Genomic DNA, 57,671 nt, shown 5'->3' on the forward strand with positions numbered 1-57,671 from the left:
AAGCACGAACGCCGCTGGGTTCCTGCCAAAAGCGCGCAGGAATGACGTGGCCACCAGTTAGGGTAATGACACCGACTCAATACCCTTTTGCGACAGCCTCTGAAGGCCGGGGTTTCAAACCCTAGTCAGATTTTTGATCAACCTAAGCTTTCTGCTCTTGGTGGCATTTCGCTGAAAGGCTAAGCATCAATACTGCTGGCAGTAATCAGCCGCCCCGAGACCTGACTGTCAGCAACTTTTCAGTTTAGTTTTGTCTAGTTAGCGCTAGACTAGCGGCGCTGCAACAATAATGAAAAACACCGCCTAAGCGGTGTCGCGATAATTTGTTGCGGGCGAGCAGAAATGCAGTGCCGGGGTGGTAGCGGACTCGGCTCAATCGCGCCGTAGCTGGACGATCAAATCTTCGATCAAATAACGCTGATGCGCCGGCAGGGCTTGGATTTTTTGCGCCAGAATGATCATTTCAGGGGTAGGTGGCAAGAGTTCGATTTTCTTGCTTTCATCTAAAGCAGAAGGTGGTGGGCCATAGTGTAGCCAGTGCTCTTCTACCCCTAGCCAGATGGCGATGGTGTGCAATTTGTCACTGCGCGGAATCGCCCTACCGGTCAGCCATTTGTGCGCGGTCTGGGGGGAAATCGATTCGCCTTTGTAGCGTAAATTAAAACGCAAAGCGAGTTCGGTCGCGCCTCGGACTGGCTCTGGACTGCGTCGCAAAGCCACCTCGAGACGCTTGGAAAACAGTGCTCTTTTTTCATGGGTAGACATAGGCCTATTTTGCGGCAGCCGTGCGAATTGTTGTCAACTTTCAACGACATTATTAACGCTAACTGGCAATAAACAAGAGAATCACCAGGAGAGGGGTGGATTTCGCCTGCTCGAAGTCAAAAGATTCGTGTAAAGTACGCGGTGGCAGCCCTTATCTGCGGCTGAGTAGGCGCTGGATGCCTCTTTTTTTTGTTTACTTTTCTCGTTTTTATGGCACGCCTGACACTACATTTTCCGGAAGACCAGTTTTATTACACGACCCAATTAACCGTGCGGGTAACCGATATCAACGGTGCTAATCACCTCGGCAACGACTCGATGATTTCCATGATTTCTGAAGCGCGCGCGCGCTTTCTGTATGACTTCGGCATACGCGAAACTGGTCTCGATGGCATCGGCATCATCGTCACCGATCTGGCCACGACATATAAGGCAGAAGCCCACGCGCGTGACCAGTTACAGTTTGAAGTGGGCGTGATGGATTTCAACCGCTACGGCGGCGACATCACGTTTCGCATCACGCGACCGGCCGATGGTGCCCTGATTGCGATGGCAAAATCTGGCTTTGTGTTTTTTAATTATGCTAAAGCGGCAGTGATGGCCATGCCGCCCATATTCAGTGACAAATTTTCCCGCGTCAATCACATCGACTGATCGCGCTACGCTACTTCTCTCAGAAAGTTCACTCATGCTGTTACTTGCCAATATTGTGGTCGCCTTGCTGGCGATCTTGCACGTCTATATTCTGATCTTGGAAATGTTCCTGTGGGAAAAGCCGGCCGGTTTGCGCGCATTCCGTCAAACGCCGGCGTCCGCGGCAGCGAGCAAGGTCTTGGCTGCCAATCAGGGTTTGTATAATGGTTTTCTGGCAGCCGGCTTGGTCTGGAGCTTGCTGGCACAATCAGGCGGGCAAGACATCAAGGTATTTTTTCTTGGCTGCGTGTTGGTGGCCGGTTTGTATGGCGCGGCCACAGTTGGACGTAAAATTCTTTTCGTTCAAGCCATCCCGGCGCTGACCGGTCTGGCCTTGTTGCTGGCAGCCTGAAGCCTCACAAGTAGAGCATGCGTGCACGTTCGTCATCAGACGGTTCGAGCTCGCGTGCTTCGTAAAATGCAAAGATGGCTTCGATGATGTTGACCGGCTCATCGATCAGTTGTACCAGATCGAGGTCGGCGGCGGCGATCATGCCATTGCCGACCATCTGGTCTTTCAACCATTCCAAGTAGCCGCCCCAGAACGTGGTACCAACCAAGATCACTGGAATGCGGCGAGTTTTACCGGTTTGTATCAAGGTCAGCACTTCGCTGAACTCATCCATGGTACCGAAACCGCCGGGAAAGACCACATAGGCGTCGGCGTATTTGACGAAGGCGACTTTACGAGCAAAGAAATGGCGAAATGTCAGGCTGATGTTTTGCCATGGGTTGCTGCGCTGTTCATGCGGCAATTCGATATTGAGCCCGACCGAGGGCGAGGGACCGTCGAAAGCGCCCTTGTTGGCCGCTTCCATAATGCCAGGACCGCCGCCGGAAATGACGGCAAAGCCTTCATCCGAAAGCCGACGCGCCAGCTCGACACAGCTTTGATAATAGCCGCTCTCAGGCGAGATGCGGGCCGAGCCGAAGATGCTCACCGCTGGACGGATGTTAGAAAGCCGTTCGGCGGAGTCGATAAATTCTGCCATAATCGTGAACATATGCCACGATTCGCGCGCCTTTAAGGCCGTCGCCTTATCTTTATCGATAATTTGGCGCAACCTTGTCACACTTTTTCTGTTTTCACTCATATGCAAAATACCTTGTTGTTAGTCGATGGCTCGAGCTATCTGTACCGCGCCTTTCATGCCATGCCTGACCTGCGCAATCCGCAGGGCGAGCCGACCGGTGCCATTTACGGCATGATCAATATGTTGCGGCGTCTGCGCAGCGATTATCCGGCAGCATACATGGCTTGTGTATTTGATGCAAAAGGGAAGACTTTCCGTGATGACCTGTACCCAGAGTACAAGGCGCAACGCGCACCTATGCCGGACGATTTACGTTTGCAAATAGAACCGATTCATGCCGCCGTCACGGCCATGGGTTGGCCGATCCTGATGGTCGAAGGGGTGGAGGCCGATGATGTGATCGGCACCCTGTGTGTGGCTGCCAGTGAACTCGGCATGAAAACGGTGGTATCGACCGGGGATAAGGATTTGGCTCAGTTGGTCAATGCGAATGTCACGCTGATTAATACCATGAGCAATGAAACGCTCGATGAAGCCGCCGTATTGAGCAAATTCGGCGTGCCGCCGAATCGCATCATCGATTACCTCAGCCTGATCGGCGACACCGTCGATAATGTCCCGGGGGTGAGCAAGTGCGGCCCGAAAACGGCCGTCAAGTGGCTGGCCGAGTATGACAGCCTCGAGGGTGTGATCGCCCATGCCAGTGCCATCAAGGGCGTGGTCGGCGACCATCTGCGCGCCGCGCTCGAGTGGTTGCCGCAAGCACGTGCGCTCATCACCGTAAAGACCGATTGCGACCTCAGCGCCCACTATGCCTCAATTCCAGCCAGCCTGACGGCGCAGCCGGAAAGTAAGGAAGCCATGCTGGCTTTTTTCAGCCGCTATGGTTTCAAATCGTGGTTACGTGAATTGAGTGGTGACGCCACGGCCGGTGCCACTCCGCTCAATCCGGCGGCGGCCGGTAATACACCGGTACAGGCCGGCTTGTTTGCCGAAGCGGCTGCCGGTGCGACGCTGCCGACAGCAATAAAAAATTATGAAACTATTTTGACCGAGGCGGCGCTCGATGCCTGGATCGTGCGCATTCGTGCCGCCAAGCTGACGGCCGTCGATACCGAAACCACTTCGCTCGAACCGATGACGGCACAATTGGTCGGCATTTCACTTTGCTGCGAGGTCGGTCACGCGGCCTACATCCCGGTAGCGCACCAGTATGCCGATGCGCCGACGCAGTTGTCGCGCGCGCTGGTATTGGAAAAACTCCGGCCTTGGCTGGAAGATGCCGGCGCCGCTAAGCTCGGTCAGAATCTCAAATACGATAGCCATATTTTTGCCAACCATGGCATCCTCTTGCGCGGTATCGCCCACGACACGCTGCTGCAATCCTATGTGTTCGAATCACATAAGGCGCATGATATGGATAGCCTGGCGCTGCGCCACCTCGGTAAGAAAACCATCAGCTTTGCCGAAGTCTGCGGCAAAGGGGCGGCACAAATTTGTTTCGACCAAGTCGAGATTGGCCGCGCCACTGAGTATGCGGCCGAAGATGCCGATATCACGCTGCAATTGCACCTGGCGATGTGGCCGGAAATCGAACCCGATCCGAAATTGCTGCGCGTATATCGCACGATAGAATTGCCGACTTCGGTGGTGTTACAAAAGATAGAACGCAATGGCGTACTGATTTCCAAAGAGCTGTTGGCGACGCAATCGAATGAGCTCGGCAAGCGTTTGCTCGAACTCGAACAACGCGCCTATGAGTTGGCGGAACAGCCTTTCAATCTGAATTCACCAAAACAATTGGGCGAAATTTTCTTTGGCAAGCTCGGTCTGCCGGTCGTGAAGAAAACCCCTTCAGGCGCGCCCTCGACCGATGAGGAAGTGCTGCAAAAGTTGGCCGAAGATTATCCGCTGCCGAAGGTGTTGTTGGAATACCGCGGGCTGGCCAAACTGAAGTCGACCTATACCGATAAATTGCCGAAGATGCTTAATCTTGCCACCGGCCGCGTGCATACCAATTACGCCCAAGCGGTGGCAGTGACCGGGCGCTTGGCTTCGAATGATCCGAATCTGCAAAATATCCCGGTGCGCAGCGCCGAAGGCCGGCGCATACGCGAAGCTTTCATCGCCGCCCCCGGCCATGTGCTGGTGTCGGCCGATTATTCACAGATAGAATTGCGCATCATGGCGCATATTTCGGGCGATGCCAGTTTGTTGGCCGCATTTGCCAATGGCGAGGATATTCATCGCGCCACGGCGGCAGAAATTTTCGGTGTGGCGCTGGCAGAAGTCAGCAGCGAGCAACGGCGCTATGCCAAGGTGATCAATTTTGGTCTGATTTACGGCATGAGCGCCTTCGGTTTGGCCGGCAACCTCGGTATAGAACGGGCCGCGGCACAAAGTTATATCGATAAGTATTTTCAACGCTACCCGGGCGTGGCGCAGTATATGGCCGATACGCGGGTCAAGGCCAAGGCGCACGGCTATGTGGAAACCGTGTTCGGACGGCGCTTGTGGCTGGCCGAAATCAATTCGGCCAATGGCCCGCGTCGTCAGGGTGCCGAACGCGCCGCCATCAATGCGCCTATGCAGGGTACGGCAGCCGATCTGATCAAGCTGGCGATGATTGCCGTGCAAGATTGGTTAGAGCGCGATGGTTTGCACAGTAAAATGATTATGCAGGTACACGATGAATTGGTGCTCGAGGTACCACAGGCGGAACTCGAACTGGTGCAACGCAAATTGCCGGAACTGATGGCAGGCGCGGCGAGCCTCGATGTGCCATTGTTGGCCGAAGTAGGGGTGGGAAATAATTGGGAAGAGGCGCACTGACGAGCGGGCGACGGTGGGCGGGCGGCGCTTCCATCGTTGCCGATCCGCCACGCCATGCTGCGCTCAAGTCCATCTATGCAATTCAGTCGTCGGCAGCAAAATTGAGTTCGATGCCATTGCCCAGCGGGTCGCTGAAAAACACTTGCCATTGCGTCGCAAAGCCTGGGCTGGCGGCGATTTCAGCAGCGCGCCAAACGATGCCATCTTGGCTCAGACGCGCGCACATGGCGGCACGCTCGCTGCAATGAAATGCCGTATGGTCGAAGCTGCTTTTGAGAGCACTCTGACGGCTTTCGCCGGCGCGATTGGGCGACAAGTGCAGCACCGCTTGGTCGCCGGCGTAGAGCCAGTAACCGGCGTTGCTCAGTGGTGGCCGTGGACCATCTTGTAAGCCGACATAGCGCTGGTAAAACTGCGCCAGTTCGAGCAATTGCTGCGGTGTGCCGCGTAAGTTGTAGTGACTCAATGACAATGCTGGCATGGCAGGTTTCCTTGCGGTGGGGATATTATTTCGTGGTTTTTTGCTCGGCCCGGCTGATCGCTTGGTCGAGGATTTTTTTGCTCATATCGGTATCGCTGCTGTCGGCTTGTGTGTCACTGACAACAACTGGATGCACGAAGCCTTGGGTGTCATGCAGTTTGACTGCTCGACTGGTCGGGTTCTGCGCGCTGCAGGCGGTATCGGAAAACACTGTCTTGCCATCGATTTGACAGCGGCGCACGCCGGATTCAAGCGTCACCGGTGCTGCCATGCCGCCACCATCCGCGGTGGGTAAGCTGATTTTGAGGGTATCGGCGCCGCTGGCTTTTTTCAATTCATTGCCGATCACGCCGGCTGAATGGCCCCAGCGCGCCAAGCTGTCTTGGAACGGCAGATGACCGTAGCGTATCGTGTAGAGAAAAGTCATGCCACCACCGGCCAGCAGCATGAAAAATACTGAAACGAAGAATAAATTCAAACCGCGTTGACGCTGTAAATTCATGGGATTTCCGCATTATTAATTCGTCGAACAATGATCTCAGTGCGTCTTTGCAGATAGCCCGAGCCCTGATTTTTATCAAAATAGCGCGGTTTCGGCAGCATCACGGCCAAGCGCGCGGCTTGGGTCGAGCTCAGTGAGGCAGCATTGATACCGTAATAATGTTGTGAGGCGGCTTCCGCACCAAAAACCCCGACACCCCATTCCACCACATTGAGATAAATTTCCAAGATGCGCTGCTTACTCATGCACATTTCGAGCATGTAGGTGATGATCAATTCCTGCCCCTTGCGCAAGTAGCTGCGCTGACCGGATAAGAATAAATTTTTCGCCAACTGCTGCGTGATGGTTGAACCGCCGGAGACGACTTTACCTTTTTTCTGGTTTTTTTCATACGCTTTTTGTAAGGCTTCCCAATCCACGCCTTCATGATCGACAAAACTATCGTCTTCAGAAGCGATAACGGCATGCTTGAGGCGGTCGGAAATCCGCTTGTAAGGTACCCATTTATGCTGCAGCGTGGCGGCCGGATTTTTTTCCTGCAGGACGCTGAGCTGCTGGCGCATGAAGCTGGTGGAGGATGGATTGAAGTTGACCCACCAAGCGATCTGCACCAGAAAATATACTTGCAACAGCAGGACCAGCAGCAGGGGCACGCCGATCAGCCAAAACACACAGCGCCGCAAAAACTTCATGCGGCCACCGTGCGGTTCAATTCGGCCCGCATCTGCGCCAGTACCGCCGCCGTCTGCGGCCTTACTCCGCGCCACAACAAGAAGGCTTCGGCCGCTTGTTCGACCAGCATGCCCAAGCCATCGCGCGCCGGTACGCCACACTGGCTAGCAAAGCATAAAAAGGCGCTCGGTACGGCAGCGTACATCATGTCGTAAGCCAGTTCGGCACCGGCAAACAAGCTCGCGGCCAGCGTCGGCATGCTGCCGTTGAGACTGGCCGAGGTAGCGTTGATGATGAGGTCAAAGCGGCCCTCGAGATTATCGAGTTGGCGCGCTTCAAGCGCGCTGCCGGGAGAAAATTGCTGCGCCAATTGCAGTAGTTCTTGGGCGGTGGCCAGCCTGCGATTGGCGATCACCAACTGCGCCGGGCCTTGCGCCAACAGCGGCAGCAGCGCGCCGCGCGCGGCGCCACCAGCGCCGAGTAATAAGATACGTTTGCCGGTGATAACGATGCCTGCATTGGCGACGATATCGGTTACCAAACCGACCCCGTCGGTATTATCGCCGACCACGCCGGCTGGGCTGAAACTGAGGGTATTGACGGCGCCGGCGGCGGCGGCGCGCGCCGTCAGTTGATCGGCCAAGGCGCAGGCTTCGAGTTTAAACGGTACCGTAACATTGGCACCTTTGACGCCGCGCGCGCGTAATTGCGCGACGCTGGCGGCAAAACCATCGAGTGGTGCCTGTAGGGTCTGATAAGTCAAATCTTGCCCGGTTTGGCGCGCGAACGCAGCGTGGATCGCCGGTGATTTGCTGTGGCTGACAGGATGACCGATGACGACATATTGATCAATTGAAGGAGTGGATGCAGTGTTCACTTATTTCCTCCCCGCAGTTCGGTTTCGAGTTGCTGTTCGCGGGTAAATTTGAAACGTGTGATCACGACCCATAAGTCATCTTTATCGTTAGAGCGCATATTCTGCGGAAATTTGCCAAATGGTGCGGCATGCCGGACGATGCGCAGTGCCGCTTTGTCGAGGGCTGGGTTGCCGGAGGATTTTTCTACTCGCGGGCCGCCATCTTTTTCATAGATGCTGCCATCTTGGAAGATGGGGATATAAATGATCAGTTCGCCATACAATTTTTTACCGTCTTTTTGCGGAAAATGCACGGTGCCGAAATCTTCCACGCGCTTTTGTAATTCTTTGTAATACATGGCGTAACCGACTTTTTGCGTGCTCGGTGTAATGAATGTTTTGCGTGGCCGTTTGTTTTGATCTTCGATCGTTTGCGAGATTTCCGCCGCCATGCGTGCCAGCGCTTTACTGGTATCGCGATCGTCACTGCCTTGGCTAGGCGTGTGGCTGTCGTCGAGGCGGCGTTTTTCTTGTTGCGGCAGGCGGAAATTTTCGCGCCGCTGGGTTTGCGCGAGTAATTGCTGCTGTTGCTGTTCGAGTTCTTGGATACGACGGGTGGCCACGCGCACGTTATCACCATCTTCGCTGCGTTGCATGTCGGGTAGCGGTGATTTGCTACGCCCGCTGTCATGCGCCCCACCACCATCAAGGTCAGCTTGTGCCAGCGCCTCGGCCTTGAGCGGTTTTTTATCATGTTTGGCATTGACCAGAATGACTTCGAGGCCGGGATCGACGGCGCGGCTTTCGGCCGGTGGTGGCGCGACAAAATGTACCAACATGGCAGCGGCATGCAGTGCCACCGAAATGGCGACCGCAATACTCAATATCAAATGATCATGAATGAATTTGAAGCGCATGGTAGCTGTCTTTATCGTTTGCGTTACGCTGCACCAGCGTCAACACCAACTGCAAGCACGGGTGCAGCTTCGACGGCAGTGCTGAGCACAGCGTCAGCAGCAGCCGGCGCATCGGCAGCGGCTTCGGCGCTGAGCTCGGCTTCGGCCGTGCCATCGGCTTCTTCCTCTTCACCTAATTCGCTGACGGTCGCCAAGACTTCGAGCACGCGCGCTTCGACGCTCAGTTCGACCTCATCCCAACGTAAAATATCGAGACGCACTTGGGCCCCGCGTGCAGTCGGGGCCATGCCGGGCAAGCGGATGACCAGCGGAATATCGAGCAGGCGTAAGATTTCATCTTTCAAGACGACCGCTTCGACCTGTCGAACCTGCTCCTGGCCTAACCAACGCAAGCACCAGTAGCGCTCCATATTGTTTTGGAAATCGGCATAGGCGGCGTAGGCGGCATCAAAGCCCGATACGATGGCGAACAGATCGGCATCTTTGGGCTTGAAGGTGGCCACCAAGGGTGCGGTCACGCCGTGACGAACACAGGCGATGATTTGCCATTGGTTGACCAGATCGGTATAGCGGCGCAGCGGTGAGGTGCTCCAGGCATATTGGTCGACGCCCAAGCCTTGATGTGGTGCGGCATGCGTGACCATGCGCACTTGCATGCGCCCGGCCCAAGCACCCTGCCCGCGCCCACCGGCCACGCCTTGGGCGCGGTAGATGCCGGGAATGCCGTGCTCGTCCATCAACTTGCCCCAGGTGCTGTTGGCAAAGATCATCAATTCCGCGACCATTTTATCGAGCGGCGCGCCGCGTTTCCGGCGCACTATCGAGACGACGTCATCTTCAACATAGAAATTGAAGTCGACGCGATTGCTTTGTTCCGGTTTCATGCCGAAACTTTCGCGCTTGGCCATGCGGCCCTGTTCCAGCACCAGCGCCCATTGCCAGATGCGGGCGATTTCAGCTTTGTGCGGATACGCGCCCGTGCCGGCGGCGAGATTGTCTTCCGTCACCACGGTGTCGAGATCGTTGTGGCGTAAATTCGCCGCCATAGGCACGGCTTCGATGCGGGTTTCAGTCGAGATAACTGACCAGTCGGCGCTGTCGATGGTGGCATACAAAGACACCGCAGGACGGGTTTGACCAGCCCCGAGTGTGTAGGCATTGACCAATTCATCGGGCAGCATGGTAATTTTATCGCCCGGCATGTAGACGGTGGACATGCGTGCGCGCGCGATTTGGTCGATCGCATCGCCACGGGCAATGCCGAGCGCCGGCGCGGCAATATGTATCCCGATGCGTAACTTGCCATCGCCAAGTTCGACCACCGAAAAGGCGTCATCGATTTCGGTTGTGGTAACGTCGTCGATGGAAAATGCTGCTACGTCGGCAATCGGTAAATCGAGCGGCAGCGCCGGTACTTGGATGGCGGGGAATTGCAAACCTTTAGGGAAATTTTCATAATGAAATTTCGCCAGATGTAGTTGCAGCGGGCTGGCAAGGCCACCGCTGGCCAGCATCAAGCTTTGCGGTGACACTTGCAGCTCGTCGCAGGCTTGGGCAAACGCCTTGTATTCGATGCTGTTTTTATCGGGTTTGAACAACAGTGGCAATACTAAGGCACGCAGGGGTTCTGGCAAGCGATGCTGCTTGAGTTCTTCGACATAGCCGGCTTGCACCAACAATTGCTGTTTTTTCTTTTCTATGCCGGCCAAGGCCGCTTTGAGCGAGGCTTCCGGGGCGGCCTTGTAACGGCCGCGGCCTTTTTTATAAAAGTACACAGGTGCATGATGGAGCGCCAAGATCAGCCCGGCCGCTTCGACCGCTTGCGGGGCATGGCCAAAATATTCGCTGCCGAGCTCGGCGAAACCGAATTCTTCGCTGCCGGCCACTTCCCACAGGAATTCGAGGTCAATCTCGGCGGCGGCGGCACGCGCCTGCTCGATGAGGCTGACCGGGTCGGGTGTCGTAAACTGTAACAACACATCCTTGACCTTGATCTTGCTGCGTTTGCCGCTGGCAAGTTCGACTTGATAAGCTTCGCCAGCCTGAGACAATACGCTGCCGGCTTTGAAATCGCCGGATTCTTCAAAAAATAAATTCATGCCAGACTTCTTTATAAACGTCTACCTCTGCAAGTGCTTGCAAAGTTTCGGACTTCATGGAGGGTAGGAGTAGGCGCAAGCCCATATCCTGCAATTTTAAACGAGGGACGCGGCAAACCCCATCAATTTCGCTCAGGAATGCTTACGATCAACGACGCAGCGTGGTTTGTTCCACAAAAGCACGCTTTTCGTACACAGCAGCAGGTAATTGTGCCAAGGCTGGCAAAAACACTTCGGTCACTAACAGCACCCCAGCTTTACGCCAAAACAAGGAGCGCCGCGCCGGCAAGCTGGTGGCACTTATTTCGGGCAAGATCTGTCTGAGCCGCTGCATCAGCGGGTGGCGCGGGTGCAAGCGGGCGAAGGACAAGGGCCCGCGGATCACCAGCGGGTCGTGAAACAAGGTGGTTCCCAGCGATTGCTCACCGAGCGCGGCAAACAAGGGCCATTGCGCAGCCGTCGCCGTAAGCGGCACCACGGTGTGCCCATAGATGATGGCCTGTGCATCGCAACGCAAGATCACTTCGCGTTCATGGGTTTGGCAGGCGCGCGGCAGGCCGAGTAAGCCGGCTTCATCAGGCAAGCAGCGGGCTTGCTGTTGCGACAAGCGTTGCACGCGAAATTGTTGGCAGCGTGCTTGCAGCCTGGCCGTCAGTGAGCCACGGTCGCTGAGCCACTGCTGCAAGGGACCGCGACCGACCACCGCCGCCGCATGCTCGTGCCAGCGCGCCGCGCTGGTGCTGACGCGCTCAAGCATGCGGGGCATCACAAAATGCCAGCACCTCGGCGAAATGCTCGGTCATTTCGGCAATGCCATGGTCGCTGCCGGGGATGATCAGGTGGCGCGCGCCGGCATAGTGCTGCACCATGTCGCGCCAATCGAGTACTTCGTCACCGGTGGCCGCGATGAGAAAGTAACGCTGCGGCTCACTGATGTGGGCCACGCTGAGCGCGCGCAGTTGTTCCATATATTCGGCCTTGAATTCAAATACCTCGTCGCTGTGGTAGCTGGTAGAGACCCCGACATAGCTTTCCAGATCGCGCGGCGGTTGCACGGCCGGATTGACTAGCACGGCGCGGCAGCCATACTTTTCTGCCAACCAGGTAGCATAAAAACCACCGAGCGAAGAACCGATGATGCTGATTTCTTCACTGGCGAAGCCGGCCATCAGTGCTTCGGCTTGGGCGATCGCTTGCGCTGGCGAAGCCGATAGAGCCGGGCAACAGAATTGAGCGGCGCGTCCGTGCTCCGTCATCCAAGCTTGTAGCGCACGCGCTTTGAATGATTGCGGCGAGGAACGAAAGCCATGCAGATAGAGGATCATGCCGCCGCCCGCGCCGCCAGCGCATCGAGAATTTTTTGATGGATGCCGCCGAAACCGCCATTACTCATGACCAATATCGTGTCGCCGGCAGCAGCGGCGGCGACGATGGCAGCGACCAAGGCATCAAGTTGCTCGAACACGAATGCCGCTGCGCCCAAGGGGGCCAGCACGCTGGCTAAATCCCAACCGAGCACATCCTTGCCGCTGGCGGCACCGAAACCGAATACCAAGTCGGCATGGCTCAAACTGGCTGCCAAAGCTTGCTTCATGGTACCCAGTTTCATGGTATTGGAGCGCGGCTCCAGCACGGCGAGTATACGCCCACTGCCGACTTTTCTGCGCAAACCGGCCAGAGTGGTGGCAATCGCGGTCGGGTGATGAGCAAAATCATCGATGAGCGTGACACCGGCCACCGTCCCACGTACTTCCATGCGTCGCTTCACATTCACAAATTGCCCCAAGGCAGAGATGGCGAGCGCCGGTGCGACCCCGACATGGCGCGCCGCGGCGATGGCCGCCAAGGCATTCTGGCGATTGTGTTCGCCCTGCAACTGCCAACTGACTTGGCCTTGGCATTCGTCAGCCAAATAGACATCGAAATTTTCGCCGTCTTGCAACTGCGCATGCCAGCCATGCGTGACGCCAAAACGCTCTTGCTCACTCCAGCAGCCACGTTCAATGACACGTTCGAGTGCCGTTTCGCGCCCATTGAGCACGACTCGACCGATGCCTGGGATGGTGCGCAGTAAATGGTGAAACTGGGTTTCTATGGCATGTAAATCGGGGAAAATATCGGCATGATCATATTCGAGATTATTCAATATCGCGGTTTTGGCATGGTAGTGGACGAATTTACTGCGCTTATCGAAAAAAGCGGTGTCATATTCATCGGCTTCAATGACGAAAAAATCGGAACCGGCCGGCCCATGCAGGCGCGCCGAAATGCCGAAATTGAGCGGCACGCCGCCGATCAAAAAGCCCGGCGCATAACCGGCAAATTCGAGTATCCAGGCCAACATGGCGGAGGTGGTGGTTTTGCCATGGGTACCGGCGACTGCCAGCACCCATTTGTCGCGTAATATGTGCTCACCGATCCATTGCGGTCCGGATACATACGGCAGGCCGCGGTTGAGAATTTCTTCCATCAGCGGGTTACCGCGTGAAATCACATTGCCAATCACATACAGATCGGGGGCCAAAGAAATTTGCTCAGCGGAAAACCCCTGAATTAATTGTATGTCTTGCGCTGCGAGCTGGGTACTCATGGGCGGATAGACATTGGCATCGCAGCCAGTAACGGTATGGCCGGCTTCTTTTGCCAAAACGGCAAGTCCCCCCATGAAAGTACCGCAAATACCTAGTATGTGAATATGCATAGCCCTGATGTTCCGATGACCTGAAGAGTCACTGTTATATAGAAACCAGCAATTCTACCTGAGTGCTGCGCCATGTCACTAAGCAGATCTTGAGTTATGATGCCGGCATGATGATTCACACTCCCAACGAAGCCGAGGCGCTGCGCGCTGAAATCGCGATGCTGGCGGCGCGCATGATCGCCGAAGACGGCGCCGACTATGCCAGCGCCAAGCGCAAGGCGGCCAAACAATTGCTTGGCAATCAAAAGATCAAGGGCGATTACTTGCCCGATAATACGCAGATTGAGCAAGAGGTGCGCGAATACCAAAGCGTATTCTTTGGCGACACCCAAGCCCAGCGTTTGTTACACTTACGGAAGTTGGCCTTGCGTTTGATGGAACAGTTTGCCCGTTTCCAGCCGTATTTGGTCGGCGCCGTACTCAACGGCACGGCGGGCAATCACTCTGATATTTATTTGCATTTATATACTGACAATAATAAAGACGTCGCCATCGACTTGTTGAACAAAAATATAGATTTCGAGGTCTCGGAAACTTTTACCAAACGCAATGACAGCGTGGAAACGCTGAGTTTCATGTTTGAAAATGAAGGCGTGCATCTGGTGCTGCATGATCACGATGCCCTGCGCCAAGGAAAAACTCAGGAACGCGCCAATTTGACCGCACTGACTACGCTGCTCGCGGCAGCAGAGGAACATGATGATAAATAAACGCTGGATTGCTGTCACCACCTTGGTCGCCCTACTCGGCGGCGGACTAGGCATTTACGCCGGGAATATAGCGGCGCAAGCGGAAACGCCGCAAGCTACTGCGGTACGCCAATTGCTGGCGAAAAGCTTACCCGACAGTGAGGGTAAGCCGCACAGCCTGAGCCAATGGAACAAGCATTTTTTGGTGGTCAATTTTTGGGCTACCTGGTGCACGCCCTGCGTACAAGAAATGCCGGAACTGTCGGCCTTACAAAAAGAGTTGCAAGGCACCAATAGCCAAATCATCGGGCTGGGTATCGATAGTCCGAGCAATATCGCCGAATTTACTAAAAAACACCCGGTCAGCTACCCGGTTTATGTGGCTGGCATCGATGGCAGTGAACTCTCGCGAGCGCTGGGGAATCAAGCCGGCGGCTTACCGTTTACCGTACTGATCAATGGCACAGGTAAAGTGGTGAAGACCTATCTCGGACGCCTGAAGATGGCGGAATTACGCGCCGACATCACCAAATTTTCTGCGGAAAAAGCCAAGTAAGTGGATTTTCCTTGCCAATTTGCCCGCATTAACGGCAAAATGCGGCCATCTTCGTCAAATTAGAATCGACTATGGCAAGCAAACTGCTGCTGCTCAACGGCCCCAATCTGAATTTGCTCGGTCAGCGAGAGCCGGCCACCTACGGTGCCGTCACACTGGCCGATATCGAAGCAGCCGCACAGGCGCAAGCGGCGCAGGCCGGCGCCAACTTGGTTTGCTTCCAGAGCAATCATGAAGGTGCATTGATTGATCGCATCCATGCTGCACGCGAGCAGCAGATCGATGTCATCATCATCAATCCGGGTGGGCTCACCCATACCAGCGTAGCCTTGCGCGATGCCTTGGCCGGGGTGGCGATCCCCTTCATTGAGGTGCATATTTCCAATGTTCATGCCCGCGAAAGTTTCCGCCATCATTCTTTCCTGTCTGCAATTGCCAAGGGCGTGATTTGCGGCTTCGGCAGCGATGGCTACCGCATGGCACTGGATTTTTCCTTAAAAAACCTCTAAATTCGGCTATCATCTGCCAATTCCGTATAATCATCATTTATTTTGATGTATAATCCAAGTTTGGGCGGCATTGCAAGAATGGTGAATTCGTTCTATATTGCGCGCTTCCTATCACTCAGTACTACTTTTTTTAAGGGGATTCCACATGGATTTAAGAAAACTCAAGACCCTGATCGATCTCGTTGCAGAATCGGATATCGCCGAACTTGAAGTAACCGAAGGTGAAGGTAAAGTTCGCATCGTTAAATCTTCCACATTACCCCAGAATCAAGTCGTCATGATGCAGCAACAGCCTCATGCGCAAGCCGCACCAGCCCCCGCCGCCGTACCGGCCGCCGTGGTTCCGGCTGTTCCTGAAGGCCATATTGTCAAGTCACCTATGGTCGGCACCTTCTACCGTTCCGCTTCACCAGGCTCCCCTCCGTTTGCCGAAATCGGCAAACACATTGCCAAGGGCGACACCCTTTGCATCATTGAAGCAATGAAATTATTGAATGAAATCGAAAGCGATTTCGATGGCGCGATCAAGCAAATCTTGGTTGAAAACGGTCAGCCTGTTGAATACGGCCAACCATTGTTCATCATTGGCTAATCCAGGCTAGCGTGCTTAACATCTGAGCACCAAGAGCTGCAACTATTGCCACAGCAAAGTCCAATCATGTTTGAAAAAATTCTTATCGCCAATCGTGGTGAAATCGCGCTGCGTATCCAGCGCGCTTGCCGCGAAATGGGTATCAAAACCGTGGTCGTGCATTCCGAAGCGGACCGCGAAGCCAAGTACGTCAAACTCGCCGATGAATCGGTGTGTATTGGCCCTGCACCATCGAACCTCAGCTATCTGAGTATGCCCGCCATTATCAGCGCCGCTGAAGTCACCGATGCGCAGGCGATTCATCCTGGCTATGGTTTCTTGTCGGAAAACGCTGACTTCGCCGAACGCGTCGAACAATCGGGCTTTGTGTTCATCGGCCCGCGCGCCGAATCGATACGCTTGATGGGCGATAAAGTATCGGCCAAGCATGCAATGATCGCCGCCGGCGTACCTTGCGTACCCGGCTCCGAAGGCGCTTTGCCCGATGATCCGAAAGTGATCGTGCAAACCGCCCGCAAAGTTGGCTATCCAGTCATCATCAAAGCCGCCGGTGGCGGTGGTGGGCGCGGCATGCGCGTGGTACATACCGAAGCCGCCTTGATCAATGCCGTTGCCATGACCAAGGCCGAAGCCGGCGCCGCTTTCGGCAATCCGGAAGTGTATATGGAAAAGTTTCTGGAAAATCCGCGTCATGTGGAAATTCAGATTCTGGCCGATCAGCATGGCAATGCCATCTGGCTCGGTGAGCGCGATTGCTCGATGCAAAGACGGCACCAAAAAGTCATCGAAGAAGCACCGGCACCGGGCATCCCACGCAAATTGATCGAAAAAGTTGGCGACCGCTGTGCCGCGGCCTGTCGGAAAATCGGCTACCGTGGTGCCGGCACCTTTGAGTTTTTGTATGAAGGCGGCGAATTCTATTTCATCGAGATGAATACGCGGGTTCAGGTTGAACATCCGGTCACGGAAATGATCACCGGCGTTGATATCGTGCAAGAACAAATTCGCATCGCTTTCAATGAGAAATTGCGCTTCAAGCAAAGTGACATCACGATTCGTGGTCACTCGATAGAATGCCGCATCAATGCGGAAGATCCGTTCAAGTTCACGCCTTCGCCAGGTCGCATCACCTCGTGGCATACGCCGGGCGGCCCTGGTATTCGCGTCGATTCGCATGCCTATGCCGGTTACTACGTGCCGCCGAATTATGATTCCATGATAGGCAAAGTGATTTCCTACGGCGAAACGCGGGATCAGGCGATTCGTCGCATGCAGATCGCGCTGTCGGAAATGGTGGTCGAAGGCATACAAACCAATATCCCTTTGCATCGCGAATTGATGATCGATGCCCGCTTTATCGAAGGCGGTACGAATATTCATTACCTCGAGCATAAGCTGGCCGATATGCCGGATCTGGCCAAAAAAACCAAGTAATTAAATAAATAATTAATTAATACATCGACAACAAGGCCCGGGCGCAGTATGACGCACTCGGGCCGGCACGAAAGAAGCAAATTATGGCCTGGATAGAAATTGTCATCGAAGTTGCCCGTTCCCATGCGGAAAGTCTGTCGGATGCCCTGATGGACGCCGGTGCCTTGTCGGTGTCGGTGGAAGATGCGGACGAAGGTACGGAAGATGAAAAGCCCTTGTTCGGTGAACCGGGCATGGAACCCGAAGAAGCCGCCTGGGATCGCAGCCGCGTGGTAGCACTGGCCGATGTCGACAGCGATGCCGCCGCCCTGCTGGCCAGCGCCGCAGCGGCCATCGGTTTGGCACCGGCTCCGGCTTTCTTGACACGCGCCGTGGCAGAGCAAGACTGGGTACGTTTGACGCAATCACAATTTGCGCCCATCCATATCGGCAAAAATATTTGGGTAGTACCGAGCTGGCATGATGCGCCGGAACCGAGCGCATTGATACTCGAACTCGATCCGGGCTTGGCCTTTGGCACCGGCAGTCACCCGACTACCAAATTGTGCATGGAATGGTTGGAAGCGCATGCGCCGAAAAATCTGACGGTACTCGACTACGGTTGTGGTTCCGGTATTCTCGCCATGGTGGCCGACAAACTCGGTGCCGCTAAGGTGTATGGCGTGGACATCGATCCGCAGGCGATTGAATCGGCGCAGTTCAATGCCGAGCGCAATCACTGCGCGATCGATTTTGCCTTACCGGCAGCATTCGGCAGCGCCCACCCGACCGGCGAAAAGTTCGACGTCGTCGTCGCCAATATTCTCTCGAGTCCGCTCAAGGTGATGGCACCGATGCTGGCTGGCCGCGTGGCCGCTGGTGGCGCGCTGATACTCTCCGGCGTGCTGGCGCGTCAAGCCGAAGAAGTGGCGGCTGCGTATGCACCGTTCATTACATTGACTGTCTGGGCAGAGCACGAAGGCTGGGTCGCTCTCTCGGGTAAATTGGCCGACTGAAACCATGGCTCTGGCGACCCGTTGCCCGCACTGTAATACGGCGTTCAAGGTCGCTAACGACCAATTGAAGCTGCACGCCGGCTTGGTGCGCTGCGGTTCGTGTCGGCAGACTTTCAATGGCGTCGAGCATCTGATTGCCCTCGACAGTGCTGGCGCTGCTGAGCCGGTTCCTGTTGCTGAGCCGGTTCTTGCCACACCTATTACTCCCCTTATTCCTGTTGCTCCGCTTATTCCTGACGCTGCAATCACGCCAGTCGTGCCAAGTAACATGCTGGACTTCGACTTGGGCGACGAAGTCGCGCTCGACGCCACGAGTCAGGCCGATGAGCTGCTCGAGACAATTGAGCCACTTGATTCGCTTGATTCGCTTGATTCGCTTGATTCGCTTGATTCGCTTGAGCCGCCGGCAATGACCTGGCCAAGCCCGCTGGTGATCTCGGAAGCCGAAAGCACACACGAACCGTATCTCGACGATGGCCTGCTTGACGAACAAATCTCGGCCGCCGAACTCGACGAGGACGAGGAATTGGCTGAGGACGACCAAGATAAGCCCGATTTCGTGCGGCAAGCCGAACGCGCGCAACGGCGTTCACGTCTGTTACGTCTGCTTGGTATCGTGTCTTGCCTGCTGTTGCTGCCGCTCTTACTGGCGCAACTACTCTACCTCACGCGCGTGCCGCTGGCCGCCAACTTCCCCGAACTGCGTACTCCTTTGCTGCAAGTCTGCCAGTTATTACAGTGCCAACTGCCGTGGCCAGCGCAAATAGAACAACTGAGCATAGAATCGAATGAATTGCAGTCGATTACCCCGGAAGGCCGAGTCTTCTCACTCTCCATGCAACTGCAAAACCACGCCAGTACTGTGCAAGCTTGGCCGGTGGTGGAATTGGTGCTCAATGATGAGAAAGACCGCGCGGTCTTGCAAAAAGCATTTATGCCGAGCGACTACTTAAGCGAGCGCGCCTTGCTCGAAAAAGGTTTTGTCGGCGGCTCGGAACAGAATTTTAAAATCTACTTTTCTTTACCCAAACTCAAAGCAGCCGGCTATCACGTCAGTATTTTTTATCCCTGACGCCGTGGGTGTCAGCGCACTGCTCGGCCAGCCCGACGTTTCGAATCACCCACAAAACCGCGCGAATACAAGAATGGGCTTGACTGCCGGTTAAGCCCATAGTTAAATACGAAATCGATTGCGCAAACGATTGCGCAGCACTTTTTACAGCGGAAACTGCATTATGAAGCCAAGCATTACAGTAGTCGGCAGCGTCAATATGGACTTGGTGTTCCGCACGCCGCGTATGCCGGCCATCGGAGAAACCCTGCAAGGCCGCGAGTTCCACCAAATACCGGGGGGCAAAGGTGCCAACCAAGCCGTCGCCGCTGCACGTCAAGGCGCGCAGGTACAGTTTATCGGTGCCGTCGGGGCCGATGGCTTCGGTGAGTTTTCGCGCCACTGTCTGGCGGCCGAAGGCATAGACCTGACCCATCTGACCACCGTCGATGGCATCGCCACCGGCGTGGCTGGTATTTTAGTCGCCGATGATGGTAACAACAGTATCGTCATCGCTGCCGGTGCCAACGCCACTCTCAGTGTGACGCAGGTCGAGCATGGCCGTGCCGCGATCAGCGCTGCCAATTTATTGATCTGCCAATTGGAAACGCCGCTGCCCAGCGTCACGCGCGCCATCGAAATCGCCCACGCCGCCGGCGTGCCGGTGATACTCAATCCGGCACCGGCACAAGCCTTGAACGGCGCTTTGCTCAAACAAGTCGATTATTTAATACTCAATGAAACCGAAGCCACGCAATTAAGCGGCGTCGCCGTCTGCTCGGCCGAGAGTGCCGCAGCGGCAGCGCAAGCGCTCTTGCAAATGGGCGCAGGCTGTGTGATTCTGACCATGGGTGGCGATGGCACTGTGCTCAGCGAACTCAACGGCACCCGCTTCCTCGCTGCCATTACCGTCGATGTAGTCGATACCACTGCCGCAGGCGACACCTTTGTCGGTGCGTTTGCGGTAGGACTGGCCAGTGGCTTGACTGTATTTGACGCCTGCACACAGGCGCAATACGCGGCCGCCTTGACGGTCACCCAATTGGGTGCGCAAACTTCGATTCCGCAACAGCAAGCGGTGGTGGAATTTATGACTCAGCGCAGTAAGCTGCTCAGCTCCATCTAGCAGACTGGCGTATGGATGTCGCTGCAAGCGATTCACTCACGATCTTTGAACCGGGAACTTTCATGAAACTCAAGCAAATTTGTCTGTCCGTATTGCTCGCTGCCGGCACTGCTCAGGCCGCCGATCCCAAGCTGGCGGTGATTTACGATGCCGGTGGCAAGTTCGACAAATCCTTCAATCAATCGGCCTCCGAAGGTGCGGAGCGTTTCAAGAAAGAAACCAAGATCAATTACTTGGAAATTCAGGTAGCCAGCGATACGCAGGCGGAACAAGTCTTGCGCAATCTGGCGCGCAAACATGTCGATCTGATTGCGGCGATCGGTTTTGCTCAGGCACAGGCGGTACAGAATGTCGCCAAAGAATTCCCGAATACGAAATTCCTGGTCATCGATGGCGTCGCCAAGGGTGACAATGTCAGCTCGGTGTTGTTCAAGGAACAGGAAGGTTCGTATTTGGTCGGTGTGGCTGCTGCTGCTGCCAGTAAAAGCAAAAAACTCGGTTTCATCGGCGGCATGGATATTCCACTGATCCGCAATTTCGCCTGTGGCTATGCGCAGGGCATCAAGGCCAGCGACAGTAAGATTGAGATCGTACAAAATATGGTCGGTACCACACCATCGGCGTGGAATGATCCGGCCAAAGGCGGCGAACTGGCACGCGCGCAGATCGATCGCGGCGTCGATGTGATTTTCGCCGCCGCCGGCGGCAGCGGTATGGGGGCCTTGCAAGCGATTAAAGAAAAAGGCAAGCTTGGCATCGGCGTCGATTCGAATCAGAATTACCTGCATCCTGGCAATATGCTGACTTCCATGGTGAAACGCGTCGACATCGTCATCTACGATAATTTCATGGCCATGAAAAATGGTAACTGGAGCGCGGGCCTGAGTAACAAGGGTCTGAAAGAAGGCAGTATCGATTGGGCGCTGGATAAAGACAATCGCAGCGTCGTCAGTGCCGAAGTGGAAAAACGGGTCAATGCGGCCAAGCAGGATATTATCAGCGGCAAGGTGAAAGTCATCGATTTCCGCGATGCCAACAAGTGCCCGGTCTGACACCGCAGCCACCCTTCGCCACGTCTTATTTCGAAAACTAAACCGCCCCAACGTATGCAGCCAGCCGTAGAATTTCAGCACATTTCCAAGCGCTACGGCGCGGTGCAGGCGAATCGCGAGGTCAGCTTTGCCATCGCGCCCGGCTCGATTCACGGCGTGATCGGTGAAAATGGTGCCGGCAAATCGACACTCATGAGTATCCTGTACGGCTATACGCGTGCCGACAGTGGACAAATTCTGATCAATGGGGTGGCGCAGCCGATTCCCACCAGCCAAGCAGCGATACGGCTGGGCATAGGCATGGTACATCAGCACTTCATGCTGGTCGACAATATGACCGTGCTCGACAATGTCATGCTCGGCAGCGAGGGTGGCCTGCGCTTGGCACCGCAACGCAAGGTGGTCGAAGCGCGGCTGCGCGAAATTTGCCAACACTACGCGCTTGAGGTCGATCCGCTGGCGAAGATTGAAGATTTATCGGTCGGGGTACAGCAACGGGTAGAAATTCTCAAGCAAATTTACCGCAGTGCACAGATTCTGATTCTCGATGAACCGACGGCGGTGCTGACGGTGCAAGAAACCGCTTCGCTGTTCGCGGTTCTGCGTTTGTTCAAGGAGCAGGGCAAGACCATCGTTCTGATCACCCATAAGTTACAAGAAATCATCGACATCACCGACCAAGTCACCGTCATGCGTGCCGGCGCAGTGGTCGACACGCTGGCCACGGCGCACACCAGCAAGGAACAATTGGCCGAACTGATAGTTGGGCGGCCGATACAAACGCATTTGCCACGGCAAGCCTATGCGCCCGGTGCCACGGTACTCGAGGTGCGTGATTTGTCGCTGTACAATTCGCAGAGCGTGCAAGTATTGAAGAACTTGAATTTTGATTTGCGCGCCGGAGAAATTCTGGCGATCGCCGGCGTATCCGGCAATGGCCAGAGCGAATTGCTGGAAGTATTGAGCGGTATGCGCTTGCCTGGCAGTGGCAGCCTGCGCCTGCAAGATCAAGTTTTGCCGTATGCCGGACGGCGCGATGCCGATGGCTTGCCGGCGCTGTACCGCGCACGCGGGATTGCCCATGTGCCGGAAGATCGTCTGCGTGACGCCGTGGTGAAAAATTTTTCCGTCTTGATGAACAGCTTTCTCGGCTATCAAGCCAAATTGGCCGGACGTTTCGGCTGGCTCGATCTGCCGGCTTTGCAACAACACTGCCGCCGCTTGATCAGCGAATTCGACGTCCGGCCGGCTGACCCAGATTTACGCATCGCCTTGCTCTCAGGCGGGAATCAGCAAAAGCTGGTGATGGCGCGCGAAATCGCCGCCGCGCCGGTGCTCATGCTGGTAGGTCAACCGACGCGCGGCGTCGATATCGGCACCATCGAGAGTCTGCATGCACGCTTGCTGGCCATGCGTGATGCCGGCTGTGCGATTTTGCTGGTGTCGGTGGAACTCGAAGAAGTTCGCGCCTTGGCCGATCGTATCTTGGTCATGTCGGGCGGCAGCATTACCGGCGAATTGCCGGTGCAAGAATTCGATGCCACACGCATCGGCTTGTTGATGGGCGGCTTGCATAAGCATTGATGCCGACCCACTGAACTCATTTTTATGACGCGACCTTAACCAAGTAATCAACGATGAATCAAGCCGATCTACCCCGTTGGGCCAGCGCTTTTGTGCTGCCACTGCTCAATCTGCTCTCGGCCATGCTGGTGGCCGCAGGTGTCATCTGGCTGCTCGGTGAAAGCCCGCTCGAATCGCTGCAGATTCTGGTCGATGCGGCCTTGCTCAACCCGGAAGGTCTCGGTTACACCTTGTTTTATGCCGCCACCTTTATTTTTACCGGTCTGTCGGTGTCGGTGGCCATGCAAGCGGGCTTGTTCAACATCGGCAGCGAAGGCCAGATGTATATCGGCGGCCTCGGTCTGACTCTGGTGATCCTGGCGCTCGACGCGTATTTGCCGGCCGTGCTGCTGATTCCGCTGGCGCTGCTCGGCAGTGCCGCGTTTGGTGCGGCCTGGGCTTTTTTGCCCGGCTATTTGCAAGCCAAGCGCGGCAGTCATGTGGTGGTCACGACCATCATGTTCAATTTTATTGCCGCTTGCTTGATGAATTATTTGATCGTCAGTTTCTTGATTCCCGACGGGCAGCAAAATACCGCCAGCCGTATGTTCGCCGCCAGCGCATGGCTACCCAAGCTCAATACGCTGCTGCCAGTGCTCGGTGAAACCCCGCTCAACATCAGTTTTATTCTGGCCCTGTTGGCGCTGGCTGTGTACGGTCTGGCGGTATGGCGTAGCAGTTGGGGTTATCAATTGCGTGCCGCCGGACTCAATGCCCACGCCGCGCACTATGCCGGCATCTCACTCTCGCGCACGGTCATCACGGCGATGCTGATTTCGGGTGCCTTGGCCGGCTTGGCCGCGGTGAATTCAGTGATGGGCTCGACCCATTATCTCAATCTCAATTTCCCGGCCGGGGCCGGTTTCATCGGCATCGCCATTGCCCTCATGGGGCGGCAACGTCCACTCGGCATCCTGCTGTCATCGATACTGTTCGGTGCACTGATACAGGGTGGCTTTGATTTATCGCTGGAAAAACCGGCGATTCCGCCGGAAACCTTTATTTTCATTCAGGGTTTGATCATCCTGTTTTGCGGCGCGATGGAAAATCTGTATGCCCCGCTGCTGTCGCGCTTGCTGTCGGCTGCTACTTCGTCCAAGGAACCATGATGTTCGATGACTTTCAATTTTCCAGCATTTTGGTGGCAACCATCCGCAATGCCCCGGTGCTGATGTTCGCGGCCATGGCCGGCCTGTTCGCCGAACGCAGCGGCGTGGTCGATCTGGCTTTGGAGGGCAAGATGTTGGCCGCGGCCTTCGTCTCAGCGGCGGTAGCCTATGTCACGCAGAATCCTTGGCTGGGCATACTTGCCGGTGTCGCCGCCTCGGTGGCGGTGGCGCTGTTGCAGGGTTTTGTCAGTATCACGCAAAAGGGTAATCAACTCGTCGCCGGTATCGCCCTCAATATCGCGCTCAGTGGCCTGAGCTTCGTGCTGGCACAATTCTTTTTCATGCAAGGTGGGCGCACCCCTGATCTCGGCAATGCCCGCCTGTTCGATCTGACGCTGCCCGGCTCAGATGCCGTGGCCGCCATTCCCGGCCTGGCTTGGTTGTATACCAAGCTCATCGGTGGCCATAATATTTTGGTGTATCTGGCCTTTGCCCTGGTGCCGCTGGTGCACTGGGTGCTGTATCACAGCCGCTTTGGTCTGCGTCTGCGCGCCGTCGGTGAAAACCCACATGCGGCCGACGCCGCCGGCATCCATGTCGAACGCACGCGCTATCTGGCCATGCTGTGTGCCGGTGTACTGTGTGCATTTTCGGGCGCTTACTTATCTATTGTGCAAAGCGGTTTTTTCCTGCGCGATATGTCAGCCGGAAATGGCTACCTGGCGCTGACAGCCTTGGTGTTCGGGAATTGGCGGCCACTGTACACTGCGCTGGGCTGCTTGATGTTCGGCTTTTTCGCGGCGCTGCAGGTACAGATCGAAGGGGTGATCTTCCCCGGCATCGGAAAAATTCCCGGTTCCTTGATACAAATGATTCCGTATTTGGTAACGGTAATCGTGCTGGCCGGGTTCATGGCGAAATCGATAGCACCAAAAGCCATCGGCGTGCCGTTTGTGAAGTCACGCTGAACTGCACATCTTTGTTGTTCGTGGCCTCCTTGAACCGGGCCTGAAAAATGAAGCATCCGGGTTCTGTTGAATGGCCGGAGCTTTCTCGTTTGGAGCACACTCATGCAAGCAAAACACAAAGTCATTTTTGATACTGATCCGGGCGTCGACGATGCCATGGCCTTATACTTTGCCTTGGCCCATCCCGATATCGAGGTGGTCGGTATCACGACGACCTTCGGCAATGTACATGTTGAACAAGCGACCATCAATGCCCTGTATCTGACCCGCATCGCCGGACGCACGATTCCGGTCGCGCAAGGCGTCGCGATTCCCTTCGCCAAAGCTGCCGGCAGCCCGCCTGATTTCATACACGGGGCCGATGGCCTCGGCAATTTACCACAACGGATAGACGTCGGCGGTACGGCAGAAGCGCACAGCGCGGCCGAATTCATTGTCGCCATGGCGCGTCAATATCCGGGGGAAATCAGCTTGGTGGCGGTCGGCCCGCTTGGCAATCTCGGGCTGGCACTGAAACTGGAGCCACGTCTGCCGCAATTGCTCAAGCAAGTCGTGTTGATGGCCGGTACGGTCGATGAACCGGGCAATGTTTCGCCGGTCGCGGAAGCGAATGTCTGGAACGATCCCGATGCTGCTGATCTGGTATTTACGGCCGGTTGGGATTTAACTATGGTCGGCCTCGACGTCACCCACCGCGTGGTCTTGCCAGCGAGTTTTTTCGCCGCGCTGGCGAAACAGCATAATCATATCGCCATGGATACGCTCGCTCACGCCGTCAATTTTTACGCCAGTTTTTACCAGAGTATCCGTCCCGACCTCGGCCACGCTTGCTATGGTCATGATGTTTTGGCCTTCGTTTGGCTGGTCGCGCCGGAAATGTTCGGCACTGCCTCAGGCCGCGTGCGCGTCGCCACAGCAGGCATAGGCAATGGCCAAACCATGCTGGCGAAATTGCCGATTCCGTATCCGCAAGCCGGTTGGGAAGCGGACAAAGCCGAAACCCGCGTCTGCATGACGGTCGATGCCGCAGCCTGTGCGCGACTGATTGACCGCACGCTGGCAGCCGACTGGCTGCGCGCGCCGCTATCCGCCTGAGGAGTTGACATGTTTATTGTTCCGGTAGATTACCGCGACCCCGATGCCGCCAAAAAATTCACCGAAAGCCTGCACCAAACCGGCTTCGGCGTACTGACCAATCACCCCTTGTCGAGCAGCCTGCTCGAAACGATTTATCGCGAATGGTATGATTTTTTTCAGTCGGATGCGAAACTGAACTATCCCTTCGATGCAGAAAAAATGGATGGCTATTTTTCACCGCAGGTGTCGGAAACCGCCAAGGGTTATACCAAGCGCGACCTCAAAGAGTTTTACCATATCTACCCATGGGGCCGGCTGCCGGCCGAAGTATCCAACGCCGCGCGCGAGTATTACCAAGCCGGCTCGACTCTGGCTGCCGAACTGCTGCAATGGGTGGAACAGCATAGCCCGGCCGAGATCAAGGCCAAGTATTCGATGCCTTTGTCGGACATGATCAGCGACAGCGAGCTCACCCTGCTGCGCGTCTTGCACTACCCGCCGCTGCGTGGCGATGAAGACGCCGATGCCGTGCGCGCCGCGGCCCATGGCGATATCAATCTGCTGACCGTGCTGCCGGCGGCGACCCAAGCCGGCTTGCAAGTGCTCGGCAAGGATCAAGCCTGGCATGATGTGCCGTGCGACTTCGGTATGCTGATCGTGAATATCGGCGATATGCTCGACGAAGCCTCGCAGGGTTACTACCCGTCGACCATCCATCGCGTGCTCAATCCCAGCGGTGCGGCAGCGACGCAGTCGCGCATTTCGCTGCCCTTGTTTTTGCATCCGCGACCGGACGTGGTGCTGTCGGAACGGCATACTTCGGGCAGTTATTTACAAGAGCGTTTGCGCGAACTGGGAGTAAAAAAATGACCGACAATGAGTTGTTGCAGGCAGCGCACAGCGCACGCTTACATGCCTATGCACCGTATTCGAAGTTCTTGGTCGGTGCCGCCGTGCTGAGCAAAGACGGCCGCGTCTTCCATGGTTGCAATGTCGAGAATGCCTCTTACGGTTTGTGCAATTGCGCTGAACGCACGGCTTTGTTTGCCGCCGTCGCAGCCGGCTGCCGGCCCGGCGATTTTGCCGCCATCGCGGTCACCGGTGATACCGACGGCCCGATCGCACCGTGCGGGGCCTGCCGTCAGGTAATGTTGGAACTCGGCGGCCCGACGCTCAAGGTCTTGCTCACTAATTGCAAGGGCAATGTACGCAGCACCACGGCTGGTGCGCAGTTGCCGGATGCGTTTTATTTGACGCCGAATTGACATCCTCCCCGCCCTAAAGAGGCTGTCGCAAAAGGGTATTGAGTCGGTGTCATTATCCCAACTGGTGGCCACGTCCTTCCTGCGCGCTTTTAGCAGGAACCCAGCGGCGTTCGTGCTTAACTGAAAATGCCAGATATGATCGTGTTTTCAGCGCTGAAAACGACACTGGGTTCCCGCCAAAAGCATGCGGGAATGACGAGGTTGCAGCATGCGGAAATGACGAGGTAGGCGGTGTTTCAGATGTAAAAAGATTCCATCAGGCTTTTGCGACAGCCTCTGAAGGCCGGGGTTTCAAACCCTAGTCAGATTTTTGATCAAATATTAAGCCATTGCCAGCAATAAATGCCCAATTTCAGCCTTGGCAGGCCTGACTTTGATTTCAATATCATAGCCCAGCCGCGTCAAGCAATCCATCAGCTTGCGCTCGGACAGATTGCTGAAGTCGCCGCGCATCATGTCAGACACTTTAGGTTGGGTGATACCCATTCTTTTGGCCGCATCTTTTTGAGTCAGACCAAGGTTTTTCATGGCTTTCCTGATTTCAATCAGCAAGCCAGTTTTGATCTTGAGCTTGTCTGCATCAGGCAGGCCAAGGTCAGCAAACACGTTGTCAGAACCACGATGCACTGCAACGCCATCTGTCAATTGACTTTTCATTTTCTCAACTCCTTTATATACGCTTCGGCAATTTTCAGCCGCGCGTGGATAATGTCCATGTCTTCCTTCGGCGTGCTGATCCCGCTTTTACTTTTCTTTTGAAAACAATGCAGAACAAACACGGTCTGCGCAAACTTGACAGTGTAGACGGCGCGGTAGGTGCCGCCCACATCGTGGGCTATCACTTCAAGCACGCCGGTACCACCAAAACCCTTGAGCACTTTAGCGGCTTCATGCCGATCACCTGCTTGGGCCAGCGACAAAGCAAAGCCGAAAAATTGCCTTACATCATCAGGTAAAGCCAGCAGATCTTTATAACTGCTCCCTATCCATTGCAAGGGTTTTTCATTAGTAAACATAGTTGAATATATATGAAAAGGTATACAAAGACAATCAACAAAACGGTTCCATAAAAAATTTTAGCGAAATTCACCACACGATCAATGACATTTCTAAAGCGAAGTCACTTTCTCATTGAGCTTGCCGCATGAAGCCTGCGCTAGGGAAGCGCAGATTTAATCCAAGCGGTTTGTCCGTCGCCACTGAGGCGCACTGCTGCGTTGCCTTTCACTGTCAATAGCTCGCTATTGACAGTGAAAGGCGCCTTGCATTGCATCCTCATTGGCAACGGACAATTCCACAGCGATTAAATCTGCGCTTCCCTAGATGCAAAAAAGCCTGGCCGTTTCGCAACGGCCAGGCTTTTTTCTCTCAAGCAAGTATCAATGCACCAGCGCCGTAAACGGTGGCACATAGGCCAGCAAGAACACGAACAAGCCGACCAGCACGGCCAAGGCTAAACTGTGAAAGAACACGAAGCGCAGAATACTGTCTTCATGGCCATACCAACGCGTGGCGGTACTGGCCACGACGATGCTTTGGGCATCGACCATCTTACCCATCACGCCACCGGCACTGTTGGCCGACGCCATCAGGATAGGGTTGAGGCCCAACTGCTCGGCCGTGGTTTTTTGCAAACCGCCGAAGAGCACATTGGCGGCCGTATCCGAACCCGTCAGTGCCACGCCCATCCAACCGAGTAAGGTGCCGAAGATAGGATAGAGCATGCCGGTATGGGCAAACACGATACCGAGCGTGGCATCGGTGCCGGAGTAACGGGTCAGATAACCGAGCGCCAGCATGAGGACGATAGTCAGCAGCGAGTAACGAACCAGCCAAATCGTGCGGAAATAGATTTTGACCAAATCGACGAGTCGGTACTTCATCAACCAGCCGCTCAGAATACCAGCGATGAAAATACCGCTGCCGGTGGCCGAGAGCCAGTTCAACACATACACGGCCGGTTCGGCATGTGGGCTGACAACCACCGGTGCCACCTTCTGTACCAAATTATGCAAACCCGTTACCGGCAACTTGAGGATGGACAGATGATCAGCCCAAACTTTGAATTGCGGTATGCCCCAGATAAACACCAGCACCGTCAACACGACCCACGGCATCCACGCCAACACCAGTGCGCGGCCATCATGTTTTTGAAACAATGCGGCGGCAACATCGGCTTCATGGCCGTGTGGTTTTTCGCTCTCGAGATCAGGCACGCCGGAATCCGTTTCATGCCCTTTGAGCGAAGTCGAAGTCCAGATTTTTTTCGGTTTCCACACCTTCAAGAACAAAATCAAGCTGATCATGGAAATCAGGGCCGCCACCACATCGACCAACCATGGGCCATGGAAATTCGAGACCAAGTACTGCGGAATCGAAAAACTCAAACCAGCGACCAGAATAGCCGGCCAAATCTGCAGCATGCCGCGCCAACCGGCAAAGGCCCAGATCAACCAAAATGGCACGATGAGCGAGAATAAAGGAAGAATGCGACCTATCATGCCCGACAATTCCATCAAGTCGAGTCCGGTCACGGCTGCCAGAGCGATCACTGGGGTGCCCAGTGCGCCATAGGCGACCGGTGCAGTATTGGCGATCAGACATAAGCCCGACGCCGCCAGCGGTGAAAATCCAAGACCGATCATGATGGCCGCCGTTACCGCTACCGGTGTGCCGAAGCCCGCTGCGCCTTCAAAGAAAGCGCCGAAACAAAAGGCGATCAACAGCAACTGAATCCGTCTATCTTCGGTAATCCCGGTCAAACTGTCTTGCAAGACTGTAAAGGAACCGTTTTCTATCGTCAGTTGGTGCAAGAAAATGATGTTGAGAACAATCCAACCGATCGGCAGCAAACCGTAAGCCGCGCCATAACCGGCGGCACTCCAGGCCAAGCCGGCCGGCATGCCGAAACCGAGTATCGCCACCAGCAAGGCGCTGGCCAAGCCCAGGCCAGCCGCGTAGTGGGCTTTCATATGTCCAAATGCTATACAGCCTAGCATCACCACCACCGGTATCGCGGCCATTAAGGCCGACAACCAAATATTCCCCAAGGGGTCGTACACCTGACTCCACACCATCTTGTCTCCTTCTCGTTTTTAAAATCGCCGGCAAATATGCATGTCTATTTCGCACAAGCTTTGCTATCGGCTGATATTACGATAGGAACTGCAGCTATCTGTTGTGTTGTCAGATGAAATGATTTTCAGCTATCGTTGAATAATATCGTCACCACGGTCACAACAGCTTTACGCTGCGGTTAACAATCGTGCGCGCTGAGCGTGACTACATGGCGTGCAGGCAGCGCCATTTCCAGCTAAGATTCAGTGGGCAACACCCGTTGCGCCCCGCATTTTGCCAACCCAGATGGAGTAAGCATGCCGCTACACCCCGACTTCAACAGCCTGACCGGTCATACCGACGAAGCTAGCCCGATGAATCGACGTAATTTCATTCAAACTGCAGTCGGGGTCGGCTTTGCCGCCGCGACCTTGCCAATCAGCGCGCAAACCATGATCCACACCGATAGCGTCGGTTTGCTGGCCGGACGGGTCGAGCTCAGCATCAACGGTCAAACCGTGCCGGTCTATCGCGCCCAGCCTGAAGGCAAGAGCAATTTGCCGGTCATCTTAGTGATTTCAGAAATTTTCGGCGTCCATGAACATATCGCCGACGTCGCCCGTCGCTACGCCAAACTCGGCTATCTGGCGCTGGCCCCGGAATTATTGATACGCCAAGGCGACGCCGGCAGTTATGCCGGTATCGCCGAATTAATGAAAGAAGTGGTATCGAAAGTGCCCGATGCCCAAGTCATGCAAGATCTCGATGCGGTACTGGTCTGGGCCGGGCAGCATGGCGGCGACTTGGAACGGGTTGGTATCAATGGCTTTTGTTGGGGTGGCCGCATCACTTGGCTGTATGCCGCACACAATCCGCGCATCAAGGCCGGGGTGGCGTGGTATGGCCGTCTCAGCGGCCCGGTCAACGAACTCTCGCCGCAACATCCTATCGATATCGCGGCGAGCTTGCGCAGCCCGGTACTGGGCTTGTACGGCGGCAAAGACAGCGGTATTTCCTTAGACAGCGTGCGGCAAATGGAAAGCGCCTTGACCAAGGGTCACAGTGGCTCAGAATTTCATGTGTATGAACAGGCCGGCCACGCCTTCCATGCCGATTACCGCCCTGGTTACAGTGCGCCCGAAGCCATCGATGGCTGGCAACGCAGCTTGACTTGGTTGCGCCAGCACGGCGTCTGAGAGAGAAAACATCACGCCGGATTTGCACAAATCGCGGCGTTATGTTTTAATTTGCAACTTGGTTGCAAATACTCTGAGGTGCAAAAATTCACTCCACTCTGCTTTCTATCCTGATCACCACCGCCTTGGCCGGCGTGATCAGCATTTCCGCTGCGGCGATTTTCTCGTTTTCACTGTTGACTAAAATGGTAGAACGCATGGTCAGCCTGTCGGTCGGCATCATGCTTTCGACCTCGCTCTTGCATGCCTTGCCCGAGGCATTTGAATCGCACGCTGATCCGCATACTCTGTTTGCCTGTCTGTTGGCGGGCTTAATGGCGTTTTTCTTACTCGAAAAATTCGCCATCCTGCGCCACTCGCATCATCATGAGGGCGACGGCCATCAGCACGAACACGGCCATGATGCCCACGCCGCCGGCAAAGCCGGTTGGATGATTTTGGTTGGCGATGGCATGCATAACTTTACCGATGGCATCCTGATCGCGGCAGCCTTTCTGGCCAATCCGGAACTCGGTTTCGTTACCGCCTTCGCCATCATCGCCCACGAAATTCCAACCGAAATCGGTGATTTCATCGTGTTGCTCAATGCCGGCTTCAGCCGTTTGCGCGCCTACATGTACAACCTGGCCTGCAGCATGATGGGCGTGCTTGGCGGCGTACTCGGGTATTTCACGCTGGCCCATGCCAGCGAGATGATTCCGTATGTGCTGGTGTTTGCCTCGTCGGGCTTCATCTATATCGCCGTCAGCGATCTGATGCCGCAAATGCAGCGCCGCGCCACCCTGCGCGAAACCATCCCGCAAATTATACTCATCGGTGTCGGCATCGCCTTGGTGGTGCTGGTGACAGGTCACCACTGAGTACAAACCCATGGCCGCATCAGTGCTGCGGCCATGGGTTTCACTACACGGTACGCGCCACCGGACGCGCCGGGTCGGCACACCATTCGCTCCAAGAACCCGGATACAGGGCGGCACCGGGCAAGCCGGCAACTTCCAGCGCCAACAAATTATGGCAAGCCGTCACGCCGGAACCACATTGCATGATGGCGGCGCGACCAGCCAACAGCGCATCCCATTCCTGCCGCAATTGCGGTGCCGGTTTAAAACGACCGTCGCTCTGCAGATTGTCTTTAAAAAATCGATTCTGCGCACCGGGAATATGGCCGCCGACCGGGTCCATGGTTTCATTCTCGCCGCGGTAACGGTCGGGCGCGCGCGCATCTACCAACACGCGTGCAGCACTGTCGATATTGGCCAGTACGGCAGCGGCATCGACTTGCGTAGTAGTGGCCGTTTGCAATTCGATGTTGCCGCGACGCGGTGCTGGCAGCGCTGCGGTCAAGGGCAAGCCTTGCGCCACCCAAGCCGGCACACCGCCATCGAGCACGGCCACGCCGGCATGCCCAACCCAGCGCAACATCCACCATAAGCGCGCGGCAAACATACCGCCATGCGCATCATAGGCGACGACTTGGCTGTCTGGGTGAATGCCGAAACCGCGCAAGGTCTCGATAAAGGCTAACTTATCGGGCAAAGGATGGCGACCGCGAAAAACGCCGTCCGGGCCGATTTTTTCTGCTGACAAGCAAACGTCAAGGTCGACAAATTGTGCGTGCGGCAAATGGCCGCCGGCGTAAGCGCGCGCGCCGGCACCGAGGTCGAGTAAATCGTGGCGACAATCGAGCAACACTAACTGCGCACTGTCTATGTGCGCCGCCAATTCGGCGGCACTGATAAGCGTGGTGTACATGATGGACGGGTCCTTTAGCTGACGGGAGAAGCTGCCGCGGAGGCGGCCGCAATGCGACTATTATAGAACGTCGCCGCCAATCCGCTCAAGACGATCACGGCAATGCCGAGCCAGCTCAAGGGTGCCAAGCTATCATGCCAAAGCAAGACATCCCAGACGCTGGAAAAGACAATGCCGGCATATTGCAAATTGGCAGTCAACAAAGTGTTGCCTAAACGATAGGCACGCGTCATGGCGATTTGCGCGCTCGTGGCCGTTAAGCCTATCAGTACCAGCAAACCCACCCCGTGCAGATCGATGCTGCGCCAGTGCGTCAGCAGTGATGCCTGCTGTGTCGGCATCAGCACGCTGCCAACTAAGCCGGCCATGGCGCAAGTGAGCGAGAAATAAAACACCACACGGTATTCCGGCTCACCGCGCAAGCCCATTTCTCGCACTTGCAAATACGCCAAAGCGGCCAGCATGCCGGAAAATAAAGCCAGTACGCCACCGAACAATTGATCGGCATGGATGCTGGGGCGCAGCAGCAGCACGACCCCGCCGAAACCGCACAGTATCGCCGCGATCAAGCGCGGATCGAAGCCACGCTCGCGTCGCCGCCAAGCCAAAACCAATAAAATCGCAGCGATCCAGATCGGTGACATGTAATTGAGTGTGACCGCCATTGCCAGTGGCAATTGCGAAATCGCGTAAAACCACAGCCACAATGCCGCCACCCCCACCGCACCGCGCCACAGATGATGCGCCGCCATGCTGGTGCGCAGCGTGCCGCCGTGCCAGCGTATCCACAGCCCTAGTGTCAGCATGCCGATGATGCCGCGGCAGGCAACGATTTCCGCCACCGAAAAATGGGCAGACGCCAGTTTGACACCGACCCCCATGATGGAAAATAAGAAACTCGCGACCAACATCCAGAGCGATTGCATGGGAAACTATGACCTCTAAAAAAAACCAGCAAAAAATAAGGAGGCCGCGGCCTCCTTTGTTACAACGCCATACGACGTCGGTACCATTCATGAAAATGCTGCATGCCATCTTCCATCGGCGATTGGTAAGGGCCAACTTCGTTTTCACCGCGCGCCAACAAAGCACGCCGACCGGCATCCATGCGCGCGCCGATTTCATCATCTTCGACACAAGTTTCCATGTAGGCGGCGCGTTCGGCCTCGATGAACTCGCGCTCAAACAGCACGATTTCTTCGGGATAGTAAAACTCGACCACGTTGCGCGTCTTGCCGGTTGCAGTGGGCCATAAGGTCGAGACCACCAACACATGCGGATACCACTCAACCATGATGTTGGGATACAAGGTCAACCAAATGGCACCGTATTTCGGTGCTTCGCCTTGACGGTATTGCAGCACCTGTTCTTGCCAGCGGCGATAAGTTTCCGAACCCGATTTGAGCAAACCATTGGCCACACCGACCGTTTGCACGCTGTAATCTTCGCCGAATTCCCAGCGCAAATCATCACAGGCAACGAAGCTGCCCAAGCCGGGATGAAACGGCTCGACGTGATAATCTTCCAGATACACTTCGATGAAGGTTTTCCAGTTGTAAGCGCATTCATGCACTTCGACATGATCGAGCAAATAGCCGCTGAAATCGAGCTCACGCGTCACACTGAGTTGGCCCATGCGTTCCATGACGTTGTAACCGTTTTGCTCGAACAATAAGCCGTTCCAATTCTGCAGCGGCGTGCGCTTGAGATGCAGACAAGGTGTATCGGCGAAATGCGGCGCGCCGATCAACTCACCTGTGAGGTCATAGGTCCAGCGATGCAGCGGACAGACGATTTGTTTGGCATTGCCGCGGCCATTGAACATCAGCGCTTGCCGGTGCCGGCAAACGTTAGACATGAGCTCAATACCGTGAGCACTGCGGACCAGCATGCGACCTTCATTTTCGGCGGCCAGCGTGGCGTAATCGCCAACTTCAGGCACCATCAATGCATGGCCGACATAGCGTGGGCCGGCTTGGAACAAATCTTTGATTTCGCGCTGTAACAGCGTTTCATCAAAATATACTTGCACCGGAAGTTGCGCGTCAGAACGCGCGAGTGTAGACAAAGAAGCCAGATCGGACATCCCCACCCCCCAAATTAATTTGCACCAACCTAAGAGAGAAAGAATCCACAAAAACCTGTTTCCGCGCGGGGTTTCAGTCCACGCGAAAATTCAAACGATCAAACGCCTTGAAGAGGAAATTTTGGACAGAGCCGAGAATTATACCTGAAACCATTCTGATTCATCAATCGCGACGTCTATGTAACGACAAAATCTCGCGCCGCGCTAAGGCTGTATCGCGATGGCACCGAATACAACAGAGTAAATCATTTAGGTACATTCATCTAATTGGCTTTTTTCGCACCGCAACAAAATATGGCAAAGCTCAAGCATCCCCAGCAAACAAACAATTTTTGGCAAAAAAAGCGAATTAAATTCCGACGAATTGCATTTTTTTACTGCACCACTATGCTGCACAGCAACTTGCCTTCGCCATGCAGAGAAACCTAAGCTGCATGGGCGCGATCAACAAAGCGCCCGCTTTTTTCTCCTGCATGCCGTTAAAACGTTTTTTAAAAGGCTCACTATGCACTCTATCTTACTCAAAAAAATTCTCGCCATCTTCTTGCTGTGCGCACTGTTTCCCTTGCCCGCCTACGCCAGCGGCTATACCGCCACGCGCTATCCTATCGTGCTGGTGCACGGCTTGTTCGGCTTCGACAACATCGGCCCGGTCGAATATTTTTACGGCATTCCAGCGGCGCTGCGCAGCGACGGCGCTCAAGTATTCATTACCCAAGTTGCAGCGGCTAACAGCAGCGAAGTGCGCGGCGAACAGTTACTGCTTCAGGTTAAACAAATTCTCGCCGCTACCGGTGCGGCCAAAGTCAATTTGATTGGCCACAGCCATGGCGGCCCGACCGCCCGTTATGTCGCGTCAGTACGTCCTGACCTGATCGCTTCGGTCAGCTCGGTTGGTGGGGTCAATCGCGGTTCGGCGGTGGCCGACATTCTGCTACAGGTGGCGCCGAGCGCTTCCTTCAGCAATATCGTGCTGGCATCGGTCAGCAATGGCTTGGCGCGTCTGATCAGCTTCCTCTCGGGCCAACCGACGCTGTCACAAAACGCTTTGGCAGCGGCCGCTTCACTCAGCACCGCCGGCTCGCTCAAATTCAATCTGGCCCACCCGGAAGGCATTCCAACCAGCGCCTGCGGCGAAGGCGCTTACCACGTCAATGGCGTGGCCTACTATTCTTGGAGCGGCGCGCAGCCGGCGACGAATTTTCTCGATATCTCCGATGCCGCATTAAGCTTGACTTCTCTGGCCTTCAAAGGCGAAAAAAATGATGGCTTGGTCAGCAGTTGTTCCAGCCATTTGGGTCAAGTCATCCGCGACGATTACGGCATGAACCATCTCGATGAAGTCAATCAAACTCTGGGCTTGGTGAATATTTTCGAAACCAATCCGGTCACCGTATATCGGCAACACGCCAACCGTTTGAAAAACAGCGGGCTGTAAGCCGCCTGCCGAGTACAACGATGAACCGCCGCCCCCTCCTGTTCGCCCTGTGCGCTGCCGCAGGTCTGATGCTCGCCCTGCTATCGCTATGGCTATGGCTGCGCCAAGATAGCCCGGCAAGCACGCTGCACTTGACGCCACCGACAGTGGCCAAGTCCTTGCTCGGCACCAGCGTCGATGGCAAGGCGCAGCAAGGCAGCGACGGCGATTTACTGGTCACGGCCGAGTTACGCCGCTTATTCGATTATTACCTGGCAAGTAGCGGCGAACAAAGCCTGCCCGCAATCAGCCACGCCATCGGACTGGCGCTCGATGAACGGCTGGCAGCGCGGGCAGCACAACAAGCACGCGAACTGTTGCGACGCTATTTACTTTACAAACAAGCCTTGCCGGCGCTTGAGCAAGCACTTCCCGGCAGCCTGGTCGCTCCGTCCATGCTGTCCGGCTTACAAAAAAAATGGCAAAACATGCAGCACTTACGTGGGCAATTTTTCAGCGCGACGGAAAACCGCGCACTATTCGGCTTGGACGATGACTATGATAGTGATGCCTTGGCACGGCTGGCACTGAACCAAGATGCCAGCCTGACGGCAGAACAGCGCCAGCTCGCCCTGGCACGCCTCGACCAAGCTGTGTCGCCGGCCCTGCGCGCCGCACGTGAGGCACCGTATCAAGTGCTGCGAATGGAGCAACAGGCACAGCAATTACGTGCCCAAGGTGGCAGTGAAGATGAGGTATATCGTCTGCGTGCGGCAAGCTGGTCGCCAGAAGCGGCGAACCGCTTGGCCGAGCTCGATCGCGAGACCGTCGACTGGCAAACACGGATACATACTTATCAAGAGCAACGCGCGCAATTGCGTGGCACAGCCGATGACAGCACGGCGCAACAACTCTCCGTGCAGGCACTGCGCGATCGGTATTTCACGGTACTGGAACAGAAACGCTTGAGCGCCTATGAATAAGCGCGCGGCAAGACTCAGGCCAGCTCTTCGGCGGCCACGACCAGAGCACGGTCGATCAACTGATCAAGCTGCAGGATACTGGCGCGTTGTTGGCGAAACGCTTGTTCCAGTTCTTGCGCCGGCACCGAAAAACTTTTACCTTTTTCGCTGGCCGTCAAAATATACAAGCTGCGCATCGGACTGACCCAAGCCAATCTGAGCTTGAGCGCCGGTGCCTCGGCAGTAATGGAAAAGGCCAACCAGACACCACGTTCGAGCCGCTGCACCAGTTCTGGCCATTGATCGGCTTCCACGACTGGCACGCCGAGTGCCGCCTGCTCCTCTTGGACGCGTCTTTCCAGCCTGCGCTCGGCCGCATGTTGCGCCGCCTCCATAGCCAGTTCTAGCTGACGTTCGGGCGTCAAATCCAAGGGCGCACGCACGATCGAAGCATGGCATTCGGCCAGCTCGGCAAAGAAGCGTATGCGGTCGGCATCTTCCCACTTGATCAGGCTCAGCCACTTATTCAAGCGCGCCAAAATCGCTGGCAAACGCTGCAGCAATTCCTGCCGCTGGGCCAGACTGATCTTCGGTTTCACACTCCAGATCAATTCATCCATGGTTTTGATGGCATCGGTCACCGCGTGCGGCTTCTCTTCCTTCACGCTGTAAGCGAGCGTCAGCACCTTGGTCCAGCGGTTTTCGAGAAAGGTTTCGATGAAGGCCACCACCTCACCACTGCCGACGCGCAGGGCAACTTCTTGCGTGGCAATCAGATTGGCTTGCTTGATTTTTTCTTTGCGCAGCGCTTTTTGTATCGGCACCTCAAGCGCCGCGACATGTGCTTTTTCCTGCTCGGCGATGAAGGCTTCCAAATCATTGACGACTTCATCGAACAGCGATACTTCCTGATCGAATTCTTGCGCCACGCGCGCGACATTGCGCTGCATGGCAGTATACAAGGGTTCTTGGCGCGCCCCAGCATGCGCCACAGCCGGACTGTAGCGCGACAACAGTTCGATCAAACGACGTGCCGGATGATGCTCATTGAAGAAAAATTCTTGGTCGATCAGGGCCGCTTTGAGCACCGGCACCTGCAAGCTGGAAATCAATTGTTTGACTGCGGCCGGCATGCTCGGATTCTGCAAAACATGCTCAAAGACCTGCGACAACAAATCCAAGCTATGTTTTTCCACACCCGTGCCCATGTGCTCGGCAAGCTGCTCTTGTACTTGCGAAAGGCGTAACACCTGATCGGCTTCGTTGAGCATGTGCGTCAATTTGACGCTGCGCTGGAATTCATTCAAACGCTGTAACAGTGCTGCCGGCAGCTGTGCTGTACCAGCCTCATGCAGCGCTGCTGTGCCCGCTGCCGCGTCAGTGCCGGCGGCGAGAAAGTTCCGTAAGATCTGGCGCTGCGCTGTGCCTATCGGTCGAGCTGCCGAACTGTGCTCGGTTACACTGCTCGGGTCGGCATCAGGCGCCGGTGTAGTGCTGCGACTGCGATGAATTCGATATGACTGTTGCAAGTCGGGCAAAATTCCCTGCTCGACCAAGTAGCCATTGAGTGCCTCAATGATGGGTTCAAGATCAAATAAAATATCGCTGCGCAGCAGCGGCAATATCAAATCATGGCTATCCGTTTCCGTATCAAACTTGCACCAAGCCAGATACAGCAAATTCAAAAACACATCGGGACGAAACGGGTTGTGCGCAATGCTCAGAGTTTCGCGCTCGAGCACATGCGACAAGCGCATGGTCAGCGCCGCGTACTGCTGCGCGCAGTCGAGCTCGAGACTGCGACTGACGCGGCCGAGCGCGAGTTTCTTATCCATCTCGGCATAACTGACCAAGCAAAAATCGGCGTCTTCAAGGTCCACCGCCGCCTCTACCGGGGCCAGCAAGCGCGTGATTTCGGCGCGCAAACCGTGCTCGAGTTCCAATGCCGCCAAGTGAAAAAATGCATAGGTATTTTTTTTCAAACTCTGACCGGCATGAAAACTTAAATTAGCTTGACGCGAATCCGCGCTGTGTTCCGACAGCGCCAGCAAGGCATTGGCCAAGCGGGCAGAAAATGCGTCGAGCTGGGCAATCACCAAATGCGTCGCCACCTCTGCCATACCACGCCACACGTCCTGACCAGTTGGCCTGGTGTGCTTCGATGTCTGGGTCGTAGAGGGATGCATGATAGAGCCTGGTCAAGCGATCATTGGCAATGCGTGCGGATGCGCTGGACCGAGGTCGAATTCAGTTCAATCCGACTAAGGAAGTGCGCTCAATAATGCGTTAAAGCAATATGCTCACTATATACGGTTAATTTCCATGTGGAAATATTACATTGGCAATTTCGCGCGGATTTGCAGTATAAAGCTCAGGATAGGCACAGGCTGGTTTCAAATCTGAAACAATTATGGCAATTTGTAAGTGCTGGACGCCACAAATTCGGTCGATAACAAGTAAGCAAGGGCAGTTTTGCTCTAAAATAGACAGTTAGACTTCTTTTCGTTTAGTTTGATGCAATATTCATACCCTATATGACGCCTCCACATTCTCCCGCTGCAAAGCCGACCGCGGCAACAGCGGCACCGACATTCGAAGCCGCCATGGCTGAACTGCAGGAACTCGTCAATCTCATGGAAGCTGGCCAACTGCCGCTGGAACAATCGCTGAGCGCCTATGAACGCGGGTTTGAATTGATTCGCCAGTGCAGCACGCAGCTAGACAAAGTCGAACAGCAAGTCAAAGTATTGGAAAACGGCATGGTCAAAGCATTCCAAGGCTCGGCTGACGAGGATTTGTCATGAGCGAGCAGTTCCGTAGCTGGATGCGAGATATCCAGCAAGACTGCGAAGCAGCCTTGGCGCAATTTCTTCCCGCAGCCAGCACGTTGCCGCAGCACTTGCATGCAGCGATGCGTTATGCCGCGCTCGACGGCGGTAAACGCATACGACCGCTGCTGGTGCATGCAGCCGGGCAATTATTCAATGCACCGCAAGACGCCTTGCGGCGCGCCGCTGCAGCCGTGGAAATGATCCACGTGTATTCGCTGGTGCACGACGATATGCCTTGCATGGATGACGACGCCCTGCGCCGCGGCAAGCCAACGGTGCACATCGTGTATGATGAGGCCACCGCTCTGCTGGTGGGCGACGCCTTGCAAGCGCAAGCCTTTCTGGTACTGGCAGAAGGCGCTGGCAGTGCCGCTGGCAAGCTCGAGATGGTGCGTATTCTGGCACAAGCAGCAGGTTCGGTAGGGATGTGCGGCGGTCAAGCCATCGATTTGGCCAGCGTTGGATTAGCGCTCACGCGCGAACAACTCGAGCAAATGCATAAACTGAAAACCGGTGCCTTGCTGCGCGCTGCGGTTTTGCTCGGTGCCGGCAGTGGTAAGCTGTTGGCAGCGGTGGAACTGAGCGCCCTCGATGCCTACAGTGCCGCCATCGGCCTGGCTTTCCAAGTGGTCGACGACATCCTCGATGCCAGTGCTGATTCCGTCACGCTAGGAAAAACCGCCGGCAAAGATGCCGCCGATAATAAACCCACGTATGTCAGCTTGCTCGGTCTGTCTGCTTCCCGCTTATTGGCGCAACAACTCTGTGAACAAGCTCACACCGCCCTGCAAATTTTTGGCGCACCGGCCCACCACCTGCACGATCTGGCCGATCTGATCGTGCAACGACAAGCGTAAACAGCCGTATCCTATGACGAAATTACTTCAACAAATCAATTCACCGGCTGATCTCCGCCAACTGACACGCCAGCAATTACATCCGTTTGCCGACGAATTACGCCAGTACGTGCTCGATTCGGTATCCAAAACCGGTGGCCATCTGTCTTCCAATCTCGGCACGGTGGAACTGACGATCGCCCTGCATTATGTGTTCAACACCCCGGAAGACCGTTTGATATGGGATGTCGGCCATCAAACCTACCCGCACAAAATTCTTACCGGCCGACGCGACCAAATGCATACGCTGCGTCAAATCGACGGCATTTCCGGCTTCCCACGGCGCGCTGAAAGCATTTACGATACCTTCGGCACGGCGCACTCCTCGACCTCGATCTCGGCCGCCCTTGGCATGGCTCTGGCCGCGCGCAGCAAAGGTGAAAGCCGGCATGCCGTCGCCGTCATCGGCGATGGTTCCATGACCGCCGGTATGGCCTTCGAAGCGCTCAACAATGCCGGCATCTACGATGACATCAATCTGCTGGTCGTGCTCAACGATAATGACATGTCGATTTCGCCGCCGGTCGGCGCGCTCAACCGCTATCTGGCGCGCCTGATGTCAGGAAAATTCTATGCAGCGGCGCGCAATGTCGGCAAATCGGTGCTGCCGTCACCGATGCTGGAATTGGCCAAGCGTTTCGAAGAACATGCCAAAGGCATGCTGGTGCCGGCCACTATGTTTGAAGAATTCGGCTTCAATTACATCGGCCCCATCGACGGCCATGATCTTGAATCACTGATCCCTACCCTGGAAAATATTCGCCACCTCAAAGGCCCGCAATTCCTGCATGTGGTGACCAAAAAAGGCCAAGGCTACAAGCTGGCCGAAGCCGATCCGGTGCTCTACCATGGTCCTGGCAAATTCAATCCGGCAGTCGGCATTACGCCCAGCGCCAGCAGCAAGAAAACCTATACCCAAGTATTCGGTGAATGGTTGTGCGACATGGCGGCGAGCGACAATAAGCTGGCCGCAATCACCCCAGCCATGCGTGAAGGCTCGGGCATGGTTGAATTTGAAAAACGCTATCCGCAACGTTACTATGATGTCGGCATCGCCGAACAACATGCCGTCACCTTTGCCGCCGGTCTGGCATGCGAAGGCTTGAAGCCGGTACTGGCAATCTATTCCACCTTCTTACAACGCGGCTACGACCAACTGATTCACGATGTCGCGCTGCAAAACCTCGACGTCACCTTCGCACTCGACCGTGCCGGGCTGGTCGGTGCCGATGGTGCTACCCATGCCGGTAATTACGATCTGGCTTTCCTGCGCTGCATCCCGAATATGGTGATCATGGCACCGTCCGATGAAAACGAATGCCGTCAAATGCTGACCACCGGCTACCGTTATCCGGGCCCGGCGGCGATTCGCTACCCACGTGGTGCCGGCTGTGGTGCCGTGGTGACGAAAGACCTCGAAGCGCTGCCTATCGGTAAAGGCGAAATCAAACGCAAGGGCAGCGGCATCGCGATTCTGGCGTTCGGCTCGATGGTACAGCCAGCCTTGCAGGCGGCCGAGCGGCTCGACGCCAGTGTCGCCAATATGCGCTTCATCAAACCGCTCGATGTGGAATTGCTGCGCTCGCTGGCAGCCAGCCATAGCGCCTTGGTCACGGTAGAAGAAGCCAGCATCATGGGCAGTGCCGGTTCGGCCGTGGCCGAAGCGCTGGCCGCCGCCGGCATCAGCATACCCCTGCTCATGCTCGGCTTGCCTGATCAATTCATCGATCATGGCGACGTTGCTGTACTGCTGCGCGATTGCGGGCTCGATGCCGCCGGCATGGAAGCCTCGATCCGCCAACGCTTCCCAGACTTGACCGACAGCAGAGCGGCAGCGGCATAAGCGCGTCTACCCAGCAGCCAGAGCGGCAGAACGGAGTCGGCCGCAAAGGCTCCTAGCGAAGCGCCAAGCTGCGTGCAGCCGCAGGCGTGGCCCGAACTGCCGGACGGCTACTCGCGCCATCGCGGTCGATCTTGAACACGCTGACCGTTTGCGCCAGTTCGCTGGCCTGATCCTGCAGTAACTGCGTGGCCGCCGCCGCCTCTTCCACCAGCGCAGAATTCTGCTGCGTGACCTGGTCCATTTGGGCAATCGCCTGATTGACCTGGTTGATGCCCTCGCTTTGCTCGCGGCTGGCGTTGGCGATCTCACCAACGATCTGCGTCACCTGATGCACATTGTCCACCATGGTGCTCATGGTGGTGCCGGCGCGCTCGACTAACTCGGTACCGAGTCGTATCTTGCCGACCGAATCATCGATCAGCACTTTGATTTCCTTGGCCGCCGCCGCCGAGCGCTGCGCCAAATTGCGTACCTCGGAAGCCACCACCGCGAAGCCGCGCCCCTGCTCGCCCGCGCGCGCCGCCTCAACCGCCGCGTTGAGTGCCAGAATATTGGTCTGGAAGGCGATGCCGTCGATCACGCTGGTGATATCGACGATCTTGCGCGACGACTCGTTGATGGCGTTCATCGTGCTGACCACCTCCACCATCACCTGCCCGCCTTGGGCCGCGGTGTTCGAGGTGCCATCGACCAGTTTGCGCGCATGCTGTGCGTTGTCAGAGTTTTGTTTGACGGTGCTGGTTAACTCCTCGATTGAGGCGGCGGTTTCTTCCAGCGAACTGGCCTGGGTTTCGGTGCGCGATGACAGCTCCATGTTGCCCGTCGACAATTCCTGCGATCCCAGATTGATCAACTCGGCACCCTGCCGCACACGCGACACGGTAGCCAACAAATCCTGCTGCATGCGGCGGATCGCCATCAACAGCCGGCCGATCTCGTTGTTACCGGCGTCATCGATGCTTTCGGTCAAATCACCCTGCGCCACTCGGTCCAGCAGTGCGACGGCGTGCTCCAGCGGTGTGATCACCACGTTTTTCAGAAAAATGTGTACCCCGGCCACCATGGCCAGCGCGGTCATCAACCCCAGTGCCACCAGCCACATGACGATACCGTATTCCTTCTGACGGGAATCCATCAGCGCGGTGACCTGCTCATCGCTGAGCTTCTGGTATTTTTCCAGCAGCACCGAAAATGCTGTCCCAGTTGGGCTCAGCTCGCGCACGTTGATCACCGTAAAAGCATCGGCATCGTCGCGTGCCAGCGCCGCCGAGGCGCGCTCGAGCACTTGCGACTGCGCCCGGCCGGCGGCGATCAGACTTTTCTGCAGCTCGACATCCTGGCCCTCGTAGCGGGCGGCCTTTTCATACTTGTCGATGTAGTCGAGCGTGCGTTGGTACGACTTATTTGCGGTAGCGAGGGCAAGGTCACGGTCGGCCGGCTTGCCGCCATCCTTGATCGTGGAGTAAGCGCGGATCTGCGCCGAGCGCGTACGCGTGGTGTCTTTGTAGGCATCGTTGATGGTGATCACTTGCGAGCTGATCTGGTGCATGGTTGCCATCGCCTGGTTCGATTGCCGAAGCGAATACAGTCCGAGCGCCGCGCCGACCAGCAACATCGCCGCAAACAGGAACAGTACCGCCAACAAACTTACACGGATAGTCATATTCTTCATATCAACTCCAAGAGAGTGCTAGACAAAGGTTGCATTTTAGCAATATATTGAGCCTGAAGATAGCATTAATTTGCTGACTAATAGTCACAAAACAGCGTTTGCTGCCTCATGCCTGCAAAAGACGTGGCTGATTCAACACACACCCTGCAGCAAAAGCGCTGGCTGATTGACAGGACAACTTAATCGTCGCAAGCGACGATCCATTAAGTTGTTTTAACAGAAAAAAAAGTGCCCTTGATCGACCCTCCCACCCTGAAGGCACTGACGTGCCACTGGATTCCTGCCTACGCAGGAATGACGAGGCGAGAGCATGGGAGAATGACATGTTGGCCAGTTGGAGTAATGATACCGACTGAAAACCCTTTTGCGACAGCCTCTTTAGGTCGGGTTTTCAAACCCTAGTCAGGTTGTTCCAATGACGAATTCAGCGCAGCCTCTAAACTCAAACCAAGCTCATCACTCATTCCCATTTTCGCCAGACAACTGCGAAAATATTCGGGATTCGAGCGGAGTAACTGTTTCGATTTATCAAAGGCACCACGCACAGAATCCCCATACGCTTCCCTGGCTTTGTCCCATGCTTGTTTCGGAATGCATGTGCATTTTTTTTCCATCATCATCAAATCAATGATGTCCCGGCTCATCACGCTTTTGTCAGCGTAACGATCAGCGTTGGCCAATAATTTCTCTGCGAACAAATCCGTGCTGGTCAAGCATGGGACCGGCAAGCTTGCGACCATCATTCCACTCAATTCAATTCTGGCTTCTCTAACGATCTCAAATTTAATCGGCGTTCCATCAGCAGAAATGACAGCACGAATGCCATCTCGATCAGCGCGCACGTCTCTCATCAGTTCAATTGGCTGTGAAAAAATATCACCAAGCCCATTATTGAACACTGAATTTCTTAGCTTCCGATAACCATCTTGGTCCGCGCACAGAAAATCAATGTCGATGGACTCACGGAATTCGCCGTACAGAAGCGAAATTGCTGTACCGCCACCAAAATAGCATTTTGTGTCCAGAAGAAATTCCGGGTTCATTTTTTTGAGGATGCTGAGTACCTTTTGATGATGTTCGCGCTCAAACATTCAGTACTCCGTGCCCGTATTGTTGTGTTAACCGAGCGATCAACTCCGCTTCACCAGGAAGCAAGCTCTCAATATCGAGGAATCGCCAATTATTCTCGTAGAGTGCGAATGCTTCCTCTTCCTCAATCTGTCGAACCACACGGTTCCAAGCAAGCAAAGCGAGCTGAGGATAGTCGTCAATCTGCAGTTGGGTAGCCATCATATGTCCCTATGCGAGTTTCATTCCATTCGGCCAACAGACCCTACGGAAGTGCCGGCCATTTATCCTGACATTTCCAAGATCGACTGCCAGCGCAGTTTTTTCAAGCAAACAACCACTCACGCTGACCTTGCCCGGCATAACTGCGCGGGGCCGTGGCATCATCAGCGAGTGTCACAATTTCATAGGCATCCGGGTCTGCCAGCAACACGCGCAGCAATTGATTGTTCAAACCGTGGCCCGATTTGTGCGCGGTGTAACTGGCCAATAAAGGATGACCAACCAAGTACAAGTCGCCGATGGCATCGAGAATTTTATGCCGGACGAATTCATCATCGAAGCGCAGACCGTCGGAATTGAGGATGCGGTACTCATCCATGACGATGGCATTTTCCATCGAACCGCCGCGTGCGAGGCCAATGCCGCGCAACATTTCCACATCCTGCATGAAGCCGAAGGTACGCGCACGCGCAACATCTTTGATAAAGGAATCGGTTTCAAAATCGACCACTGCAGTTTGCACCGTACCGTCGACCGCCGGGTGATTGAATTCGATGAAAAAATTCAATTTAAAGCCCTGATAAGGCGACAAGCGCGCCCATTTTTCGGTCGCGCCGCTGCCTTCGCGAATTTCCACCGGTTTGAGCACACGGATGAATTTGCGCGCCGCAGCCTGTGATTGCAAACCGGCTTGCTGTAACAAATACACGAAGGACGAGGCCGAACCATCCATGATGGGAATTTCTTCGGCACTGACATCGATATACAGATTATCGATGCCCAGACCGGCACAGGCCGACAGCAAGTGCTCCACCGTCGAGACCCGCTGCCCCTGATTTGACAAGGTCGAAGCCATGCGCGTATCGCCGACGCTCATGGCAGTGGCCGGAAACAGCAGTGGCGGCACCAGATCGGTGCGGGTGAAGACAATGCCAACATCGACTGGGGCCGGACGCAGCACCAGTTCAACCTTGGTACCGGAATGCAGGCCGACACCGATGGTTTTGACCGATTGTTTGATGGTTGTTTGCTTTAACATGGCGCTATTATAACGATTCGTCTGATAAAACGGGTTTCCTTAAGCCGCACGCGGCGACGAAAAAAACAGCGCCAGCCGTCAGGCCGTACGCTGTTTTCAAGACGCTCGACGGCGTCACCAGCTTACGCTAATTGCGCGAGCAAAGTTTCGGCATTCGATACCTCAAACTTGCCGCCTTCTTCAATATTGAGTTGGGTAACAACACCATCAACCGCCAGCAAGGAGTAACGTTGCGAACGTGTACCCATACCGAATTTACTGAAATCGGCCGACAGACCGAGGGCTTTACTGAAATCAGCATTGCCATCGGCCATCATGCGCACGATACCCGTGGCGTGTTGATCACGGCCCCATGCACCCATGACGAAGGCATCATTAACAGAAATGCACCAGATTTCATCAACGCCTTTTGCTTTTAAGGCAGCGGCTTGGGCAATATAACCAGGCACATGTTGAGCGGAACAAGTTGGCGTGTAAGCACCTGGCAAACCAAAAATCGCGATCGTTTTGCCTTTTACCAATTCAGCAACCTGAAATGTGTTCGGGCCTATGCTGCAAGTCTCGCCTGCGACTTCGATAAATTCTGCCAAGCTGCCAGCTGGTAAGTGTGCGCCAATTTGTATGCTCATTATGTTCCCTTTCATTAGATTCAATATACCCGAATTAAGATTACCTTTAAGGCAATTCAATATTCAGACTTGTGCAACGCCGGTCCAAAAACCCGGTGCGCAGGCACTCAGTATGCCTGAGAGCCGATAAATTTGCTCAGGGCGGAGCAATTCACCGCAGCGACGGCGGCCGCGCGAGGGCAGAATATTTTTTGTTACGCTCTATTTCCCGGTCGCCCACGCAAATGCGCTACAGCAATGCTAGGATGGAGCAATGAGGCGTCGCGCGTCGCTGTAAAGCATAAATAAGTTCATTTCAGTCTACATTTTCAAGCCATAATGTTTTCCGTATTGAAACAAACCTCAAGCCGACGGCAGCGCCCATGGATCGCTTTTATACTGGAAAACTAATGAACTTCGTCTTTACCCCAGCTCATCACCGCTTCAAACGCATGGCGCTGGCCTGCGCCGGCACCGCTGCCCTGCTGCTCGGCTGCGGTGGTGGTGGTGGTTCGTCGGCACCGGTGGCGGCAACGACGGCACCAGTGATCCCGCCAACGGTGAGCATCGATGTATTCGGTGCGCGCGGTGCCAGTCTCACTGCCATCGTCAGCGCCACCAATTGTTCCGCCACCCCGAGCGTGAGCTGGCAAACTTCATCGGGCGGCGCACTCGGCAGTGGTCTGACAATACAAGACACTCAAGCGACGGCCACCATCAGCGCCACCGCAACTTGCTCTACAGCTACCGCTACCGAAACCCTCAGTGCCAACTCGGTCTATAGCACGCTGGCAGCGTTTGCGGTCTTACAAAACGGTAAAGCCATTGCTTGGGGCAATCCGGTTTGGGGCGGCGACACCAGCGGTGCTGCGGCACTGAGTAATATCAGCCAATTGTATCCATCGGAGCGCGGCTTTGCCGCCTTGATCAATAACGGCAGCGTCGGCTTATGGGGCAGTTCCTATCTCGACATCAGCAGCGCCACCAGTGCGCTGACCAATATCGCCAGCATCATTCCCGGTCGGGTAGCGTATTTCGGCATTAAAAAAGACGGGAGCTTGACGGCCTGGGGCGTGGCGCGCGGTTTGATCACGCAAAACGATGTCGCTTTCAATGACGCCAACGCCGGCCTGAGCGCCGCCACTTTGGCCAGCTTAGTCAATATCAAAAGCATCGCCTCGACCGAAGGGGCCTATGCCGCGCTTAAAAACGACGGCAGCGTGGTGGCCTTCGGCGACGCCGATTCCGGCGGCGACGCCAGCTCGGTGCAAACACAGTTACTCAACGTAAAACAAATCGTCGCGACCAATTATGACTTCGTAGCGCTGCGCAACGATGGCAGCGTAGTTGGCTGGTCGGGCAGTTTCGGTTGGTCGACCCCGACCTCCGCACAACTACTGTCGAACATCAAAAGCCTCAGCACCAACGGTGCCGTCGGCGTCGCCCTCAGTTCCAGCGGGACGGCGACCGCCTTTGGCGACATCACGCAAGTTGACGCTGTCGACACCAGTTCCGTAGCCAGCTTACTGACTAACATCGTCAGCATCAGCGCCACGCAGACCGCCTTCGCCGCCATCCGCAGTGATGGCAGCGTGGTCAGTTGGGGCGATCTGCCGCGCATGCAAGGCAGTCTTAACAGTGTGCAACCCGCCTTGGTCAATGTGAAGTCGCTGTACAGCAGCGACTACGCCTTCGCGGCCTTGAAAAATGACGGCACCGTGGTTACTTGGGGGCAGGCCGAATCGGGTGGTGACAGCAGCGCGGTCGCCGCCCAATTGAATAATGTCGTAGCCATCAGCGCGAATCACTATGCCTTTGCCGCGCTCAAAGCCGATGGCAGCGTAGTCACTTGGGGCATGGCCAGTAAGGGCGGCGACAGCAGCGCGGTAGCCGCTAAACTGACACAAGTCCGGGCAATTTACGCCACCGCCTTGGGTGCCTTTTTGGCCGTCAGTAAAGATGGTAGCTTCACTACATGGGGCGATCAATGGGCGGGTGGCGGCAGTGTCCCGGCCAGTTTGAGCAAAATCCCTTACTCCGGCTGACCGCCGGCACGCTCCTTTTTTTGCAAAGACCTAACATGACCAACTCAGCTTATCGCCGCACTTCCCTGCTTGCCATCCTGCTCAGTGCCAGCGTGTTGGCCGCGCCGCCGGCAGCGGCCAATGCCAGTGCCCAAGCGCGCGCGCGCCCGGAGCAAAAGCTCACGCAATTAATCGTCAAGTATCACAATGAAGTCACGTACGCATCGGCCGCAGCCGCGGCCAGCGGCGCGCCCATCAACGCGCAGTTGCAAATACAGGCGCAACGGCTGACGCGCTTGCAAGGACTGGCGCAAAGCTATGGCAGCAGTCTGAGCGTACAGCGGCAGATTGTCACCGGCGCTTGGGTGTACCGCTCGGCAGTGCCGTTGACAGCGCTGCAGATGCGCACACTGGCGCGGCACATCGCGGCGGCTGACAGTTCCATCGACTATGCCGAACCCGACTATATTCGTCACGCCATGACGACCCCTGCCGATCAATGGGATATCCAAGCCTCGGCCAGCCAACCGGGCAGCATCAACTTACCCGGTGCCACGGCGCTCAGCAGCGGTGCCAATATCATCGTGGCGGTACTCGATACCGGTTATCGCCCACATCGCTCGCTCGTGCCCAACTTGATCGCGGCACCGAGTGGCAGCGGCTACGGCTACAATTTCATCAGCGATGCCGCCACCGCACGCCTGACTCTGGCACCAGGCGCCAGCTCGGTACGCGGCCCGGATGCACTCGATCAGGGCGACTGGGTCAGCGATAACAGTTGCGGTAATTCAGACAGTTCTTGGCATGGTACTCACGTGGCCGGTACGATTGCCGCGCTCAATAATCCGGCTGGCACGGTCGGCATCGCTCCGAATGCGAAGATCTTGGCGCTGCGGGTATTGGGCAAATGCGGCGGCACCGATTCCGACATCGCCGATGCCGTTGCCTGGGCCGCTGGCATCCATGTCGCCGGCGTGCCCGATAATACCAACAAAGCCAATGTCATCAATCTTTCGCTCGGCGGCACCGGCATTTGCAGCAAGACTGCCGCGGCGGTATTTCAAAGCGCTATGGCGGCCGGCACCGTGGTCGTGGTCGCGGCTGGCAATGAGAGTCGGGATGCGAAATTATCGGCACCAGCCAATTGTCCCGGGGTGATTGCGGTGGCATCGAATGCCATCACCGGCGGCCGTGCCAGCTACTCCAATTACGGCGGCACCGTGGCCGTCACCGCCCCCGGCGGCGGCTTCACCAACGCGGCCGACGTGATCTATTCGACTCTGCCGAGTGGAAAAACCCTGTCCACCGATGATCAAACTTACGGCAGCATGGCCGGCACTTCACAAGCCACGCCGCACGTGGCAGCAGTCGTGGCATTGATGTTGGCCGTCAATCCTAAGCTGAACCCGGCCCAAATCAAGGCGATGCTGATCAAAACCGCCCGCAACGCACCGAGCAATTGCCCTGGCTGCGGGGCCGGGCTGGTCGATGCCAGCGCGGCGGTCAAGGCCGCTGCTGGTCAGTAAGCGGTTTTTTACACATAAAAAAACCCGCTGCATTCACATACAGCGGGTTTTTTGCCACTACAAGCAGCGCTGTTAATCCGCTTGTTTGCGCAGGAAAGCAGGAATATCGTAAGTTTCCATGCCATTTTTTTCCAATGCGCGCACGGTATCGGAAGCCGACTCGCGACGCCATACGGCTGGCTTGCTCAAACCTTCGAACGAGGTACCGGCACTACCCATACCATTCGACACCGTGGTGGTCGCCATCGCAGCGGCCATCATCGGTTCGTTATTGGTACCGGTACGCAGCATCGGCGTTTGTACCAGTTGGATATTTTTCTTACCGCGACCCAAACCGGTAGCTACCACGGTCACACGGATATCATCACCCATGGTGTCGTCGTAAGCGATGCCTTGGGCAATCGAAGCATCAGGAGCGGCAAAGGCGCGTACTGCCGCCATGACTTCCTTGATTTCTTTACCCTTGAGGCTACGGCTGGCAGTCACATTGACCAGTACGCCACGCGCGCCGGACAAATCGATACCGTCGAGCAGTGGCGAAGCCACGGCCTGTTCGGCGGCCAAACGAGCGCGATCGACGCCGGACGCAGTGGCCGTGCCCATCATCGCCTTGCCTTGTTCACCCATAATGGTTTTGACGTCATTGAAATCGACGTTGATATGACCAGGCACATTAATGATTTCGGCAATACCGGCAACGGCATTATTGAGCACATCATCGGCATGCTGCAGCCATTCGATCATGCTGTCATCTTCGTAAATCTCTTCGAGCTTCTCGTTGAGAATGATGATCAGGGAATCGACATGCTGTGACAAAGCTTCCAAACCTTCGTCGGCGATGTCCATGCATTTTTTTCCTTCATAGGAAAACGGCTTGGAAACCACCGCGACCGTCAGGGCGCCGAGTTCTTTCGCTACTTGTGCCACCACCGGTGCCGCACCAGTGCCGGTACCGCCACCCATACCGGCAGCGATGAAGACCATGTGCGCACCACGCAATGCATCTTCGATACGCGCACGGGATTCTTCCGCCAGCTTGCGGCCGACTTCCGGTTTCATCCCCGCGCCCAAACCGGTTTCACCGATTTGTATCACGTTATGCGCTTTCGATTGCAGCAAAGCCTGTGCATCAGTGTTGGCCGCGATGAACTCCACGCCCGAAACACCTTTATTAATCATATGCTGTACCGCGTTGCCGCCTGCGCCACCGACGCCGACAACCTTAATTACGGTGCCTTGTGTGGCGTTATCAACCATATCGAACTCCATCATGACTCCTTCAGGTAGGCAGTTATCAGTCGCTAATTATCACACTATGTGACAACTAGCGACTGACAACTGTATATCAGACTATTATAAAATGACTACACCAATTGTGATACAAAAAGCTGACTAAAAATTCCCCAAAAACCACTCTTTCATGCGTTGCCAGACCGCTTTGGCAGAACCTTCCTGCCGCGTGACCAAATGACCGCGCAAATACTGCTTCTTCGCTTCCAACAACAAGCCTAAAACGGTGGCATAACGTGGACTGCGCACGACATCGGCGAGCTGGCCACTGTAGGCCGGCATACCGAGTCGCGTCGGTTTCAAGAAGATATCTTCGGCCATTTCGACCATGCCCGGCATGGCAGCAGAACCACCGGTGAGCACAATGCCGGAAGAGAGCACATCTTCATAACCTGATTCGCGCACGACTTGATGAACCAGCGCGAATAATTCTTCTACCCGCGGCTCGATCACTGCCGCCAATGCTTGGCGCGACAATGAGCGCGGCCCGCGATCGCCCAGACCAGGCACTTCGAGGGTATCGGACGGATCGGCCAACACTTGTTTGGCTACCCCGAAACGTACCTTGATTTCTTCTGCTTCCGAAGTCGGCGTGCGTAAGGCCATCGCAATATCATTGGTGATCTGATCACCGGCGATAGGAATCACCGCCGTGTGGCGAATCGCACCTTCGCTGAATACCGCCACATCAGTGGTACCACCGCCGATATCGATCAACACCACGCCGAGTTCTTTTTCATCACGCGTCAAGACGGCTTCGGCCGAAGCCATCGGTTGCAGGATCAGATCCGATACTTCCAAGCCGCAGCGCCGCACGCACTTGACGATGTTCTGCACCGCCGACACCGCGCCGGTAACGATATGCACTTTCACTTCGAGGCGAATACCGCTCATGCCTATCGGTTCGCGCACATCATCTTGACTATCGACGATGAATTCCTGCGGCAGCGTGTGCAGCAATTGCTGATCGGTAGGAATATTCACCGCCTTGGCCGTTTCAATCACGCGCGCCACATCGGCCGCTGTGACTTCTTTATCCTTGATGGCGACCATGCCGCTGGAATTGAAGCTGCGAATATGGCTGCCGGCAATGCCGGTATACACCCGGCTGATCTTACAATCGGCCATCAGCTCAGCTTCTTCCAGCGCCCGCTGAATCGACTCGACGGTCGCCTCGATATTGACGACCACGCCTTTTTTCAAGCCCTTCGATTCGTGCTGTCCGAGGCCGATGATTTCATGCCGTCCATCGGGCATGACCTCGGCCACTACCGCGACAATTTTGGAAGTGCCGATATCTAGGCCAACGATGAGATTTTTTGCGTCTTTTGTCATGTCTTTCCACTTACACTATGTATAAGAGACTCTGGTATTCAGAGCTTCTTTTTCTGTTTCATTCCTACCGCGCTGTGACTCGACTTCAGTGCCAGGCCATTCGGATACCGCATGTCCACACTTTCAATACTATCTTGTAAGCTGGCGATCAGTTGCGGATAAACGGTCAATAATTTATCCACCCGTCCTTTGATCGTCGCGCCATCCTGCACGCGCCCCAATTCGACTTGCATGCCGTTATTGAGTTTTACACTCCAGGCATAGCGGTTTGAATATTTCACCGCCTCCGGTGCCAAGCCGATGCGGGCAAACCAAGTTTTCAATTGCACGTACTGCTGCAGCACCTCGCGCGAACTGCCATCGGGGCCGGCCAGCGCGATCAGATCGGCATCTTCTTCGGCTTCGGCGAGGTTGGCGGTAAACACCTCGCCAGCCACAGAAATCAACTGTCCATCATCGCCCCAGGTACCGATGGCAACATGCTCCTCAAGCGTGACGCTGAGCTTGTTCGGCCATTCGCGCTGGACGCTGGCACGGCGCACCCACGGTACGCTTTCAAAGGCGGCGCGCACGTTGTCGAGATTGGCGGTGAAAAAATTTCCGCGAATTTTCGGCAAGGCAGTATTTCTGATCGTCAGCGGATTCACGTGCCGCAAGGGCTCTGCATTGCTGCCCGCGACCTGAATCACGGTCAAGGTAAACATCGGCCGTCGGATCACCCACCACACGCCGGATAACATCAAGGCGAGCAAAACGGCGCCCAACAAGGCATTCGCAGTATTGTTCATCAATTTGATGTCTTGCCACATGGTATAGGCTCTCCGTGCTTCGGTTTACTTGGTTTCGGTGCGAATTTTCAAACGCGCTGTCTGTAAAATTTTCAGACACAGATCTTCATAGCTGAGACCAGTCGCCTTGGCCGCCATCGGCACGAGCGAGTGACTGGTCATGCCGGGCGAAGTGTTAATTTCCAGCAGAAACGGCTTTTGATCCGATTCGCGCAACAGCACATCGACGCGCGCCCAGCCTTCACAATCGACCGCGCGGTAAGCTTCCACCGCCATCTCGGCGATCTCGGCGCTGAGTTCCGGCGCTAACTCGGCCGGACACACATAGCGGGTATCATCGGTGAAGTACTTGTTTTGGTAATCGTAATTGCCATCGGGTGCGACGATTTCAATGATGGGCAGAGCATACGCATCGGCACCGCGACCCAATACCGCTATCGTCAGTTCGCGCCCGGCCACAAATTCTTCTGCCAGCACGATGTCATCGAACTGCGCTGCCAACTGGTAGGCCGTACGCATTTCCGAATAACCGGCCACTTTGGTGATACCGATGGTCGAACCTTCGTGCGGCGGCTTGATAATCAAGGGCAAACCGAGTTCATCCGGCACCAGACGCAATTCAGTCTGCGGCGTCAGCACCGCATATTTCGGGGTCGACAGACCATGGGTTTGCCAAATGCGCTTGGTGAAAATTTTATCCATTGCAATCGCCGAAGCCATCACACCACTCCCGGTATACGGCAGATTCAATTGTTCCAACACACCCTGCAAGCTGCCATCTTCGCCATAGCGGCCATGCAGTGCAATGAAGACGCGGTCGAATTTTTCTGCCGCCAGTTCGGCGATGCTGCGCTCGGCAGGATCGAAAGCATGGGCATCGACTCCTTTGCTCTGCAAGGCCGCCAACACCCCTTGGCCGGACAGGATGGAGATATCGTGTTCGGCCGAACGCCCGCCGAACAAGACGCCAACTTTACCTAATGCTTTATTATTCAATTCTGTCATGATCTTCGCGTATTCAATAAATTAACTCTACTCTGTTGCCAAGCAAAGAGCTTACTTCGCCTGCGTCAATCTGGCCGGCACCGTACTGATGGAACCCGCCCCCATGACGATGAGGACGTCACCACCTTTTAACATATGCAGCAAGGTGTCCGGCATATCGGCGATGTGCTCGACAAACAGCGGTTCCACTTTGCCACCGACGCGCACGGCACGCGTGAGTGCACGGCCATCGGCCGCTACCAATGGCGCTTCACCGGCGGCATACACTTCCGCCAATACGACGGCATCGGCACTGGCCATCACCTTGACAAAGTCTTCAAACAAATCGCGTGTGCGGGTATAGCGATGCGGCTGAAACGCCAGCACCAACCGCCGTCCCGGATAGGCACCACGCGCTGCCGCCAGCGTGGCCGCCATTTCCACCGGGTGATGGCCATAATCATCGACCAAAGCAAAACTGCCACTGCCGTCGGCACAGGCAATCTCGCCGTAACGGGTGAAGCGCCGTCCGACCCCATTGAATTCTGACAAAGCCTTCTGGGTCGCGCTGTCGGCAACGCCGATTTCACGGGCAATGGCAATGGCTGCACAGGCATTCTGCACATTGTGCATGCCCGGTTGATTGAGGCTGATTTGCATATCGGGATAACCCTCATGCACCACGGTGAAATGCATCTTCCCATCGGCCGCGCGGGCATCGACGGCACGCACTTCGGCCTCGGGATGAAAGCCGTAAGTGACGATGGTTTTGGAAATCAAGGGCATGATTTCACGTACATTAGCATCATCGAGACAGAGCACGGCGACACCATAAAATGGCAAACGTTGGGTGAATTCGACGAAGGCTTGCTTGAGCCGCGAAAAATCATGCCCATAGGTTTCCATGTGATCGGCATCGATATTGGTAATGACTTCAATCACCGGCAACAGGTTGAGAAACGAGGCATCTGACTCATCTGCTTCGGCGACGATAAAATCGCCGCTACCAAGCTTGGCATTGGCACCGGCGCTGTTGAGGCGGCCACCGATGACAAAGGTGGGATCGAAACCGCCCTCGGCCAAAATACTCGCAACCAAGCTGGTGGTGGTGGTCTTGCCATGGGTGCCGGCGATGGCGATACCACGTTTCAGTCGCATTAATTCAGCCAACATCAAGGCGCGCGGGACAATCGGAATATGGCGCGCACGTGCTGCCACAACTTCCGGGTTATCGTCTTTCACGGCCGTCGAGGTCACTACTGCATCGGCACCGATGATCTGTTCGGCCGCATGACCGATACTGACCTTGGCACCGAGACTGGCCAGGCGCTGCGAAGCGGCATTGCTGCTGAGGTCGGAACCGGAAATGGTATAGCCGAGATTGAGCAAGACTTCGGCAATCCCGCTCATGCCCGAGCCACCGATACCGACAAAATGAATGTGTTTAACTTTATGTTTCATACTAAGGATTCCAGAA

General features: G+C 55.6%; 56 protein-coding genes (1 of these 56 running past the window's edge). 27 read left to right on the forward strand and 29 right to left on the reverse strand.

From position 1 onward, the window contains the following. Positions 1-372: 372 nt before the first annotated feature. Positions 373-765 carry a transcriptional regulator gene (locus tag QN359_RS03720; protein ID WP_322249634.1) on the reverse strand — a complete coding sequence of 131 codons (393 nt, stop codon included), beginning with the start codon at positions 763-765 and terminating at the stop codon, positions 373-375. Between the two features lie 210 nt (positions 766-975). Between QN359_RS03720 and QN359_RS03725 the strand changes: the two genes are divergently transcribed. Together QN359_RS03725 and QN359_RS03730 are read left to right on the forward strand one after the other, a co-directional pair. After that, the gene (locus tag QN359_RS03725; RefSeq protein WP_322249635.1) at positions 976-1,419 is read left to right on the forward strand and encodes a thioesterase family protein; all 444 of its coding nucleotides are present in this window, start codon (positions 976-978) and stop codon (positions 1,417-1,419) included. 34 nt (positions 1,420-1,453) lie between these two features. Beyond that, on the forward strand, positions 1,454-1,810 hold the full coding sequence (locus tag QN359_RS03730) for a DUF1304 domain-containing protein (protein ID WP_322249636.1): 357 nt from the start codon (positions 1,454-1,456) through the stop codon (positions 1,808-1,810). 4 nt (positions 1,811-1,814) lie between these two features. Here QN359_RS03730 and QN359_RS03735 read toward each other — a convergent pair whose 3' ends face one another. Beyond that, a complete protein-coding gene (locus QN359_RS03735; protein WP_322249637.1) occupies positions 1,815-2,552 on the reverse strand; it encodes a TIGR00730 family Rossman fold protein in 738 nt (245 codons plus the stop codon). On the opposite strand from QN359_RS03735, the gene polA reads away from it, so the two are divergent. Beyond that, positions 2,553-5,324, forward strand: coding sequence for a DNA polymerase I (gene polA, locus QN359_RS03740; RefSeq protein ID WP_322249638.1), 2,772 nt, complete (start codon positions 2,553-2,555; stop codon positions 5,322-5,324). 82 nt (positions 5,325-5,406) lie between these two features. Here the strand turns inward: polA and QN359_RS03745 are convergent, their stop codons facing one another. The 9 genes from QN359_RS03745 to mpl all read right to left on the reverse strand — a co-directional run bounded on the left by QN359_RS03745 (position 5,407) and on the right by mpl (position 13,552). Continuing rightward, a complete protein-coding gene (locus QN359_RS03745; protein ID WP_322249639.1) occupies positions 5,407-5,805 on the reverse strand; it encodes a diguanylate cyclase in 399 nt (132 codons plus the stop codon). 25 nt (positions 5,806-5,830) lie between these two features. Continuing rightward, positions 5,831-6,307 carry a hypothetical protein gene (locus QN359_RS03750; RefSeq protein WP_322249640.1) on the reverse strand — a complete coding sequence of 159 codons (477 nt, stop codon included), beginning with the start codon at positions 6,305-6,307 and terminating at the stop codon, positions 5,831-5,833. Further along, positions 6,304-6,999 (reverse strand): monofunctional biosynthetic peptidoglycan transglycosylase, encoded by a 696-nt coding sequence (gene mtgA / locus QN359_RS03755; RefSeq protein ID WP_322249641.1) that lies wholly within the window; start codon positions 6,997-6,999, stop codon positions 6,304-6,306. Before mtgA ends, QN359_RS03750 begins: the two co-directional genes overlap by 4 nt. Continuing rightward, a complete protein-coding gene (gene aroE / locus QN359_RS03760; protein WP_322251028.1) occupies positions 6,996-7,832 on the reverse strand; it encodes a shikimate dehydrogenase in 837 nt (278 codons plus the stop codon). Before aroE ends, mtgA begins: the two co-directional genes overlap by 4 nt. Positions 7,833-7,852: 20 nt before the next feature. Continuing rightward, a complete protein-coding gene (locus QN359_RS03765; protein ID WP_322249642.1) occupies positions 7,853-8,752 on the reverse strand; it encodes a TonB family protein in 900 nt (299 codons plus the stop codon). 23 nt (positions 8,753-8,775) lie between these two features. Next, positions 8,776-10,851, reverse strand: a complete 2,076-nt coding sequence (locus tag QN359_RS03770; protein WP_322249643.1) for a ribonuclease catalytic domain-containing protein — start codon at positions 10,849-10,851, stop codon at positions 8,776-8,778. Positions 10,852-10,999: 148 nt separating this feature from the next. Then, complete coding sequence (locus QN359_RS03775; protein ID WP_322249644.1) at positions 11,000-11,617, reverse strand: chorismate--pyruvate lyase family protein; 618 nt, start codon at positions 11,615-11,617, stop codon at positions 11,000-11,002. Next, a complete protein-coding gene (locus QN359_RS03780; RefSeq protein WP_322249645.1) occupies positions 11,601-12,176 on the reverse strand; it encodes a YqiA/YcfP family alpha/beta fold hydrolase in 576 nt (191 codons plus the stop codon). Before QN359_RS03780 ends, QN359_RS03775 begins: the two co-directional genes overlap by 17 nt. Further along, a complete protein-coding gene (gene mpl / locus QN359_RS03785; RefSeq protein WP_322249646.1) occupies positions 12,173-13,552 on the reverse strand; it encodes a UDP-N-acetylmuramate:L-alanyl-gamma-D-glutamyl-meso-diaminopimelate ligase in 1,380 nt (459 codons plus the stop codon). Before mpl ends, QN359_RS03780 begins: the two co-directional genes overlap by 4 nt. A 107-nt stretch (positions 13,553-13,659) precedes the next feature. On the opposite strand from mpl, the gene QN359_RS03790 reads away from it, so the two are divergent. The 15 genes from QN359_RS03790 to QN359_RS03860 all read left to right on the forward strand — a co-directional run bounded on the left by QN359_RS03790 (position 13,660) and on the right by QN359_RS03860 (position 27,598). Continuing rightward, positions 13,660-14,262, forward strand: a complete 603-nt coding sequence (locus QN359_RS03790) for a hypothetical protein (RefSeq protein ID WP_322249647.1) — start codon at positions 13,660-13,662, stop codon at positions 14,260-14,262. Further along, a complete protein-coding gene (locus QN359_RS03795) occupies positions 14,252-14,797 on the forward strand; it encodes a TlpA disulfide reductase family protein (protein ID WP_323493331.1) in 546 nt (181 codons plus the stop codon). The genes QN359_RS03790 and QN359_RS03795 overlap by 11 nt, the downstream gene beginning before the upstream one ends. Before the next feature lie 71 nt (positions 14,798-14,868). Beyond that, a complete protein-coding gene (gene aroQ / locus QN359_RS03800) occupies positions 14,869-15,306 on the forward strand; it encodes a type II 3-dehydroquinate dehydratase (RefSeq protein WP_322249649.1) in 438 nt (145 codons plus the stop codon). 145 nt (positions 15,307-15,451) lie between these two features. Next, complete coding sequence (gene accB, locus QN359_RS03805) at positions 15,452-15,898, forward strand: acetyl-CoA carboxylase biotin carboxyl carrier protein (protein ID WP_322249650.1); 447 nt, start codon at positions 15,452-15,454, stop codon at positions 15,896-15,898. Between the two features lie 66 nt (positions 15,899-15,964). Then, positions 15,965-17,332: an acetyl-CoA carboxylase biotin carboxylase subunit gene (gene accC / locus QN359_RS03810; protein WP_322249651.1), complete on the forward strand. Its 1,368-nt coding sequence runs from the start codon at positions 15,965-15,967 to the stop codon at positions 17,330-17,332. An 83-nt stretch (positions 17,333-17,415) separates the two neighbouring features. After that, the gene (gene prmA / locus QN359_RS03815; protein ID WP_322249652.1) at positions 17,416-18,327 is read left to right on the forward strand and encodes a 50S ribosomal protein L11 methyltransferase; all 912 of its coding nucleotides are present in this window, start codon (positions 17,416-17,418) and stop codon (positions 18,325-18,327) included. 4 nt (positions 18,328-18,331) lie between these two features. Next, positions 18,332-19,399 (forward strand): DUF3426 domain-containing protein, encoded by a 1,068-nt coding sequence (locus tag QN359_RS03820; RefSeq protein WP_322249653.1) that lies wholly within the window; start codon positions 18,332-18,334, stop codon positions 19,397-19,399. Positions 19,400-19,562: 163 nt separating this feature from the next. Beyond that, complete coding sequence (gene rbsK / locus QN359_RS03825) at positions 19,563-20,504, forward strand: ribokinase (protein WP_322249654.1); 942 nt, start codon at positions 19,563-19,565, stop codon at positions 20,502-20,504. A gap of 62 nt (positions 20,505-20,566) precedes the next feature. Next, positions 20,567-21,556 (forward strand): BMP family ABC transporter substrate-binding protein, encoded by a 990-nt coding sequence (locus QN359_RS03830; RefSeq protein WP_322249655.1) that lies wholly within the window; start codon positions 20,567-20,569, stop codon positions 21,554-21,556. A 54-nt stretch (positions 21,557-21,610) separates the two neighbouring features. Next, the gene (locus QN359_RS03835; RefSeq protein ID WP_322249656.1) at positions 21,611-23,140 is read left to right on the forward strand and encodes an ABC transporter ATP-binding protein; all 1,530 of its coding nucleotides are present in this window, start codon (positions 21,611-21,613) and stop codon (positions 23,138-23,140) included. A gap of 53 nt (positions 23,141-23,193) precedes the next feature. Continuing rightward, entirely contained in the window at positions 23,194-24,288 is a 1,095-nt protein-coding gene (locus QN359_RS03840) for an ABC transporter permease (protein WP_322249657.1), read from the forward strand. Further along, on the forward strand, positions 24,285-25,256 hold the full coding sequence (locus QN359_RS03845; RefSeq protein ID WP_322249658.1) for an ABC transporter permease: 972 nt from the start codon (positions 24,285-24,287) through the stop codon (positions 25,254-25,256). Before QN359_RS03840 ends, QN359_RS03845 begins: the two co-directional genes overlap by 4 nt. Before the next feature lie 102 nt (positions 25,257-25,358). Further along, positions 25,359-26,351, forward strand: a complete 993-nt coding sequence (locus tag QN359_RS03850; RefSeq protein WP_322249659.1) for a nucleoside hydrolase — start codon at positions 25,359-25,361, stop codon at positions 26,349-26,351. Between the two features lie 9 nt (positions 26,352-26,360). Beyond that, positions 26,361-27,203 (forward strand): 2OG-Fe(II) oxygenase family protein, encoded by an 843-nt coding sequence (locus QN359_RS03855; RefSeq protein ID WP_322249660.1) that lies wholly within the window; start codon positions 26,361-26,363, stop codon positions 27,201-27,203. Then, positions 27,200-27,598 (forward strand): cytidine deaminase, encoded by a 399-nt coding sequence (locus QN359_RS03860; protein WP_322249661.1) that lies wholly within the window; start codon positions 27,200-27,202, stop codon positions 27,596-27,598. The genes QN359_RS03855 and QN359_RS03860 overlap by 4 nt, the downstream gene beginning before the upstream one ends. Positions 27,599-27,919: 321 nt before the next feature. Here QN359_RS03860 and QN359_RS03865 read toward each other — a convergent pair whose 3' ends face one another. From QN359_RS03865 to QN359_RS03875, 3 genes are all read right to left on the reverse strand, one after another. After that, positions 27,920-28,255 carry a helix-turn-helix transcriptional regulator gene (locus QN359_RS03865; RefSeq protein ID WP_322249662.1) on the reverse strand — a complete coding sequence of 112 codons (336 nt, stop codon included), beginning with the start codon at positions 28,253-28,255 and terminating at the stop codon, positions 27,920-27,922. Next, positions 28,252-28,614 (reverse strand): type II toxin-antitoxin system RelE/ParE family toxin, encoded by a 363-nt coding sequence (locus QN359_RS03870; RefSeq protein ID WP_322249664.1) that lies wholly within the window; start codon positions 28,612-28,614, stop codon positions 28,252-28,254. Before QN359_RS03870 ends, QN359_RS03865 begins: the two co-directional genes overlap by 4 nt. A gap of 363 nt (positions 28,615-28,977) precedes the next feature. Next, on the reverse strand, positions 28,978-30,675 hold the full coding sequence (locus QN359_RS03875; RefSeq protein WP_322249665.1) for an L-lactate permease: 1,698 nt from the start codon (positions 30,673-30,675) through the stop codon (positions 28,978-28,980). Positions 30,676-30,972: 297 nt separating this feature from the next. Here QN359_RS03875 and QN359_RS03880 point away from each other — a divergent pair, with 297 nt between their 5' ends. Together QN359_RS03880 and QN359_RS03885 are read left to right on the forward strand one after the other, a co-directional pair. Further along, positions 30,973-31,851, forward strand: a complete 879-nt coding sequence (locus QN359_RS03880; protein WP_322249666.1) for a dienelactone hydrolase family protein — start codon at positions 30,973-30,975, stop codon at positions 31,849-31,851. 134 nt (positions 31,852-31,985) lie between these two features. Next, on the forward strand, positions 31,986-32,711 hold the full coding sequence (locus QN359_RS03885) for a ZIP family metal transporter (RefSeq protein WP_416200210.1): 726 nt from the start codon (positions 31,986-31,988) through the stop codon (positions 32,709-32,711). Positions 32,712-32,754: 43 nt separating this feature from the next. On the opposite strand, the gene QN359_RS03890 is transcribed toward QN359_RS03885, so the two are convergent. The 3 genes from QN359_RS03890 to QN359_RS03900 are packed head-to-tail and all read right to left on the reverse strand — an operon-like array spanning position 32,755 to position 35,689. Next, positions 32,755-33,603, reverse strand: coding sequence for a sulfurtransferase (locus QN359_RS03890; RefSeq protein ID WP_322249668.1), 849 nt, complete (start codon positions 33,601-33,603; stop codon positions 32,755-32,757). A gap of 14 nt (positions 33,604-33,617) precedes the next feature. Continuing rightward, positions 33,618-34,529 (reverse strand): DMT family transporter, encoded by a 912-nt coding sequence (locus QN359_RS03895; protein WP_322249669.1) that lies wholly within the window; start codon positions 34,527-34,529, stop codon positions 33,618-33,620. 59 nt (positions 34,530-34,588) lie between these two features. Beyond that, positions 34,589-35,689 (reverse strand): aromatic ring-hydroxylating dioxygenase subunit alpha, encoded by a 1,101-nt coding sequence (locus QN359_RS03900; protein WP_322249670.1) that lies wholly within the window; start codon positions 35,687-35,689, stop codon positions 34,589-34,591. 505 nt (positions 35,690-36,194) lie between these two features. On the opposite strand from QN359_RS03900, the gene QN359_RS03905 reads away from it, so the two are divergent. Then, a complete protein-coding gene (locus tag QN359_RS03905) occupies positions 36,195-37,127 on the forward strand; it encodes a triacylglycerol lipase (protein ID WP_322249671.1) in 933 nt (310 codons plus the stop codon). A 20-nt stretch (positions 37,128-37,147) separates the two neighbouring features. Beyond that, complete coding sequence (locus QN359_RS03910; RefSeq protein ID WP_322249672.1) at positions 37,148-38,089, forward strand: lipase secretion chaperone; 942 nt, start codon at positions 37,148-37,150, stop codon at positions 38,087-38,089. Positions 38,090-38,103: 14 nt separating this feature from the next. Here the strand turns inward: QN359_RS03910 and QN359_RS03915 are convergent, their stop codons facing one another. Then, positions 38,104-40,254 (reverse strand): DUF1631 family protein, encoded by a 2,151-nt coding sequence (locus QN359_RS03915; protein ID WP_322249673.1) that lies wholly within the window; start codon positions 40,252-40,254, stop codon positions 38,104-38,106. Positions 40,255-40,602: 348 nt separating this feature from the next. On the opposite strand from QN359_RS03915, the gene QN359_RS03920 reads away from it, so the two are divergent. The 3 genes from QN359_RS03920 to dxs are packed head-to-tail and all read left to right on the forward strand — an operon-like array spanning position 40,603 to position 43,638. Then, positions 40,603-40,872: an exodeoxyribonuclease VII small subunit gene (locus QN359_RS03920; protein ID WP_322249675.1), complete on the forward strand. Its 270-nt coding sequence runs from the start codon at positions 40,603-40,605 to the stop codon at positions 40,870-40,872. After that, a complete protein-coding gene (locus QN359_RS03925) occupies positions 40,869-41,756 on the forward strand; it encodes a farnesyl diphosphate synthase (protein WP_322249676.1) in 888 nt (295 codons plus the stop codon). Before QN359_RS03920 ends, QN359_RS03925 begins: the two co-directional genes overlap by 4 nt. Before the next feature lie 13 nt (positions 41,757-41,769). After that, a complete protein-coding gene (gene dxs, locus QN359_RS03930; protein ID WP_322249677.1) occupies positions 41,770-43,638 on the forward strand; it encodes a 1-deoxy-D-xylulose-5-phosphate synthase in 1,869 nt (622 codons plus the stop codon). Positions 43,639-43,690: 52 nt separating this feature from the next. Here the strand turns inward: dxs and QN359_RS03935 are convergent, their stop codons facing one another. From QN359_RS03935 to QN359_RS03955, 5 genes are all read right to left on the reverse strand, one after another. Then, a complete protein-coding gene (locus tag QN359_RS03935) occupies positions 43,691-45,310 on the reverse strand; it encodes a methyl-accepting chemotaxis protein (RefSeq protein ID WP_322249678.1) in 1,620 nt (539 codons plus the stop codon). 398 nt (positions 45,311-45,708) lie between these two features. After that, positions 45,709-46,401 carry a nucleotidyl transferase AbiEii/AbiGii toxin family protein gene (locus QN359_RS03940; protein WP_322249679.1) on the reverse strand — a complete coding sequence of 231 codons (693 nt, stop codon included), beginning with the start codon at positions 46,399-46,401 and terminating at the stop codon, positions 45,709-45,711. After that, positions 46,394-46,600 carry a hypothetical protein gene (locus QN359_RS03945; protein ID WP_322249680.1) on the reverse strand — a complete coding sequence of 69 codons (207 nt, stop codon included), beginning with the start codon at positions 46,598-46,600 and terminating at the stop codon, positions 46,394-46,396. Before QN359_RS03945 ends, QN359_RS03940 begins: the two co-directional genes overlap by 8 nt. A gap of 103 nt (positions 46,601-46,703) precedes the next feature. Beyond that, the gene (lpxC, locus tag QN359_RS03950; RefSeq protein WP_322249681.1) at positions 46,704-47,639 is read right to left on the reverse strand and encodes a UDP-3-O-acyl-N-acetylglucosamine deacetylase; all 936 of its coding nucleotides are present in this window, start codon (positions 47,637-47,639) and stop codon (positions 46,704-46,706) included. A 122-nt stretch (positions 47,640-47,761) separates the two neighbouring features. After that, positions 47,762-48,268, reverse strand: coding sequence for a peroxiredoxin (locus QN359_RS03955; protein WP_322249682.1), 507 nt, complete (start codon positions 48,266-48,268; stop codon positions 47,762-47,764). 389 nt (positions 48,269-48,657) lie between these two features. Here QN359_RS03955 and QN359_RS03960 point away from each other — a divergent pair, with 389 nt between their 5' ends. After that, the gene (locus QN359_RS03960) at positions 48,658-50,292 is read left to right on the forward strand and encodes a hypothetical protein (RefSeq protein WP_322249683.1); all 1,635 of its coding nucleotides are present in this window, start codon (positions 48,658-48,660) and stop codon (positions 50,290-50,292) included. 35 nt (positions 50,293-50,327) lie between these two features. Beyond that, positions 50,328-51,797, forward strand: coding sequence for a S8 family serine peptidase (locus QN359_RS03965; RefSeq protein ID WP_322249685.1), 1,470 nt, complete (start codon positions 50,328-50,330; stop codon positions 51,795-51,797). A 72-nt stretch (positions 51,798-51,869) separates the two neighbouring features. Here the strand turns inward: QN359_RS03965 and ftsZ are convergent, their stop codons facing one another. From ftsZ to murG, 6 genes are all read right to left on the reverse strand, one after another. Further along, a complete protein-coding gene (ftsZ, locus tag QN359_RS03970; RefSeq protein ID WP_322249686.1) occupies positions 51,870-53,066 on the reverse strand; it encodes a cell division protein FtsZ in 1,197 nt (398 codons plus the stop codon). Positions 53,067-53,189: 123 nt separating this feature from the next. Beyond that, positions 53,190-54,422, reverse strand: a complete 1,233-nt coding sequence (ftsA, locus tag QN359_RS03975; protein WP_322249687.1) for a cell division protein FtsA — start codon at positions 54,420-54,422, stop codon at positions 53,190-53,192. Between the two features lie 38 nt (positions 54,423-54,460). Next, on the reverse strand, positions 54,461-55,231 hold the full coding sequence (locus QN359_RS03980; protein WP_322249688.1) for a cell division protein FtsQ/DivIB: 771 nt from the start codon (positions 55,229-55,231) through the stop codon (positions 54,461-54,463). Positions 55,232-55,255: 24 nt separating this feature from the next. After that, positions 55,256-56,215, reverse strand: a complete 960-nt coding sequence (locus QN359_RS03985) for a D-alanine--D-alanine ligase (protein ID WP_322249689.1) — start codon at positions 56,213-56,215, stop codon at positions 55,256-55,258. A 51-nt stretch (positions 56,216-56,266) separates the two neighbouring features. Next, positions 56,267-57,655 carry a UDP-N-acetylmuramate--L-alanine ligase gene (gene murC / locus QN359_RS03990; RefSeq protein WP_322249690.1) on the reverse strand — a complete coding sequence of 463 codons (1,389 nt, stop codon included), beginning with the start codon at positions 57,653-57,655 and terminating at the stop codon, positions 56,267-56,269. Next, a protein-coding gene (gene murG / locus QN359_RS03995; RefSeq protein WP_322249692.1) for an undecaprenyldiphospho-muramoylpentapeptide beta-N-acetylglucosaminyltransferase crosses the window boundary here: on the reverse strand, positions 57,652-57,671 show its end. 1,057 nt of this gene lie beyond the right edge of the window; 20 of the gene's 1,077 nt are visible here — the last part of the coding sequence; the start codon falls outside the window, past its right edge; the stop codon is at positions 57,652-57,654. Before murG ends, murC begins: the two co-directional genes overlap by 4 nt.

The sequence above is a fragment of the Undibacterium sp. 5I2 genome (assembly GCF_035019605.1).
GTDB lineage: Bacteria > Pseudomonadota > Gammaproteobacteria > Burkholderiales > Burkholderiaceae_D > Undibacterium.

Bases quoted from the DNA above. Each gene is read 5' to 3' on its own strand.
- QN359_RS03845 (WP_322249658.1), top strand. From the start codon at position 24,285: ATGATGTTCGATGACTTTCAATTTTCCAGCATTTTGGTGGCAACCATC.
- QN359_RS03745 (WP_322249639.1), bottom strand. From the start codon at position 5,805: ATGCCAGCATTGTCATTGAGTCACTACAACTTACGCGGCACACCGCAG.
- QN359_RS03835 (WP_322249656.1), top strand. From the start codon at position 21,611: ATGCAGCCAGCCGTAGAATTTCAGCACATTTCCAAGCGCTACGGCGCG.
- lpxC (WP_322249681.1), bottom strand. From the start codon at position 47,639: ATGTTAAAGCAAACAACCATCAAACAATCGGTCAAAACCATCGGTGTC.
- QN359_RS03820 (WP_322249653.1), top strand. From the start codon at position 18,332: ATGGCTCTGGCGACCCGTTGCCCGCACTGTAATACGGCGTTCAAGGTC.
- QN359_RS03790 (WP_322249647.1), top strand. From the start codon at position 13,660: ATGATGATTCACACTCCCAACGAAGCCGAGGCGCTGCGCGCTGAAATC.
- QN359_RS03730 (WP_322249636.1), top strand. From the start codon at position 1,454: ATGCTGTTACTTGCCAATATTGTGGTCGCCTTGCTGGCGATCTTGCAC.
- QN359_RS03895 (WP_322249669.1), bottom strand. From the start codon at position 34,529: ATGCAATCGCTCTGGATGTTGGTCGCGAGTTTCTTATTTTCCATCATG.
- ftsA (WP_322249687.1), bottom strand. From the start codon at position 54,422: ATGACAAAAGACGCAAAAAATCTCATCGTTGGCCTAGATATCGGCACT.
- QN359_RS03900 (WP_322249670.1), bottom strand. From the start codon at position 35,689: ATGTCCGATCTGGCTTCTTTGTCTACACTCGCGCGTTCTGACGCGCAA.
- QN359_RS03860 (WP_322249661.1), top strand. From the start codon at position 27,200: ATGACCGACAATGAGTTGTTGCAGGCAGCGCACAGCGCACGCTTACAT.
- QN359_RS03720 (WP_322249634.1), bottom strand. From the start codon at position 765: ATGTCTACCCATGAAAAAAGAGCACTGTTTTCCAAGCGTCTCGAGGTG.
- QN359_RS03735 (WP_322249637.1), bottom strand. From the start codon at position 2,552: ATGAGTGAAAACAGAAAAAGTGTGACAAGGTTGCGCCAAATTATCGAT.
- QN359_RS03830 (WP_322249655.1), top strand. From the start codon at position 20,567: ATGAAACTCAAGCAAATTTGTCTGTCCGTATTGCTCGCTGCCGGCACT.
- ftsZ (WP_322249686.1), bottom strand. From the start codon at position 53,066: ATGGAGTTCGATATGGTTGATAACGCCACACAAGGCACCGTAATTAAG.
- QN359_RS03910 (WP_322249672.1), top strand. From the start codon at position 37,148: ATGAACCGCCGCCCCCTCCTGTTCGCCCTGTGCGCTGCCGCAGGTCTG.
- QN359_RS03965 (WP_322249685.1), top strand. From the start codon at position 50,328: ATGACCAACTCAGCTTATCGCCGCACTTCCCTGCTTGCCATCCTGCTC.
- QN359_RS03840 (WP_322249657.1), top strand. From the start codon at position 23,194: ATGAATCAAGCCGATCTACCCCGTTGGGCCAGCGCTTTTGTGCTGCCA.
- QN359_RS03945 (WP_322249680.1), bottom strand. From the start codon at position 46,600: ATGGCTACCCAACTGCAGATTGACGACTATCCTCAGCTCGCTTTGCTT.
- accB (WP_322249650.1), top strand. From the start codon at position 15,452: ATGGATTTAAGAAAACTCAAGACCCTGATCGATCTCGTTGCAGAATCG.
- prmA (WP_322249652.1), top strand. From the start codon at position 17,416: ATGGCCTGGATAGAAATTGTCATCGAAGTTGCCCGTTCCCATGCGGAA.
- mpl (WP_322249646.1), bottom strand. From the start codon at position 13,552: ATGCATATTCACATACTAGGTATTTGCGGTACTTTCATGGGGGGACTT.
- QN359_RS03905 (WP_322249671.1), top strand. From the start codon at position 36,195: ATGCACTCTATCTTACTCAAAAAAATTCTCGCCATCTTCTTGCTGTGC.
- QN359_RS03925 (WP_322249676.1), top strand. From the start codon at position 40,869: ATGAGCGAGCAGTTCCGTAGCTGGATGCGAGATATCCAGCAAGACTGC.
- QN359_RS03850 (WP_322249659.1), top strand. From the start codon at position 25,359: ATGCAAGCAAAACACAAAGTCATTTTTGATACTGATCCGGGCGTCGAC.
- QN359_RS03870 (WP_322249664.1), bottom strand. From the start codon at position 28,614: ATGTTTACTAATGAAAAACCCTTGCAATGGATAGGGAGCAGTTATAAA.
- accC (WP_322249651.1), top strand. From the start codon at position 15,965: ATGTTTGAAAAAATTCTTATCGCCAATCGTGGTGAAATCGCGCTGCGT.
- QN359_RS03955 (WP_322249682.1), bottom strand. From the start codon at position 48,268: ATGAGCATACAAATTGGCGCACACTTACCAGCTGGCAGCTTGGCAGAA.
- aroQ (WP_322249649.1), top strand. From the start codon at position 14,869: ATGGCAAGCAAACTGCTGCTGCTCAACGGCCCCAATCTGAATTTGCTC.
- polA (WP_322249638.1), top strand. From the start codon at position 2,553: ATGCAAAATACCTTGTTGTTAGTCGATGGCTCGAGCTATCTGTACCGC.
- QN359_RS03855 (WP_322249660.1), top strand. From the start codon at position 26,361: ATGTTTATTGTTCCGGTAGATTACCGCGACCCCGATGCCGCCAAAAAA.
- QN359_RS03795 (WP_323493331.1), top strand. From the start codon at position 14,252: ATGATAAATAAACGCTGGATTGCTGTCACCACCTTGGTCGCCCTACTC.
- QN359_RS03775 (WP_322249644.1), bottom strand. From the start codon at position 11,617: ATGCCCCGCATGCTTGAGCGCGTCAGCACCAGCGCGGCGCGCTGGCAC.
- QN359_RS03780 (WP_322249645.1), bottom strand. From the start codon at position 12,176: ATGATCCTCTATCTGCATGGCTTTCGTTCCTCGCCGCAATCATTCAAA.
- QN359_RS03960 (WP_322249683.1), top strand. From the start codon at position 48,658: ATGAACTTCGTCTTTACCCCAGCTCATCACCGCTTCAAACGCATGGCG.
- QN359_RS03985 (WP_322249689.1), bottom strand. From the start codon at position 56,215: ATGACAGAATTGAATAATAAAGCATTAGGTAAAGTTGGCGTCTTGTTC.
- QN359_RS03770 (WP_322249643.1), bottom strand. From the start codon at position 10,851: ATGAATTTATTTTTTGAAGAATCCGGCGATTTCAAAGCCGGCAGCGTA.
- QN359_RS03750 (WP_322249640.1), bottom strand. From the start codon at position 6,307: ATGAATTTACAGCGTCAACGCGGTTTGAATTTATTCTTCGTTTCAGTA.
- murC (WP_322249690.1), bottom strand. From the start codon at position 57,655: ATGAAACATAAAGTTAAACACATTCATTTTGTCGGTATCGGTGGCTCG.
- QN359_RS03935 (WP_322249678.1), bottom strand. From the start codon at position 45,310: ATGAAGAATATGACTATCCGTGTAAGTTTGTTGGCGGTACTGTTCCTG.
- dxs (WP_322249677.1), top strand. From the start codon at position 41,770: ATGACGAAATTACTTCAACAAATCAATTCACCGGCTGATCTCCGCCAA.
- mtgA (WP_322249641.1), bottom strand. From the start codon at position 6,999: ATGAAGTTTTTGCGGCGCTGTGTGTTTTGGCTGATCGGCGTGCCCCTG.
- QN359_RS03725 (WP_322249635.1), top strand. From the start codon at position 976: ATGGCACGCCTGACACTACATTTTCCGGAAGACCAGTTTTATTACACG.
- rbsK (WP_322249654.1), top strand. From the start codon at position 19,563: ATGAAGCCAAGCATTACAGTAGTCGGCAGCGTCAATATGGACTTGGTG.
- QN359_RS03940 (WP_322249679.1), bottom strand. From the start codon at position 46,401: ATGTTTGAGCGCGAACATCATCAAAAGGTACTCAGCATCCTCAAAAAA.
- QN359_RS03980 (WP_322249688.1), bottom strand. From the start codon at position 55,231: ATGTGGCAAGACATCAAATTGATGAACAATACTGCGAATGCCTTGTTG.
- QN359_RS03865 (WP_322249662.1), bottom strand. From the start codon at position 28,255: ATGAAAAGTCAATTGACAGATGGCGTTGCAGTGCATCGTGGTTCTGAC.
- QN359_RS03765 (WP_322249642.1), bottom strand. From the start codon at position 8,752: ATGCGCTTCAAATTCATTCATGATCATTTGATATTGAGTATTGCGGTC.
- QN359_RS03920 (WP_322249675.1), top strand. From the start codon at position 40,603: ATGACGCCTCCACATTCTCCCGCTGCAAAGCCGACCGCGGCAACAGCG.
- QN359_RS03915 (WP_322249673.1), bottom strand. From the start codon at position 40,254: ATGCATCCCTCTACGACCCAGACATCGAAGCACACCAGGCCAACTGGT.
- QN359_RS03880 (WP_322249666.1), top strand. From the start codon at position 30,973: ATGCCGCTACACCCCGACTTCAACAGCCTGACCGGTCATACCGACGAA.
- QN359_RS03890 (WP_322249668.1), bottom strand. From the start codon at position 33,603: ATGTACACCACGCTTATCAGTGCCGCCGAATTGGCGGCGCACATAGAC.
- QN359_RS03875 (WP_322249665.1), bottom strand. From the start codon at position 30,675: ATGGTGTGGAGTCAGGTGTACGACCCCTTGGGGAATATTTGGTTGTCG.